The following is a 56,152-nucleotide window of genomic DNA, read 5'->3' as shown; positions in this document are numbered from 1 at the left end:
CGTCTTCGGCCCCGTCCCGGTCGGTGAGCTGGAGGTCAGCGCGGAGGTCATCCGCGACGGCAGGCGGGTGCAGTGCCTGGCCGCCACGGTCCGGGCGGATGGGCGCGAGTACGTCAGGGCCACGGCCTGGCGCATCCGCGAGAGCGAAAGTCCCGAGATCGCCACCTCGCCGCCGCCCGCCCCCGTCCCGGACGAGCCGGGCCCGCCGTCGTGGCTGTCGACCGGTTTCGGGTACGGCAGAGCCATGGACTGGCGTTTCGTCAAGGGCACCCCCATGGAGACCGGCCCCGCCACGGCGTGGATGCGCATGCGCGTCCCCCTGGTGGAGGACGAGCCCACGACCCCGCTCGAACGCCTCCTGGCCGTGGCGGACAGCGGCAACGGGATCAGCCACGCCCTGCCGTTCGAGACGCACATGTTCGTCAACCTGGATCTCACGGTCGCGCTGGTCCGCACGCCGGCCACCGAGTGGATCTGCATGGACGCCGAGACCGTCGTCGGCCCGTCCGGCCGCGGCCTCACGCGGTCGACCCTGTTCGACGAACTCGGCGAGGTCGGCGCGGCCACCCAGACGCTCTTCGTCGCGCCACGGTAGAAGATAGGGCCATGGTGATCGACCTCAACGCGGATCTCGGTGAGGGATTCGGCATCTGGCGGCTCGGCGACGACCTGGCGCTTCTCGACATCGTGACCAGCGCCAACGTGGCCTGCGGCTTTCACGCCGGCGACCCCGTGACCATCAGGCGTACCTGCGCCGCCGCCGTCGACCGGGGCGTGTCGATCGGCGCGCAGGTCTCCTATCGCGACCTGGCCCACTTCGGGCGCAGGGAGATGGAGGTCGAGCCGGAAGAACTGTGCGCCGAGGTGCTCTACCAGCTCGCCGCCGTCGACGGCATCGCCCGCGCGATGGGCGGCCGCGTCTCCTACGTCAAGCCCCACGGCGCCCTGTACAACCGCATCTGCCGCGACCCCGGCCAGGCCGCCGCGGTCGTCGACGCGGTGGCCGACTACGACCCCACGCTGCCGATCCTCACGCTGCCCGGCTCCGTCGTCCACGGCCTCGCCGCCGCCGAGGGCGTCCGCACGATCGCCGAGGCCTACGCCGACCGCGCCTACACGCCGGACGGCACGCTGGTCCCCCGGCGCGAGCCCGGCGCCGTGATCCACGACCCGGCAGCGGTCTCCGCGCGCGCCGTGCGCATGGCCGTCGACGAGAGCGTGCTGGCCGCCGACGGCACCCAGGTCGCGGTCAGCGCCCGCTCCATCTGCGTCCACGGCGACACCCCTGACGCGGTACGGCTCGCGCAGGCCGTACGCGATCGGCTGCTTGAGGCCGGCGTGGTCCTGCAGGCGTTCGCATGACCGCGGCGGCGCGGTGATCAGGGCGGCCGGTGAGCACGGGCTGCTCGTGGAGACCGGATCGCTGGAGGTGTCCCACCGGCTGGACGCGCTGCTGCGGGCCGAGCGGCCGGGCTCCGTGGTGGAGATCGTGCCGGGGCCGGAGACGGTGCTCGTCGTCGCGCCGGGCGCCGACCAGCTACGGCTGCGCGAACGGCTGGCGGACCTGGCACGAGTCGCGGCGGAACCGCCGTCGGGTGACCGGGCGGACGGGACCCCGGCCGTCGTGGTGCCGGTCGTCTACGACGGCGCCGACCTGGCCGACGTGGCCGCGGAGACCGGGCTGACACCGGGCGAGGTGGTGGCGCGGCACAGCGGGCGGGAACTGGTGGTGGGGTGGCTGGGGTTCGCGCCCGGGTTCGCCTATCTGACCGGGCTCGACGCGGTGCTCCACGTGTCCAGGCTGGCCACGCCCCGCACGTCGGTTCCGGTGGGCTCGGTGGCCATCGCCGGGCCTCATTCGGCGGTGTATCCGAGCGCCTCGCCCGGTGGGTGGCGGTTGCTGGGGCGTACCGATCTCCGGGTGTGGGACGTGCGGGCCGATCCGCCGTCACTGTTCCGGCCCGGCACGCGTGTGCGGTTCGAGCCCGCATGATCGAAGTGATCAAGCCCGGTCCTTACGCGACCGTCCAGGACCTCGGCCGCCCCGGCTACGCGCACCTGGGCGTGCCGCACTCGGGCGCCGCCGACGCCGCCGCGCTGCGACTGGCCAACCGGCTGGTGGGCAACCCGGAGGGGTTCGCAGGAATCGAACTGACGTTCGGAGGCGCGCGGCTGGCGTTCCCGGCGGGCGCGTGGATCTCCATAACCGGCGCCCCCTGCCCGGTGACGGCCGCACCGGCCGGTCCGGGGACGGGAGCGCCGGTTGGTGCGGGGATGGGAGCGCCGTTCTGGGTTCCGGCCGGGGGCGAGCTGCGTTTCGGGACGCCCGTGAGGGGCCTGCGCACCTACGTCGCCGTCCGGGGCGGGATCGCGGCCGAGCCGGTGCTCGGCAGCCGTTCCACCGACTCGCTGTCCGGCCTCGGGCCCGCTGTGCTCCGGGCCGGGACCGTCCTGCCCGTCGGCCCGGTGGACGGGCTGGCGGAGATCTCGGTCGACGTGGCCCCCCTGCGCGAGCCGGGGGCGGCCGTGCTGCGGGTGGTGCCGGGGCCGCGTGACGACTGGTTCGTGCCCGGGGCGCTGAAGGAGCTGTGCGGGAGGCCCTACCAGGTGAGCCAGGACAGCAACCGGGTCGGCGTACGGCTGAGCGGGCCCGTCCTGGAGCGTGCCCGGCAGGGCGAACTGCCCAGCGAGGGCATGGTGGCGGGGGCCGTCCAGGTGCCGCCGAGCGGGCAGCCGATCATCTTCCTGGCCGACCACCCGCCGACGGGCGGTTACCCGGTGATCGCCGTCCTGTCCGCCGCCGACCTCTCAACCGCCGCCCAGCTCCGCCCAGGCGCCACCACCCGCTTCACCCTCCGCAAAACCCCCACCTGACCTCGGGGACCGCGGCTCGGCCCGGTCGGGCCGATCCGGCCGGCCTTGCCAGGGCCGATCCGGCCGGTGGGGATCCTGGTCGCCGGTCGGCGTGGGCCGTGACGGCGGGGACCACGTCCGACGTGAGAAGCGACCCCCACGATCGGCGCCCGCCCACGGCGGCGGGTGGCGTGGGGGCGGCTTCGCCGTGACGGAAAGAGAGCCGTGACGGAAAGAGCCGTGTTGGAAAGAGCCGTGACGGAAGGAGCGGGAGCACAGCCGCCGCAGAACACCGCTAAAGGGAAACCGCGCCGCGAATGCAGGTGACGGAAGAGCCGCCGACCCAGATGACATCCGCGTCGGTGGAGATGTGGACGCGGCCGGCGCGGCCGAGGGCGGTGCCTTGGGAGGCCGTGTAAGGCGCGGTGGCGCGGCCCGTGCGCAGGAGCCAGCGGGCCAGTGACGCGTTCAGGCTGCCCGTGACCGGGTCCTCCGCCGTCGCGCCGTGCAGGGGGAAGAACGCGCGCACCTCGAACGCCTGCGGCGACCCCTCCGGGTACGGCCCCGCCACCCCGATGTCCAGGTCGACGACCCCGGGCCGCACCTCCAGCACGTCCTGGGCGCCGGCCAGCAGCACCGCCACCCACCCCGGCCCGTTGTCGGCCCACTGCGCGTCCACGATCGCGGTGCGGTCGATGCGCAGCGTGTCGGCCAGGCGTTCGATCAGTTCTTCCTCCACCGGCCCCTCGCGCAGCAGCGGCGGCGCGGCGAAGGCGAGCCCGCCGGCGGTGCGCCGCACGTCGACCAGGCCGGCGCCGCACTCCTGCACGATCGTGTTCCCGCCGGCCGGCTTGCCTCCGGCCTCCAGCCAGGCGTGGCAGGTGCCGAGGGTGGGGTGGCCGGCGAAGGGCAGTTCGGTGGTGGGGGTGAAGATCCGGACCCGGTAGTCGGCCTCGGGGGTGGTGGGCGGCAGGACGAACGTGGTCTCTGACAGGTTCGTCCAGTGGGCGAAGCGCCGCATGTCCTCGGTGCTCAGCCCGTCGCCGTCGAGGACCACCGCCAGCGGGTTGCCTCGGTAGGGGGTGTCGGTGAAAACGTCGACCTGCGCGAAGTCTCGGGTCATGGGTCCAGTGTCACAGCTCGGCGAGCAGTGCCCGCATCCCGGTCACCGCTTCTGCGAGCGGGCCGGCGGGGACGTCCTCGAACAGTTCCACCTTCATGTCCTTGGGCTCCCACACCCCGGCCACCCGGCCCTGGTGGACCACCACGGGCGAGATCCAGCCCGCCGCGCGGCTGACCTTGGGCTTCACCGCGGGCGGGACGAGCGCCGCCAGGTTCCGGGGTGCGGCGAGGATGTACTGGTCGAAGCCGGGCAGCAGGTGGACCTCTTCCGACGGCCGGGTGGCGGCCAGGTCGTCGAGGTGCTCGGTGAGGGCCTGGAGGGGCTCGCCGTCCACGTCCACCTCGGTCAGCTCGGGCGCCAGGTCGCGGAACCAGCCCTTCAGCACCGACTTCTTCGCGACGCCGCCGAACAGCCACCTGTCGAACGTCTCCGGCGAGGCCGGCCCGTGGGCGCCCAGGTAGTCGCGCAGGACGCGGACGCCGGCCTCCTCCTGGGGCGGCAGCTCGGCGGGCCAGGACGGCAGCCAGTCGCGCGGCGCGGTGAAGGTGACCTTGCCCTCGCGCGGCGGCCCGTAGCACAGCTCGCCCAGCCTGCTCAGGGGCTTCAGCAGTGCGCCCCATCCCGAGGTGAGCGCCTCGCGCAGGTGGGTGTCGCCGGTGCCGGCCACGACGGCGTCGACCAGTTCCTCGCGGGTCAGCGGGGTTTCGCCCAGCGCCTTCGGGACGGCCTCGACGATCGCCTCGATCTCGGCCGCGCTCACGCCGTGGCCGCGCTGCCACACGCCCTTCTCCCAGAACCGCAGCGTGGCCAGGGCGGCGCAGTAGTCGGGCAGCCGATCGCCCGGCACCAGGTGCAGGGTGCCGCGCATCACCCAGGTCTTGGCCAGCGTGCGCTCCTGCCACAGGGCCCGGTCGACGGCGCCGGGGCCGGGGCGCGCGCTGCGTAGCGCGACCGCCTGCTGGGCCGAGGAGGCCACCTGGGTCTGGATCCCGCACAGGCGCCTGGCTACCGCCACGGGGTCGGCGGCGCCGGGGCCGCTCACGTGCTGGCGCCGCAGCCGCCATGCCAGTACCTGCGACCAGGTCACCGCGATGTTCACGTGCCCCTTTCTACACCTGACCCGCATGAACGCTCATCTTGACTGAAAGTCGCGAGAAGTAGTCAAGGTGTCACAGTGCGGCTACTGTCCCGCCCCCGCGGGCCGCGGAGAACATGGCGTCCCTGGCCGCGACGGTGCGGCCGAAAGGAGAGCGACGTGAGCAGAGAACCGATCACCACGGAGACGCGGCGTGAGGTGGAGCGATTGCTGGATTTTTCCGCCCATGTCGGCGGTATCAGCGAGGAGGACGTCCTGGAGGTGCTGAGCGAACGCGGTATCACCACACTGCCGGAGTTCGTCGGCCACGCGCTCACCCAGCCTCCGCCCGCCCAGCCCAGCCGGGTCAGCGGCCTGAGCACGCTGCACGGGCCGGCGAGCGACCCGGCCATCGCGCACCGGCCGCCGCGGATGGCCCTGGTGGTGGACGGCGTGGCCTACGACCCGGCCGACATCACGCGCTTCAACGGCCAGCCGCTCACCTTCGCCCTCGACGACACCGGGCCTACCCTGCACGCCTTCACCGACGGCCGACATCTGCGCGCCGCCGCCTGGGCCGCCGCGCAAACGCGCCCGCGCGTCCAGGCTGCGGCCAGGGAGGTGCAGATGTTCGAGCACCACCACTACGGCGGCGACTGGTTCTGGCTGCAGGCCGGCTACTACTGGCCCAACCTCGCCATCAAGCGGCGCGGCGGCTGGCCCACCTCGCCGTCCTGGAACGACACGATCAGCTCCATGAGCACCAACGACTGCCACGTGGCCTACTACGACCACATCGATCTGGGCGGCGCCTCGCTGCACGTCCAGCCGTACCAGGAGATGCGGGAGCTCGACAGCCTCGGCTGGAACGACCGCATCTCCTCCGTCATCAACTACGGCTAGCCGTCACCTGGTGAAGCCGATGTCCTGGTAGCGCAGGTCGTAGAAGCCGCGGGCGCCCGCGTTGGCGAGGTTGGCCTTGGTCGCCACGTTCTGCGGGCGCTGGTACAGCGGCAGCACGTTGACCTCCTGCCAGATCAGCTTGTCGGCCTGGTTCGTCTCGGTCCGCGCCTGCGCGGGGTCGAGCGCGGACCCGGCCTTCTGCATGGCGGCGTCGATGGCCGCCGAGCCGGTCCTGCCGAAGTTGGCGTTCCAGGTCTTGCCGCCGTCGGGCGAGTTCACGTAGATGCCGTAGCTGCTCGACACGGGGTACGGCGTGCCGATGTAGGCGAACGGCGTGATGTCGAAGTTGCCGGGGATGACGTACTTGGTGAAGAAGTCGTCGCTCGGCACCGCCTTCAGCGTGAGCTTGACGCCGATCTGGGCGAGCATGTTCTGGGCCAACTCGCCCTCCGACTTGCTCAGCTGCACCCCGGTCGGCACGACGAACCGCAGGTCAAGCGGCTTGCCGTCCTTCTGCCTGACACCGCCGACGAGCTTCCACCCGGCGGCGTCCAGCATCTGCTTGGCCTTCTCCGGGTTGTAGACGCCGAGCTCGCCGGCGTTGTCCTGGTAGCCCTCCTGGGTGTTCATGAAGAAGTGGTTGTTCAGCAGCGTGATCGGCCAGTCCAGGCCCTGCAGGTCCGACTGGGCGATGGCCTGCCGGTTGATGCCGAGCTGGATCGCCCGGCGGACGTTGACGTCCTTGAGCAGTTCGCTGGAGCCGTTGAAGGTGAAGTGGCGGAAGTCGGGGCCGGCGGCCTGGCGTACCTCGGCGCCCGAGGTGGACCTGGCGCGGGCGTAGTCGGGGGCGGAGGGGCCGACGTCGGTGATGTCGAGCTCGCCGTTGCCGAACGCGCCGATCAGGGAGTCCTGCTCGGAGGCGCGGTAGATGATCTGGTCGAGCTTGGCCCGGTCCCCCCACCACGCGTCGTCGCGGACGATCGTGATCGTCTTGGCGGTCTGGTCGAAGGCCTTGAACGCGAACGGCCCCGCCGTCACCGGGATCTTGTTGAGCCAGCCGGTGTTGAAGGCATCGGGCGAGCCGTTGGCGGACTTCGGCAGCAGCGGCCCGAACAGCGACTGCCAGTCGGCGAAGGGCCGGGCGAACGTGACGACCACCTCGTAGTCGTCCTTGCCCTTCCTGACGCTCTCGATGTCCTGGTAGCCGGTCGGCGAGACGATCCGGAAGGCGGTGTCGCGGCCGTTGAGCGCCTTCCACTGGGCCGCGTAGTCCTCCCACGTGATCGGGTCGCCGGTGGACCACTTGGCCTTCGGGTTGAGCGTGTAGGTGACCACCTGCTTGGGATCGCTCTCGGTGATCTTCGCATCGACGAGGTAGTCGGGGTTGACGGCGATCTCGGCCTTCTCGTTCGAGCGGAAGGGCGACGGGAGCAGGGCGTTGCTGACCACGGAGGCCATGAGGAGGTTGCCGTCGACGTGGTTGCGGTTCCACTGCGAGGGGAACTCGTTGAGCCCCCAGCGCAGCGTGCCGCCGTCGCGGACCTGATCGCGCGGCTGAAGGTTGATGTCGAACGCCTTGATCGCGGCGCCGTCGCCGGACGGTCCGGCGCCGCTGCCGCCCGCCGATCCGCCGCTGCCGCCGCCACCGCAGCCCGCCAGAGCCAGCGAGCCGGTCAGCACGGCGGCGAGGGCGAGACGTGATGCCTTCATGGATGTGACTCCTCGTGGTTCTGTACGACTTCGAGCTTCTCGGCGTAGTGGCAGGCCACGCCGTGGTCGTGGGCCAGGGCGCGTACCTCGGGCTCGCTCTCCACGCACCGGGACCGCTCGTTCTCCGCGAGCGTCCTGAACTTGGGGCAGCGGGTACGGAAGCGGCACCCGGAGGGAGGGTCGGCGGGGCTGGGCAGGTCGCCGTCGAGCAGGATCCGGCGCCGGGTGCGCTCGCGCCGCGGGTCGGGCAGCGGGATCGCCGACAGCAGCGCCTGCGTGTAGGGGTGCATGGGCCCGTCGTAGACGGTGTCCACCTGGCCGATCTCGGCGATCCGGCCCAGGTACATGACCGCCACCCGGTCGGCGATGTAGCGCACGACGGCCAGGTCGTGCGCGACGAACAGGTAGGACAGGCCGAGCCTGGACTTCAGCGCGTCGAGTAGGTTGATCACGCCGGCCTGGATCGAGACGTCGAGCGCGGAGACCGGCTCGTCCAGGACGACCAGCCTGGGTTCGAGCGCCAGCGCGCGGGCGATGCCGATGCGCTGGCGCTGGCCGCCGGAGAAGTCCTGTGGGTAGCGGGCGGCGTGGGACTCGTCGAGGCCGACCAGCCGCAGCAGCTCGCGCACCCGCGAGCCGGTGTCGCCGCGCCGGTGGGTGCGCAGCGGCTCGGCCAGGATGTCGTGCACGGTCATCCTCGGGTCGAGCGAGGCCAGCGGGTCCTGGAAGACGACCTGCATGTCGCGCCTGATCGCCATCCGGTCGCCGGCGGCCATGCGCGCGGTGTCCCGGCCCAGGACGACGATCCGGCCGTCCTGCGGCTTGACCAGCTCCAGGATCTCCATCAGCGTCGTGGTCTTGCCGCAGCCGGACTCCCCCACCAGCCCGAGCGTCTCGCCCTGGCGGATGTCGAAGCTGATCCCGGCCACCGCGTGCACGGTGCCGACCCTGCGCTTGAACAACGAGCCCTTCATCAGCGGATACTGCTTGACCAGCCCGTCCACGTGCAGGACCACCTCCTGCGCGCCCCGCCCCCCGCGGGCGGTCGCCGCGGCCTGGGCCGCGTGCCGGCCCGGCGGCCTGACCCCGACGTCGGCCCAGCGGATGCAGGCCGCCTCGTGGCCGTGCCCGACCTGCAGCAGCGCCGGCTCGGCCACCAAGCACTCCTCGACCGCCATCGGGCAGCGCGGCTCGAACGGGCAGCCGGGCGGCAGCGCGGCGGGCGAGGGCGGCGCGCCTTCGATGGGAACCAGCGGCTGGCGCCCGCCCCGGTCGACGCGCGGGATCGAGCCGAGCAGCCCCACCGTGTACGGCATGCGCATCCGGTAGTAGATGTCGTCCACCGCCCCGACCTCGACCGGCCGCCCCGCGTACATCACCAGCACGCGGTCGGCGAACCCGGCCACCACCCCGAGGTCGTGGGTGATCATGACGATCGCGGCGCCGGTCTCCCGCTGGGCCGTCTTCAGCACCTCCAGCACCTGCGCCTGGATGGTGACGTCGAGCGCGGTGGTCGGCTCGTCGCAGATGATCACGCCGGGGTCGTTGGCGATCGCCATGGCGATGACCGCCCGCTGGCGCATGCCGCCGGAGAACTCGTGGGGAAAGCCCAGGGCCCGCTGCCCCGGGTTGGGGATGCCGACCAGGTCGAGCAGCTCCACGGCCCGGACCATGGCCTGTTCCTTGGTGACCTTCTGGTGGACGCGCACCGCCTCGGCGATCTGGTCGCCGACGCGGTAGACGGGGGTGAGGGCCGACAGCGGGTCCTGGAAGACCATGGAGATCGTCTTGCCGCGCAGGGCGGTCAGCCGCTTCTCCGGCGCGCCGATGAGCTCCTGGCCCGCGAGCCGGACCGAGCCGGTGACGGTGGCGCTCGGGGGCAGCAGTCCCATGACCGCGGCGGAGGTGACGGACTTGCCGGAGCCGGACTCGCCGACGATGCCGAGGACCTCGCCGGGCCGTACGGCATAGCTGACGCCGCGCACGGCGCGCACGTCGCCGAAGGTGACGTGCAGATCGCGCACCTCCAGCACCGGCTCCCCCGCGGTCATCGCCTCCCCTTCCGTGCGGCGGACGGGTCGAACGCGTCACGCAGCGCGTCGCCGATGAGGTTGACGGCCAGCACGGTGACCACCAGCAGCGCGGCCACGAACCAGAACGTCCACGGCGCGTAGACGGCGGTCTTGGCGCCGTCGGCGATGAGCGTGCCGAAGGAGACGTCGGGCGGCTGGATGCCGAAGCCGAAGTACGACAGCGAGGTCTCGGTGAGGATGGCGGCGCTGACGTTGAGCGTGGCGTCGACGATGAGCAGCGACGACAGGTTGGGGATCACGTGCCGGAAGATGATCGTCACGGGCGGGACGCCCATGAAGCGGGCGGCCTGGATGTACTCGCGGTGCTTCAGCGAGATCGTCATCCCCCTGACGATCTTCGAGGTGACCATCCAGAGGAACAGCGCCAGCATGACCACGAACAGCACCCACTGCCCGTCGCCGAACAGCGGCGACATGATCGCCAGGATGAGAAAGGCGGGCAGCACGAGCAGCAGCTCGGTGATCCAGCTCAGCGTGCGGTCGGTCCAGCCGGCGAAGTAGCCGGCGAAGGCGCCGACGGTCGCGGCCAGCGCCGTGGACAGCAGCGCCGCCAGCAGGCCCACGATCAGCGACTTCTGCATGCCGCGCAGCGTGACCGCGTAGACGTCGGCGCCGGTCTGGAGCGTTCCGAACCAGTGCCGCGCCGACGGCGGCTGCAGGAAGGCGGTGAAGTCCTTGTCGGTGTAGGTCCAGGGGCTGAACAGCGGCCCCACGAAGGCCAGCAGGAACATCACCGCCAGTACGGCGAAGCCGATCCGCCCCTGCGTCGAGCCGAAGAAGCGGCCGCTCACCATCCGCAGCCGCGAGGGCGCGCGCGGGGTCTGCCGGAGCTCTTCCGCGAGCTCCTCCTCCTGCAGGCTCATGCGGTTCTCACCCGCGGGTCGAGGGCGGCGTGGAGCACGTCGGCCGCGAGCGAGGCGGCCAGGACCGCGACGGCGGCGAGGAAGGCGATGGCGGCCACGGTGTTGACGTCGTTGGTGAAGATCGAGTTGATCAGCTGCTCGCCGAGCCCGTGCCAGCCGAAGATCTTCTCGGTGAACGTGGCCCCGGTCAGCAGCGTGCCGAAGGTGAAGGCGAAGTAGGTGACGACGGGGATCAGCGCGGTGCGCAGTGCGTGCCTGGTCAGCGCCTTGCGCCTGCTCAGCCCCTTGGCCACCGCGGTGCGGATGAAGTCGGCGCCGAGCACGTCGAGCATCATGTTGCGCTGGTAGCGGCTGAAGGTGGCGATCAGGCCGAGCGACAGCGAGACCGTCGGCAGGATGAGGTGCTGCAGCCGGTCGAGCACGCCGCCCCAGAACCCGGTGTCGAGGCCGTCGGAGTACTCGCCGCTGACCAGGAAGACCTTGGCGCCGAAGACGTTCTCGTTGAGCCAGGTGCCGACGAGGATGAGCATGGTGGCCAGCACGACCACGGGGATCGCGAGGACGAGGAACGACATCCCCGTCGAGAGCCGGTCGAACCATCCGTACTGCTTGACCGCCGCGTAGGCGCCCACCAGCACGCCGACCAGGCTGCCGCAGATCAGCCCGAGCAGGACCAGCCGGAAGGTGACGCCGGCCCGCCGGGCGAGGTCCTCGTTGACGGAGGTGCCGGTGACGGTCCTGCCGAAGTCGCCGTGGAGCACCCCGGCGGCCCAGGTCGCGTAGCGCTGGATGAGCGGCGTCTTGTCGTTGAGGTTGAGCGCGGTCAGCTGGGCGTCGACGACGGCGGGCGGCGGCTTGGGAGTGCGGTCGGCGTAGTTGGAACGCGGGTCGAGCGCGCCGGCCGCCAGCATGTACGCGAGGCTCGACGCCACCGCGACCAGCACCAGATAGTTGAGCAGCCTGCGAGCCAGGAACCCCGCCATCCACACCTCCCCTCCGTAGTCATAGTGCTACACCATGTAACGGAGAGGCCGCAGCCAAGTGTCAAAGAGGAGTTACGTTAGCGTCCGGATAGTTCGTCCACCGCTGCCCGGACATCCTCGCTGGTGATAGTGGTGAGTTCGGCGGAGCTGGCGTCGACGCCCAGCGCGGCCAGGCGCACGTCGCGCCGGAGCGCCGCCCGCTCGAACAGCGAGCGGGCGAAGCGGCCGTTGCCGAGACCGTCGATGAGCTTCTCCCCGCACACCCAGGCGAACACCTCGTCGAGGTCGCGCAGGGCCGCCTCGTCGAAGCGGTCGCCGGCCTTGTCGGCCAGCAGGGCGGCGATCTCCGACAGCTCGCCGGGGCTGTAGCTGGGGAAGGCCACGCGCTGGTTGAAGCGGCTGGCCAGGCCGGGGTTGGTGGCCAGGAAGGCGTCCATCTCGCGCTGGTAGCCGGCCAGCACGATGACGATCCGGTCGCGGTCGTCCTCGGCCCGCTTGAGCAGCGTCTGCACGGCCTCGTTGCCGAAGGCGTCGCCACCGGAGTAGCCGGGGTTGACCAGGCTGTAGGCCTCGTCGATGAACAGCACCCCGCCCAGCGCCCGGTCGACCAGCTCGTTGGTCTTGATCGCGGTCGCGCCGAGGTGCTGGCCGACCAGGTCGGCGCGGTGGGCTTCGACGACGTCGGGCCTGGCCAGCAGGCCGAGCGCGGCGAAGATGCGGCCGATGACGCGGGCCACGGTGGTCTTGCCGGTCCCGGGCGGGCCCGCGAAGACGAAGTGCCGGGTCTGCGGCGGCGTGGGCAGCCCGCGCTCCTGGCGCATCCTGGCCACCTGGAGCTGGGCGGCGATCGCGTGGACCTGGCGCTTGACCGGCTCCAGGCCGGCCATGCGGTCGAGGTCGCCGAGCGCCTCCTCCAGCGTGGGCGTGGCCTCGTAGCCGCGGAAGCGGGCGGTCAGCTCGTCGAAGGCCTTGGTGAGGTCGGCCGTGGTGGTGGTGACGAGGTCCTCGGTGGTGGGGGTGCCGCCGGCGCCGACCACGCGCACGTCGCGGGCCTGGGCGGCCGCCTCGACCAGGCTGCGCACGAAGCGCGCGTTGCCCAGCTCGTCGACCAGGCCGCGGCGCTGGACGTCCTCGAACAGGCCGAGCAGCGCGGCGGGCGCGCCCAGCCCCATGCGGTCGCCGCGGCGGCCCTGGAGCAGCTCGGTGATCTCGGCCAGCTCGGCCGGCGAGTAGCTGGGGAAGCGCACGCGGGTGGCGAAGCGGCTGGCCAGGCCCGGGTTGGAGGCCAGGAAGCCGGCCATCTCCTGCTCGTAGCCGGCCAGGATGATGATCAGCCGTTCCCGGTCGTCCTCGGCCCGCTTGAGCAGGGTCTGCACCGCCTCCGCGCCGAAGCGGTCGGGCTGGCCGTCGGAGGAGTTGATCAGGCTGTAGGCCTCGTCGATGAACAGCACCCCGCCCAGCGCCCGGTCGACCAGCTCGTTGGTCTTGATCGCGGTCGCGCCCAGGAACTCGCCGACCAGGTCGGCCCGCTGCGCCTCGACCACCTGCGGCGTCTCCAGCAGGCCGAACGCGTAGAAGATCTTGGCGAGGGTGCGGGCGACGCTGGTCTTGCCGGTGCCGGGCGGGCCGACGAAGACGAAGTGGCGGGTGGGCCGCTCGGCCGAGTAGCCCGCCTCGGCGCGCAGCCTGGAGGCCTCGATGGAGGCGGCGATCGAGCGGACCTGGTCCTTGACCGGCGACAGCCCGATCATGCTCTCCAGCTCGGCGAGCGCCTCCTCGACCGAGATCGGCTTCTGCGGGGCGCCGCGTTCCGGCTGCGCCTCCTGCCTGCCGTCGCGGCCCCGGACGCGCACCTGCTCCTCGGAGGTCAGCTGGGCCTTGGCCTGGCGGGCCGCGACGAAGCGGTAGAGCAGGACCGCGCCGGCGGCGCCGTAGGCCGCCCACAGGGCCACGCTCTCGGAGACCGGGGCGAGCGCGGCGGCCAGAGAACCGGCGGGCACGAGCGCCATGAGCGTGGTGAGCCACGGCGGCACCCAGCGAATGAGATGGGCGATGCCGACCACCGGCACCACCAGCACCATGAGGAGCATGGGCGCGGCCGAGCGAGGCTCGAACACCATCGTCGAGTAGACCGGCAGCAACGCCAGCCAGCCCACCGCCACCAGCGCGGTGGCGGCGGCGCGTGGGAAGCGCAACGTCAGAGCCGTGAACGCCAGCAGCGCCACCGTCACCAGGAAGGTCTGGAACAGATCCCAGCCCAGCGCCGCGGCGATGCCCACGGCGGCGACGAGCACGCCGATGTAGAGCACCCGGCGCACGGCCGGGGGAAGCTGGAAATACCGCAACCTCACCTGCTCGAACAGATCCCGTGCGGCGGCTCTGCCCGCCGGCCGGGTCCTGTCGGACTCCCGCATCACGCCTCCCCGGTCCGACCCCGGTTATACCGCACCGGACCGACGATTGGGCGCACCTGACACGCTAGGTGGCGGTGACGAATGCGGCGATGCACCGGCCCAGCTCCGCCCCCGCGTCCTCCTGGAGGAAGTGCCCGGCCCCGGCGATCACGGGATGCTCCAGCCCGGCGGCCAGGGCCATGGTCCTCTTCAGGATGGGCGCCATGCCGCCGGTGATGGGGTCGCCGTCGGAGAAGGCGACGAGGAACGGCAGGCCGAGCGTGGTGAGGATCTGCCAGGCAGCGCGGTTGGCGGGCGCGGCCGGATCTTCGGGCGTGTCGGGGACCAAGCCGGGCAGGGCACGCGGACCGGACTTGTGGTTCTCGTCGGGGAAGGGCGCGTCGTAGGCGTCGCGGACGGCCGGCGAAAGTTCGCTCGCGCACCCGGACTGGACGAATCTGGCGATGTCGAGCACGGGCGCGGTCGTGACGGCGTCCTTGAAACGGTGCCAGACCTCGGGCATGGGAATGTCACCGGTCGGCAAGCCCGTGTTGGCGGCGACGATCCTGGCGAAGCGCTCGGGATGCTCGGCGACGACGCGCAGCCCGATCAGCCCGCCCCAGTCCTGGCCGACCATGGTGATGCCGGTCAGGCCGAGCTCGTCCAGCAGGAGGCGGCGGGTCCACTCGACGTGGCGGGCGTAGGAGTGGTCGGCGGGGTCGGCCGGCTTGTCGGAGCGGCCGAAGCCGACCAGGTCGGCGGCGATGGCGCGCAGCCCGGCGGCGGCCAGTTCGCGCATGACGTGGCGGTAGAGGAAGGACCAGCTCGGCTCGCCGTGCAGCAGCACGACCGGTTCCGCGTCGGGCGGGCCCGCCTCGTACCAGGCCATGCGGATGCCGTCCACCTCGGCGTAGCGCGGTTCGCAGGGGAAGTCCGGCACGTTCGCGAAGCGCGCTTCGGGGGTGCGCAGCAGATCCATCTCCCGACGTTAGCGGCGCTGGTGGCGCCCGGGGAACTCCCCGACCAGAACGTGGCTCGGCGTCACCCGCAGCGCGTCGGAGCCGGCCAGGGCGATGCCGCGTACCTCCACCCAGAACCGGCGCTGCAGCGGGTCGGCGGCGAACACCGCCACCCTGGGGCAGTCCTCGACCGCGGTCCAGGCCTGCGGCTCGGCGATCAGGCGCAGTTCGCCGGCCCTGGTCACGGAGGCGACCGCGCCCACGACGCGGGGGCCGACCGGGCCGGTGTAGGAGAGCACCACGGATCTGGCATAGGCGAAGGCCTGCCGTACCTCGGGAGAAAGGGCCACCGACGGGGCGTCGCCGAGCAGCGGCTCGCACATGATCAGGGAGGCCCGCCACGGGCCCGGCGCGCCGCGCCACCAGGCGCGCGCGCCGCGCAGCGCGAAGAGCGCCAGGACCGCGCCGAGCGCGCCCAGGCCCGCCCACCATGCCCAGGCCAGCGCGAACACTCCCCCGGCCGCGCACGCCGGCGCCGCCACCACGACCAGCAGCGCCGCCGCGAGTAGCCACCGGTCCTCGCCGTGGCGGGCCTTGCGGTAGGCCTCCATCAGCGGGTACGGCACCGCCAGCGCCACCACCGCCGCCCGGGGCTCCAGCACGAGCGCCCCGAGGACCAGCGGCACCAGAACCGACCAGACCCGGCCGAGAACGATCCACAGCACGACCCCGGTGTTCCGCCGCCCCTCGCGCTCCCCGCGGGCCATCGCGAACTCCTCCAGCGCCCGCAGCGGCCGCCCCCGCCAGACGCCGCCGAGCCCGTGCAGGACGGCCAGGGCGGGCCAGCCGAGCACGAGGATGCCGGTCAGTCCCGCCCAGACCGGGTCGAGCGCGGAGGTGAACGCGGGCAGCACCAGCCAGGCGGCGAACGCGGCCACCGCCACCAGAGCCGACACCACCGACGTGCCCAGCCAGGGCGCGCGGCCGAACATGGCCGGCACGTGGGCCCACACGCCGATCCTGCGCGCCTGCCGCACCGTCAGCACGGCCACGGCCACCAGGACGGCGGCGCCGCCCAGCCGGGCCTGCGGCCCCAGGTCGAGGCTCAGGGCGGCGAAGGCGATGGCGAGCGTGGCCACGGCGAGGAGCAGGCGGGTCTGGCGCGACCACACTTCCAGGGCCCGCCGGGCGCGGCCGCTCTCGCGCGGGTCGAGCGGCCAGGCGGGGTCGTGGTGGGCGCGTGGGCTGTCCCAGCGCAGCCAGGCGAGGCCGAGGTTGACGCGGGTCTGCGGGTGGGCGATGTCACGCTCCAGAGCGGCGGCGTAGGCGGTCCTGGCCCGGCGGTGCTCGCCGCGGATCAGGGCCAGGTCGCCGAGCTGGAGGTGCGGGGTCAGTTCTTCGGGGGCGAAGGCGCGGGCCAGCTCCGCCTGGCGGACCGCCTGCTCCCAGCCGCCGGGGGCGCGGCGCTGGGCGGCGGACAGGCGCAGGCGGGCCGGCCAGGATCCGGGGGCCAGCCGTACGGCGTGCTCGGCGTGCGCGAGGGCCTCGGCGTCGCGGCCGAGCCGTTCCTCGGCGAGGCTGATCAGGCGGTGGGCCCATTCGGCGTCGGGGTCGAGTCCCGCGGCCTTCTGGGCGGCTTCGAGCGCGGACTCCGGGCGGCCGTCGCGCAGCCGGGCCGCGGACAGGGCGCACCATTCGCGCGGGGATCGATCAGGGTCGTCGCCCGTTTCGTCTTTCCCCACAGGGTCATGATCGGTGGGTTGGTAGAACTTTCATAGATCGGGACATATGGCTGTATCTCTCTAGAGAGGTGGGGGTGAGGTGTGGATCATCCGATACCGCTATGCCAAGTGCCGCACATCGCCTAAGCTGCCACGCATGCTTACGCGGGCCCGTTGCGACCGAGGCGGCCCGCAGGGGGTTCCATGACCGTCACCCAGGCCGCGCCCATCATGAAACGGGCCCAGCGGGTCGGAAACGACAACCGCTGGGCCGTGCTGGTGCTGCTGTGCCTGAGCCTGTTGCTGATCACCGTGGACGCCACGGTGCTCCACATCGCGGTGCCCGCGCTGACGGCCGCGCTGGAGCCCTCGGCCGTGCAGCTGCTGTGGATCATCGACGTCTACTCCCTCATCGTGGCCCCGCTGCTCATCCTGTTCGGCACGCTCGGCGACCGCTACGGACGCAAGCGGCTGGTGCTGACCGGGTTCGTGATCTTCGGCGTGGCCTCCGCGCTGGCCTCGGCCGCGACCACCCCCGCCATGCTCATCGCGGCCCGCGCGCTGCTCGGCGTCGGCGGGGCCATGATCATGCCGGCCACGCTCTCGATCATCCGCCAGGTCTTCACCGACCGGCGTGAGCGCGCCGTCGCGCTGGGCGTCTGGAGCGCGGTGGCCGCCGGAGGCGCCGCGGTCGGCCCGCTCGTCGGCGGCGTGCTGGTCGGCTGGTGGTGGGGCGCGGTCTTCCTGATCAACGTGCCCATCCTGCTCGTGCTGCTGCCCGCGGCGACCCGCCTGCTGCCGGAGTCGCGCGAGCGCGGCGGGCGCCGCTGGGACGCGCTCAGCGCCGCCCTGTCCGTGTTCGGCATCCTGGCGCTGGCCTTCGGGCTCAAGGAGGCGGGTTCGGGCGGCCTGATGCCGTTCGGCGCCGCCCTGCTGGTCTTCTCGGCGGGCGTGGCGCTGCTGGTGTGGTTCGTCAGGCGGCAGAGCAGGCTGGCCGCGCCGCTGCTCGACGTCGGGCTGTTTCGCCGCCGGGAGTTCACCACCGGGGTCGCCGGGGTGCTGCTCGGCGTCTTCGCCCTGGTCGGGCTCCAGCTGATGCTGGCCCAGTACCTGCAGCTCGTGCTCGGAGACAGTCCGCTGCAGGCCGCCGTGCGCATGCTGCCGCTGGTCGTCTCCGCGATCTCCGGCGGGCTGGCCGCCGCGCACATCCTGCCGAGGATCGGCATGCGGGCCACCATGAGCGGCGGCCTCGCGCTGGTGGCGCTCTCTCTGACGCCCACGCTGACCTGGGGCGTCGAGGGGCATCCCGTGATGCTCGCGCTCTGCTTCGTCGGCATCGGGTTCGGCGTGCAGGTGGCGCTGCTCGCGGCCTCCGACACGATCATGTCCGCCTGCCCCGAGTCGCGGGCGGGCGGGGCGGCGGCCATCGAGGAGACCGCCTACGAGCTCGGCGCGGGACTCGGCGTGGCCGTGCTGGGCACCGTCACCACCCTCGCCTACTCTCCCGCGTTGCCGGCCGTACCCGGTGTGCCGGAAGGCGGCATGGACCAGGCCAGGCAGTCGCTGGCGGGCGCGGCCCACGTCGCCGACCAGGTTGGCGGCGACGCCGGACGCGAGTTGCTCGGCGCCGCGCGCTGGGCCTTCGTCAACGCGCTGCACACGACGGTCGTGGTCAGCGTGGTCCTCCTCAGCCTGACCGCCCTCGCGGTGGCCACGCTGCTTCGCCGCGATTGAGGTGTGTGATGTCCCGTTCAGGGCAGGCATCTACCGTGAGACAGGCAATGCGAGATATAGCCGCTTTAGTGGCCCGCGTCGGCGTGGGCGGCCTCTTCTTCGCCAATGGCTGGAGCAAGCTGCAGGTCGGGCTGCTGGCCACGGGCGAGGCTTTCTCCAGGCAGGGCGCGCCCGCGCCCGGAGCCTGGGCCACCGTCACCATGCTCACCGAGCTCATCGGCGGCGCGCTGCTCATCGCCGGGCTGGCCGTGCCGGTCACCGGGCTGATCCTCTTCGTCGAGGCATTGGCCGTCTTCCTGATCGCGCCGCCGCTCAACCCCGTCACCACCAACGAGCTCATCGCCCTGGGCGCCGCCGCGATCCTGCTGGCCGTCGTGGGCGCCGGGCGCATCTCCGTGGACCACATGGTGGTCATCAGGCGCCGGGAGTCGGAGGCGGCCTCGGAGTTCGCCGCCGACAACGAGGCCGACCAGGTCATCGCCTCGTTGCGGGAGCCGTCCGCGCCGGAGCTCGCCGCCCCTGCCGAGAAGGAGCCGGCCGCGGAACCACCCGGCGCCTCCGAGGACACCGCACCGCATCCCCGTCCGCGCCGCCGTAACGGGGGCACGGACGAGCCGGCGCCCGGCGACACGCTCGTGGCCGGGCGCAAGAAGCCGCCCGCCGCGCGCGGGCGCAAGCCCCCGGAGGAGTGAGCGCTCAGGCGTCCGCGCGGGTCTTCACGGGCCCGTCCAGGGGTACGGCCGGGCGTCGCCCCAGCCGGATCGCCCCCTGGGTCAGCGCGATGGCCACCAGGATGACCACGGCGCCGACCGGCTGGTTCCAGGTCAGCGCCTCGCCCAGGATCACCACCCCGGACAGGGCCGCGACGACGGGCAGCAGATAGGTCACCGTCGAGGTGGTCGTCACGCCCGCCTGCCCCTGCACCCAGTACAAGAGCAGGTAGGCCACGCCGGTCCCGAGCCCGCCGAGCGCGAGCATGCTCCACCACACCCCGGCCGAGACCGTGGTGTCCACCAGCGGCACTCCGGCGACGAGGGTGATCACGCCGAGCTGCACGGCCCCGCTGAGCAGTTGGCCCGTGGCCAGCACCACGGGCGCCTCGGTACGCCGCCCGGTGATGAACCGGCCCATGTACGCGCCGCCGACGCCGTAGCAGAGCGCGGCGGCGAAGCAGGCGAGGCTGCCCCCGAGCTGCCCGCCGGCCATCGGCTGCCAGACGCCGAGCACCACCATGACCCCGGCGAACCCGAGCCCGAGTCCCGCCACCCGGCTCGCGGTCGGCTTCTCCGCCCGCAGCAGCAGCGTGAAGGCGAGCGTGCACAGGGGTGTGGTGGCGTTCCAGATGGCGGCCACGACGGAGGAGACGTACTGCTCGCCCCAGGCGAAAAGCGTGAACGGCAGCGTCGTCAGCACGACCGAGGCCACCTGGAAGTGCCCCCAGAGCCGCGGGTCGCGCGGCAGCGCCTTGCGGCTGATCGCCAGGGCGGCCAGCAGCGTGGCCGCGCCGATCACCATGCGGGTGAACGACACCTGCAGCGGGTGCATTTCGCCGACGGCGACTTTGATGAAGAAGAAGCTGTTGCCCCAGACGAGCGCCAGCACGAGGTAGGCGGGCAGCCAGCGCCGCATCGGTCCCTCCCGGTCTGATGGATCGGGCAGGAGCGTAGCGGGCTTTTCCTCGGGGTACGTAGGGATATCTCCCTATCTCAGAGCTCGAACTTCGCGACCCTTCTGAGCTTGTTGACCGCGTCGAGCGCGGCGACCTTGTACGACTCGGCCAGCGTCGGATAGTTGAAGACCGCGTCCACGAGGTAGTCGACGGTGCCGCCGCAGCCCATGACGGCCTGGCCGATGTGCAGCAGCTCGGTGGCGCCGGTGCCGAAGACGTGCACGCCCAGCAGGGACCGGTCCTCGGGCGAGATCAGGAGCTTGAGCATGCCGTAGGTGTCGCCGATGATCTGGCCTCTGGCCAGCTCCCGGTAGCGGGAGATGCCCACCTCGAACGGGACGTGGGAGCGGGTCAGCTCGTCCTCGGTCTGCCCGATGAAGCTCACCTCGGGGATCGTGTAGATCCCGATCGGCTGCTGCGACGACAGCCCGCGCAACGGCTCCCCGCACGCGTGGTGGGCGGCGATGCGGCCCTGCTCCATCGACGTGGCGGCCAGCGACGGGAAGCCGATCACGTCGCCGACGGCGTAGATGTGCGGTACGGCGGTGCGGTAGCAGGAGTCCACCGAGATGCGCCCGCGGTCGTCGGCCGCCAGCCCCGCGGCGTCCAGGCCCAGCTCGTCGGTCATGCCGTGGCGGCCGGCGGAGTACATGACGGTCTCGGCCGGGATCTTCTTGCCGCTCTCCAGCAGCGTGATCGCCCCGCGTGGCCGCTTCTCGACGGCGGCGACGGTCTCGCCGAAGCGGAAGGTGACGGCCAGGTCGCGCAGGTGGTACTTGAGCGCCTCGACGATCTCCAGGTCGCAGAAGTCCAGCATGCGCTCGCGCCGTTCGACCACGGTGACCTTGGTGCCGAGCGCGGCGAACATCGAGGCGTACTCGATGCCGATCACCCCGGCGCCCACCACGACCAGCGAGTCGGGGACGGCGGGCAGGTTCAGGATGCCGTCGGAGTCGATGATCGTCTCTTCGTCGAACTCCACGGACTCGGGGCGCGCGGGGCGGGTGCCCGTGGCGATGATGATCTTCGCGGCGCTGACCTTGACGTCACGCCCCTGCTCGTCGATGACGTCCACCGTGTAGGGGTCCACGAACCGCGCCGAGCCCGTCAGCACCGCGACGTGGTTGCGGGAGAGCTGGCTGCGGATCACGTCGACCTCGCGGCCGATCACGTGCTGGGTCCTGATGCCCAGGTCCGCGACCGTGACATCGTCCTTGACCCGGTAGGACTGGCCGTACATCTCGCGCTGGTTGAGCCCGGTGAGGTAGAGCACCGCCTCGCGCAGTGTCTTGGAGGGGATCGTGCCGGTGTTGATGCACACGCCGCCGATCATGTTGCGCCGCTCTACGACGGCGACCCGCTTCTCCAGCTTGGCGGCCGCGATGGCCGCCTTCTGCCCGCCAGGCCCGGAACCTATGACAAGCACGTCAAAGTCGGTCACACGACCCACAGTACGGTTCCCCTCCGCGCCGGTCACCAGCCCCCTGCCGGCCGTTTCCCGGCCCGCGCGGCGGCGCGGGCCGGGAAGCCGGCGGCGATCAGCTGTAGAAGGTGGTGGAGCTGTGGGTGACGGTGGTGCCGCGCTCGCCCCAGTAGGAGGTGATGTCCGCGCGGTAGCGGGTGTCCTCGTAGGCCGTGGCCAAGCTGCCGCAGGTGCTGCCCGGGTGACCGTAGAAGTTGTTGTTGTCGGTGATCGTCGGCGAGGGCCCGGGGCGGGAGAGCGGGACGAGCTTGACCTTCACCCAGCGGGCGCCCTCGGAGTTGAACGCCGCGACGCAGAGGCTGTCGGTGCCGTCGTTGTAGCTGACGGTGCCGTCGCCCACGTTCCTGGAGAAGGAGTTGGCCAGCGCGGGCTGGGCGAGAGCGAAGGTGGCCGCAGCAACGGTGACGCCCACCACGGCGGTCTTGAGGAGGTTCTTCATCATTGCCCTTCGATCGGGAGCGGTGAGGTTTCCACCGCCCTCGCAGCGATCTTGGCCAACGTCTCGTCCGTGACAACAGGTCCTAACGGGAGAATTCTCCAGTTAGTCATGCACTCGTAGACAGATATTCGTCCGGCACGTATCGATGATCAGAGGCACATCTTCCGGCAGAGGAGACGGCGACATGCTGAACGTGATCGGCGCGGGCTTCCCGCGCACGGGAACCTCTTCGATGAAGGCCGCACTGGAACGGCTGGGCTTCGGTCCCTGCTACCACATGTTCGAGATCCTCACCCACCCGGACCACGTGGACCGCTGGCTGCCCGCGGCCGAGGGGCGCGCGCTCGACTGGGACCACGTCCTCGCGGGCTACCGCTCGGCCATGGACTGGCCGGCCAGCCACTTCTGGCGGGAACAGGCCGAGGCCTACCCCGACGCCAAGGTCGTGCTGACCGTACGCGACCCGGCGCGCTGGCGCACCAGCATGCAGGCGCTGATCTCCAACGGCCCCAGGATGCTGGCCGCCACCGGCCTGCCGCCCGCCGCCGAGGAGGTCCTCGGCGGGATGCGCCGCCTGAACCCCGTGCTGGACATGATCGGGCGGGCCGCGTTCGGGCCGGAGTTCGCGATGGCCCACGACATGCCGCCGGTCGAGGTGGCCACGGAGTTCTTCGAGCTGCACACCGAGACCGTCAGGCGCACGATCGCGCCGGAGCGGCTGCTGGTCTTCGACGTGCGCGAGGGCTGGGAGCCGCTGTGCGCGTTCCTGGGGGCCGAGGTGCCGGACGAGCCGTTCCCGCATCTCAACGACGCCGACGCGATGCGGGCCATGCTGGCGCGGCTGACGACGGAGGGAGTGGTGAGCTCGCCGTTCACTGGCGGTTAACCCCCATCGGACTCGACGGTCCGCCCCCATGGCCTCTCACCTGGGCTTTCCCTAGCGTTGACGCATGATCACACTACGCGGGCTGACCAAGCGCTACGGCGCGCGCACCGCGGTCGACGACCTCACCCTGGAGGTACGGCCCGGCGCCGTGACCGGGTTCCTGGGCCCGAACGGCGCCGGGAAATCGACCACGATGCGCATGATCCTCGGACTCGACCGGCCGGACGCGGGCACGGCGCTCGTGGGCGGCCGGCCGTACCACAGGATCGAGAACCCGCTGCGGACGGTCGGCGCGCTCCTGGACGCGCGCGCGGTGCATCCGGGGCGCTCGGCGCGGGCGCATCTGCTGGCGCTGGCCCGCAGCAACGGCATCGGCCGGGCCCGGGTCGGCGAGGTGCTGGAGACCGTCGGGATGGACCGCGCGGCGGGGCGGCGCGCGGGCGCGCTGTCGCTGGGCATGAGCCAGCGCCTCGGGATCGCGGCCGCGCTGCTGGGCGACCCGGCGGTGCTGATGTTCGACGAGCCGGTCAACGGGCTCGACCCGGACGGCGTGCGCTGGATCAGGCGGCTGATGCGCGGCCTGGCCGACGAGGGCAGGACGGTCTTCGTCTCCAGCCATCTGATGAGCGAGATGCAGCTGACCGCCGACCACCTGGTGGTGATCGGGCGCGGGAAACTGATCGTGGACGCGCCGCTGAGCGAGGTGGTCGCGGCGGGCGCGGTGCGGATCCGCTCCCCGCACGCCGGAGATCTCGCGGTACGGCTGCGCGCCGCCGGCGTCGAGGTGTCCAGGACGGGCGAGAGCCAGCTCGTGGCCACCGGCGCGACGACCGAGCGGATCGGCGATCTGGCCCACGAGGCCGGCATCAGGCTGCACGAGCTGAGCGCTCAGGAGGCCTCGCTGGAGCAGGCCTTCCACGAACTGACCGCGGACAGCACCGAGTACGGGAGCCGGGTATGAGACGGGCGATCTCCGCCGAGTGGGTCAAGTTGTGGTCGGTCCGTTCGACCTGGTGGTGCCTGATGGGGGCGGCGGCGATGATGGTGCTGGCCTCGGTCACGGTGGCCGCGGCGCTGGGCTCGCACAACGGGCAGCCGCGCACGGAACGGCTGGCCGCCACGGAGCCGGTCGTGTCGGCGGCGATCTTCGCCCAGTTCGCGATGGTGGCGCTGGCGATGCTGGTGGTGACCTCGGAGTACTCCTCCGGCGGGATCAGGGTGGCGCTGCAGGCGACGCCGGTCAGGGGGCGGCTGCTGGCGGCGAAGGCGCTGGTGGTGGCGCCGGTGATGTTCGTCACCGGGGTGGTGAGCGGGGCCGTGGGGGCGGTGCTGACGTACGTCCTGCTGCGGATGGAGCCGTTCGGGGTGCCGGTCACGCTGGCGGCCGGTGAGACGGCGGGTGACCTGGTCAGGCTGGGGGCGTTCTGCGCGCTGGTGGGCGTGCTGACCGTCGGCGCCGGTGCGGCGCTGCGCAGCGCGGCGGGGACGCTGACCGTAGTGTTCCTGCTGATGATGGGGCTGCCGCTGCTGATCATGATGACCGGCGCGCCGGCGCTGATCGACGCCTCGATGCGGCTGCCGATGTTCGCGGGGCTGGCGTTCATGGAGAGCGTGGAGAACATGACGGGCGGGCCGATGCCGTACGCGCCGGGTGAAGGGCTGGCGTGGCTGCTGGTGTGGACGGCGGCGGCCCTGGCCGCCGGGTACGTCGTCCTCCGCCGGCGCGACGCCTAGACTGCGCTGCCGTGGCGGGAGTCATCGGGAAGAGGCTGGCCGGCGTGCTCGCCGGGCTGCTGTCCGGCCTGCTCGAACTCGCTCTGCTGGCCGTCGCCTGGCCCGCCCGGCGGCGGTGGGGCCCGGCGGTCATGCGGCTCGAACACCGCCGGCTGGCCTGGCTCGGCCTGGACAGCGCCCCGCGGTCGCCCTCCTACCCCTACCTCGCGCTGCGGTCGCTGCTCGGCGTCACCGGCGGATACGCGGTGTTCGCGCTGCTCTTCGTCGCCGGGCTGTTCCTGGCCGGCTCGGTGTGGTCGCTGATCACCGGCCGCTTCGACGTGGTCTCGCTGTCCTTCCCCGGCCTGCACCTGCAGACGCTGAGCTGGACGATCGGGCTGAGCGGCGGCCTGGTCGTGCTCGCGCTGGCCGCCGGCGCGGTGGAGCTGGTCGCGTGGGCGGAGCGGCGGCTGGCCGTACTCTTCCTCGGGCCCGGACCGGAGGAGTTGATGCGGCGGCGCATCGCCGAGCTCACCGACACCAGGCTCGGCATCGTGCGCGCCGTCGACGACGAGCGGCGCAGGATCGAGCGGGACCTGCACGACGGCGTGCAGCAGCACGGCGTGGCGCTGGCCATGCTGCTCGGCCGCGCCCGCCACAGCCCCGCCGCCGCGCCGGAACTCGTCGACCAGGCCTACGCCGAGTCGCGCAGGCTCCTCGACGAGCTGCGCAGCGTCGCCTGGCGCGTCTACCCCACCGCGCTCGACGAGCTCGGGCTGAGGGCCGCGCTCGACGGAGTCGCCGAGCGCGCGGGCGTCCCCGTCACCGTCCGGTACGGCCTGCGCGCCCGCCCCGTCTCCGAGGTGGAGACCGCCCTGTACTTCGTGGCCCGCGAAGCCATCACCAACGCCGTCAAGCACGCGCACGCCCGTGACATCCTGGTCGATCTGCGCGAGGAAGGTGAGGCGATGGTGGTGATGACGGTCTCCGACGACGGCGCGGGCGGCGCCGACCCGGCGGGCGGCGGTCTGTCCGGGCTGGCCAGGCGGGTGCGGGCGCTCGACGGCAGCTTCGAGGTGGTCAGCGGCTCCGACGGGACGACCGTGCGGGCGGTGCTGCCGTGCGGCTGATCCTGGCCGACGACGCGGTCCTGCTGCGCGAGGGACTGATCAGGCTGCTGGAGGACGCCGGACACGAGGTGGCGGCGGCGGTCGGCGACGCCGGGGCCCTGCTGGCGGCGGTCGAGGAGCATCGGCCGGAGGTGGCTGTGGTGGACGTGCGGATGCCGCCCACCCACACCGACGAGGGCCTGCGGGCGGCGCTGGAGATCCGTTCGCGCCGGCCCGAGGTCGGCGTGCTGGTCCTGTCGCAGTACGTGGAGAAGACCTACGCGGCCCGGCTGCTGTCCGGCACCGGCGTCGGCTACCTGCTGAAGGACCGGGTCTCGGAGGTCGGGGAGTTCCTGGACGCGCTGGAGCGGGTGCGGGCGGGCGGGACCGTCCTGGATCCCGAGGTGGTCAGGCAGTTGCTGGCCCGTACCTCCCACGCCGACCCGCTGGCCCGGCTGAGCGCGCGCGAGCGCCAGGTTCTGGAGCACCTGGCGCAGGGCCTGGCCAACACGGCGGTCGCCGAGCGGCTGCACGTCTCGCTCAGCACGGTGGAGAAGCACGTCAACGCGATCTTCGACAAGCTGGAGCTGCCGCAGCACGCCGACTACAACCGCCGCGTGCTGGCCATCCTGCGCTACCTGGACGACTAGAGCGCCTAGACGTAGGCGTCGGCGCGGTCGACGATGCCGGTGGCGCCTTCCTGGCGGGCGCAGTGGGCACAGCAGTACCAGGCGCGGTCCACCTGGACGCCGTGGCCGATCACCCGCGCGCCGCAGTGCTCGCAGATGGGCGCCATCGCCTGGATGGCGCACTGGAAGGAGTCGAACGTGTGCACCGCGCCCTGCGCGTGCACCTCGAAGCTCATGTCGTAGTCGTTGCCGCAGGTCTCGCAGGCAGCCATGGCCGTGCTCCTCTCGTTGATCGATGCGTGGCGGAAATACCCCCTTCTCCCCCGCCTTTTCCCCAACGGCGCCCCATATTCTTCACCGCCGGGCGGCGGCCACGAGCAGAGGAACGGCGAGCAGGGCCAGCGACGCCAGCGCCACCGGCAGGCCGGCCGCCGCGGACAGGGCGCCGACCAGGAGCGGGCTGGCCACGAAGCCCGCGTAGGAGATGGTGGAGATCGCGGCCACCAGCGAGCCGCCCGGGTCGTCGGCCGCCGCGCGGCTCAGCAGGGCGGGGACCGGCGGGCCGAGCGCCAGGCCGGTCAGCGCGAAGCCGGCCAGCGCCCAGGCGGGCGAGGTCGCGAGAGCGGCCAGGACGATGCCGGCGCCGCCGCCCAGACCGGCGACGGCCAGCAGCGCACGGGTGCCGAGCCTCGGCCAGGCCTGGGCCAGCAGGCGTCCCACGGTCAGGGCGGCCATGTAGACGGCGGGGGCGGAGCCGGACAGCAGGGCGGTGGCGCCCAGGTGGTCCTCCAGGAGCAGGGCGGACCACTGCTCGACCGCGTTCTCGATGATCAGCACGCAGGCGGCCAGGGCGCCCAGGAGTGCCGCCCGGCGCCATGGCGTGGTGGTGCGGCTCGCCGTACCGGCGGGCGGGCCCAGGGGAAGGGAGAGCGGCGCGAACGCCGCGCCGAGCGCCACCACCGCGACGGCGACCAGCGCGGGTCCCGGGCCGGCGCCGAGCTCCCTGGCCAGGCCGGTGGCGGGCGCGGCCACGATGACGGCCAGCGGGAAGGCGGCGTACACCGGCTGGAACAGCCTGCGCCCGCTCTGCCGCTCCGCCCGCCCGGTGGCGAGGTTCAGCGTGACGTCCAGCGCGCCGCTGGCCGCCCCGAGCAGCAGCAAAGCCCCCGCCAGCAGGTACGGCGAGCCGCCGGCCGCCCAGGCGACCACCAGGATGCTCAGGCCGAACAGTGCCGTGGCGGTGGTGAGCCCGGCGCGCTCCCTGCCCCTGGCCAGGCGTCCGGCCAGGGCCATCGCGGGGATCGCGCCCACCGGGACCCCGCTCAGCGCGAGCCCGAGATCGGCCGTGGAGATCGCGAGCTGTTCCTTGATCGCCGGAAGCAACGCCGCCCACGAGCCCCAGAACACCCCCCACACAGCGCAGACCAGGATGAGCGGCACGCCTACCGATGCTGCCACACCACGGCCCGGCCGCTTTCGCCCTCGCACGCGCGTTGCCACAGGACGGGCCAGCCTCCTCTTCCCAGCCAGGCGGCCGGGGCGAGCAGGCCGTGGGCGGCGATCCGGTCCCAGAAGGCGTCGAGGTCGGCGCCGAGTTCCAGGGCGCCGGAGCGGGCGCCGTGCCAGGGGCCGTCCTCGTCGGCCAGGCTGGAGGCGGGGTATCCGGGGATCTCCACGGCCGCCGGGCGCGCCACCGCCACCAGGCCGTCAGCGGGCCCCCAGCAGGTGACGGCGGTGGTCAGCGCGCACAGCACTCCGGTGCCGGGACGGCGGGCCATCGCGCGAGCCAGCCGCGTGTCACCGGCGCCGGCCAGTTCGCCCAGCGCCCGCCGCAGCCGGAGCGCCACCAGCTCGGCCGTCCTGGCCTGGGCGATCGCCGCGTGCCTGGCCAGCTTGCGCAGCGAACCCAGCACCGGCTCGTCCCTGGCCAGCGGCGCCACCCGGGCGGCCAGCGCGGGCTCCAGCCCGCCGATCGCCCTGCTCATCGGCCGGACGCCGGTCAGCGCCCAGAGCCCGGCTGCGCCGAACGTGTCCAGCGCGCCGCCGCACGCCCGTGCCATCTCCTCCCGGCCGGCCCGCCGCAGAGCCACCAGTCCGGCCTCGGTGCCCGCACCGAGCACGAAACCCTTGACGAGCGCGGACAACGCGGGCAGCGCATCGGCGAGAGCCCGCTCGGCCAGGGCCGTCAGGGGCTCCCCGGCCTCGCGGAACAACCGTCCAGGCCGCCGTCCGGGCCCTTTGACCGGCCGGGGCGCGCGCTGCGGCAGCCGTGCCGACGGCATCGGCAGCCGCCCCGCCCACGCCCGTACCCGGCGCTCCAGCTCCACCTCCGGGTCGGCGTTGAACCTGGCCCTGATCTCCCCCACGCGCCACCCGTGCCGTTCGGGCCTGATCTCCACGTTGGCCGTGATCTGTCCGTCGCTGTCGACGAGCGCGGCCAGCACGGCGCGTCCCGCCGACGCCTCCTCCAGGTAGTACGGCCCGGCGATGCAGTTGCCCATGTAGGCGGCCCACTCGGCCGTGGCCCGCGGGTCGCGCGCCCAGCGGACCGTGACCGTGGTGCCGGGCACCCGGGCGCCCTCCAGCCGGGCCAGTTCATCGGGCAGCGGGAAGACGCCGGTCAGGGCCTCGGCGACAGCCGTACCGGCGAGCAGGCCGTCGACCAGCTCCGCCCAGGTACGGCAGCGCGAGACCCGCCCGCCCAGCGACACGAGCCGCGCCGCGCCCGCCAGGGCGAGCGCGACGGACTCCACCCGGGGCACCAGCGGCGCGGGCTCGGCGGGCTCGGGGTCCCAGTCGGCATGAGGGACGATCGGCCCGTGCGCGATCGCGGCGGCGTCGTGGCCGTGCGCGGCGGCGAGGGCGTCGGCCAGGTCGGCCAGCCAGAGCAGGTCGCCCACCACCTCGGACCCGCCGTCCTGAGCGGACCGGGCGGAGAGCGGCTCGGCGCCGCCGCACAGGACCGGCTGGGCCCAGGTGCGGGGAGAGCGGGCCCCGCTCAAGGGCACCGCGGCGCGCCAGGCGCTCAGGTCGCGGCCGGTCCAGTGCCGCAGGTCCTGATGGACGTGCTCGGGGATGTCGATCAGCAGTCCCTCGGCCGCGTTCAGCACGACGACGCCGTAGTCGCGGGCCCTGGCCAGCCGCTGGTGGGCCAGGTCGGGGCGGTCCGGCCGGCCGGCCAGGTCGCGGACGTAGAAGCCGGGCCGCGGCGGCAGCCCCGCCTGCCCGGACAGGCGGCGCGAGCCCTGCACCGTTCCGGCGGCCGCGTTCAGCTGCGCGGTCATGCTCGCCAGGCCCGCCCGGGTCCCGAGGTCGGCCACGGCCACCGCGGTACGCAGCAGGACGGTCGCGGCCATCGCGTCCTCCAGGGCCGTCTGCAGCATGACCGCCCAGTCGGTGGGGCCCGGCGTCCAGCGTGCGGCGTCGGCCAGCGACGGCGTCCAGCCCATGGTCATCCCGAGGCGGCGCACGATCAGCTCGTCGGCGCCGCGCCGGTAGAGCTCGCGCAGCTCGTTCTCCCGGCCGATCTTCCCGTGCACCGCCAGCCTGGCCGCCCGCCGCGCGCCGGCCGCGTGGTGCGCGGCGACCCGCTCCCACAGGTCCATGAGCGGCGCCGTCCTGCGGGGCCGTGGCACGTCCGCGAAGATCTGTCCCAGATGTACGGCCAGCCGCGACGCCCGTCCCCGCCCGGCGATCCCGTCGGATCCGGAGCACGCGCCCAGAAGGGCTTCCAGTTGCTCCGGGCCCAGGATGTCGCTGGCCGCCGAGGCCAGGGTGAGCGCGTCCCAGCGGCCCTCGGCGACGGCCGCGGCGGCCGCGGCGCCGACCGGCTTGGTGGCGGCGGGACCGAACAGCGCCACCAGCACCCCCGCGCGCTCCCCGAGCAGGTGCGCCCGCTCGGGCCCGAGCGCACGCAGGGCGGCGAGGACGGCGTCCCGGCGGTCACCTGCGGCCCCGGCCAGCCGCGCGGAGCGGAACCCGTCGCCCAGGTCCACCCCTGCCCCGGCGGCGTCCTCGCCGCCGGCGGCCACGAGCCGCCGCAGTTCCGTCAGTGCGGGAGCCGGGTCTCGTCCCTCGGGCCCCACGACGACCGCCGCGCCCTGTCGTGGACGCGCGGGGTCGAGCACCCGGACCAGCAGGCCCGGGTGGGTCACCACGCCAAAGGCCAGCCGTGTCATGATCCTCCCTCCGCTTTCCACGGTAGGGATCACATGTCCGGAAAACACCTGCTTTTCGGCGCTACCCCGGCTCCCCGCCGCCGCCCCGCCGGCGCCGGACGGAGTGGGCACGGCGCGCGATGACGTCGTCGCGCCGGCCGGGTGAGCGCGGTGCCGGGGCGACCCGGCCCGCGCCGGCAGAGGAGATCCACCGGCGCGTGCCGGCGCCGGAGAAGGCGCTGCGCGTGATCAGCGGAAGCGGGCCTTCCCGCGCTTGTTCCAGCCACCGTTGACGTCGAGGTACTCCCTGGAGTGCCAGTTCTTGAACTGCTGGAGCGCGCGGGCCGCGCCGCCGGCGTAGTCGACCTTGTCGGGGTTCCAGAGGCCGAGCTTGTGGTAGCGGTAGAGCTGCGTGCCGGCCTGCTCCTCGGTCCTGGCCGGCGGGGTGGCGCCGGTCCTGAGGTCGTTCCAGGCGCGGCCCTTGGCGGTCAGGGCCCCGTCGCGGCCGATGAGGTCGTGCTTGCAGTAGGTACGGTGCTGCCGCTTGGCGACCTTGGAATTGTCGGAGTACTCGACCCGGTTCGGGTCGAAGGCGCACTTGTCCTTGGCGGCGGAAGCCGTACCGGGGAAGAGGGCGAGGGCGCCGAGCGCGCCGGCGGCGAGGGCGGCCGTGATGATCGTTCTGGTGTTCATGCAGATGAAGATGCCCGCCCAGTTCCAAGGCCGTTCCCCGGTCACCACCCGGTTGCGTAACGGAAGGTCCAGGAGAAATGCGTTGTGAGCGGCAGCAGGTGGCGGTTAGGTTGCAACTGCCTGCCAACCCGGCGGCAACCGGGCCGGGTGACCGTGGAAGCGAGAGGGGGCAGACCATGCGACGCGTCAGGAAGATCAAGCCATCGACCAAGAAACGCCCTGAGCTGGACCTGCGCACCCCGTCAGGGCGACGACTTCCTTACTGATTGTGGTCCTTACGACCAACTTACGGGTGGTTCTGTAGATAACATAGGTAACAGAAACATCACGCCGGGGGGCTTGAGGATGAAGAGGCTAATGGTGGTGCCGCCGCGTATCGCCAGGCACAAGGTCCGCGACATCCGTTCGGGCGGCCGCCGCGGGCCCGTGGTCGCCGACCCCAAGGTCGTCGACCTTCGTGCCTACAGCGGCCGTAATGTGATCCTTTTCCCCGGCGGGCCGACGCCCGCCGCGTGATCACACCTTGTAGAGCTTGTCGGCGTAGCCCTTGCTGTAGTACGCCTCCAGCTGCTCGACGCTCTCGGTCACCGTCTGGACGTCCTTGACGATCCGCGCGTGCGAGGGCAGCTCGTCGGGGCTCCACGACTCCGGCTTCCACAGGGACGAGCGCATGAACGCCTTGGCGCAGTGGTGGAAGATCTGCTCGATCTCGACCACGAGCGCCAGGTGGGGACGGTGGCCCTTGACGATCATCTCGTCGAAGAACGGCGCCTCGCGGATCAGGCGCGCCCTGCCGTTGATGCGCAGGGTCTCGTTTCTGCCGGGAATCATGTAGAGCAGCCCGACCTGCGGGTTGCGCAGAATGTTGAGGAAGCCGTCGGCGCGGCGGTTGCCGGGCCGGTCGGGAATGGCGATCGTGGAATCGTCGATCACATGGGTGAAGCCCGCCGGGTCCCCCTTCGGGGACACGTCGCAGGTGCCGTCGTCGCTCGAGGTCGCGATCAGGCAGAACGGCGAGGCCGCCAGCCATGCCCGGTCGAGCGCGTGCAGTCGGGGGCGGTCCTTGGTCGCCGCTCTCGGCATCACCTCGCCCAGCAGTTCACGGAGTTCTTCGGCTGATTCGATCTCCATCCAGGTCATTGGCCCATTCTTGACCATCCGCTCGCGAAGCGGGCAACGGGGTCTACCATCGGCGGGCCCGCGCCATCACGTCCAGGAGGGCGTCGCGCTCGGCGGCGAAGGAGTCCAGGTCCATGCGCTCGCGTTCGGCGCGCACGTGCAGCATGGTCAGTTCGGTGGCCGCTTGCTGGTAGTCGGACATCGCCCGGCCCAGCCCCGCCTTCTGCGCCCACGCCCGCGCGTGCTTGCGCGCCTTCAGCGTGGTCAGCATGCCGAGGTCCTGCGGGCTGAGCAGGCCGGTGCCCTGGTAGCGGGGCAGCACGTCACCCATCCTGGCCACCAGTGCCCGCCGCTCGCGTACCGTGACCAGGATCAGCATGACGAGCACCGCCATGATCACCAGATAGGCGAGGCCGAAGAAGGGCAGGGAGCCGGTGGTGGCGCTGCCGTTCCAGAGCATGTGCAGCGAGACCGCGCCCAGATACCCCAGCGGGATCGCCCAGTAGCGCCGCCGCACCGCCGCGTACGCCACCCCGATGCCGATCAGCGAGGTGTAGACCGGATGCCCCAGCGGTGAGATCACCCCGCGCAGCACGAACGTCGCCACGGCCCCGTCGACCCCGCCCTGCCCGAACGAGCCCAGGTAGTAGCCGACGTTCTCCACGGCGGCGAAACCGAGCCCGGCCATGCCCGCGTAGATGATGCCGTCGGTCAGCCCGTCGATCTCCCGCCGCCTGCGCAGCAGCGCCAGCAGCGCCGCGCCCTTCAGCGCCTCCTCGATCACCGGCGCGAGCACGACCGTTCCCACGTCGTCGGTGACGCCCGCGCTGTAGCCGAGCCCGGCGACGACCGCCTGGCCCGCCATCGTGAGCGCGATCCCGAGCACGATCGCCACCCCCGCGCCCCACGCGAAGGCGAAGCCCAGGTACAGCCGGGGTTCCGGCTCCAGCCGGTCCAGGCCGAGGACCGCCGACAGCAGGATCGGCAGCGGCGCCAGCGCGAGCAGCATCGACAGGCCCCACCCGACGGGGCCGCCGCTGAGCAGCAGGACGGTGAGCACGAGCGCGGCCAGCGCGCTGGACACCCCCAGACCGAGCAGCAGCCGCAGGCTCGGCCGCGGCGCCAGGGCGGGGGGACGGAGGTCGACAGCCATGCCTCACTGTGCCCCCGTCCTGTCAACGTCCGCTTGACAGCCGCTTGAATCTTTACTCGATCGCTTTGAGCACGGCGTCGGCGATGGAGCGCGGGTCCACGCCGAAATGCTCGCGCACCGCCTCGCGGGTGTCGGACAGGCCGAAGCCGTCGGTGCCCAGCGAGGTCCAGGGGCGCTCGATCCACGGCGCGATCTGGTCGGGCACCGCCCGCATCCAGTCGCTCACCGCGATCACCGGCCCGTCCGTCCCGGCGAGGGCCCGCTTCAGGTACGGCACGCCGTCCGTGGCCATCGCCTCCCTGCGCAGCTCACTCCAGGAGGTGACCGACCAGACGTCGGCGCCCACGCCGTACTCCTCGTCGAGCATCTTCTGCGCGGCCAGCGCCCAGTGCACGGCGGTGCCGCTGGCCAGGATGTGCGCCTGCCCGCCGCCGTCGGAGTACCGGTAGATGCCCTTGACGATGCCTTCCTCGACGCCCTCCGGCATGGCGGGCTGCGGCAGCGGCTCGTTGTAGACGGTGAGGTAGTAGAAGACGTTCTCGGGGGCGGGGCCGTACATGCGGCGCAGGCCGTCGCGCACGATCACGCCCACCTCGTAGGCGAAGGCCGGGTCGTAGGACAGCGCGGCCGGGTTGGCCGAGGCCAGCAGGTGCGAGTGCCCGTCGGCGTGCTGGAGTCCCTCCCCGGTCATGGTGGTACGGCCCGCCGTGGCCCCGACCAGGAAGCCACGGCCGAGCTGGTCGGCCAGCGCCCACATCTGGTCGCCGGTCCGCTGCCAGCCGAACATCGAGTAGAAGATGTAGAACGGGATCATCGGCTCGCCGTGGGTGGCGTAGCTGGTGGCGGCGGCGGTCAGGGAGGCCATCGAGCCGGCCTCGGTGATGCCCTCGATGAGGATCTGGCCCTGTTCCGACTCCTTGTAGGCCAGCAGGAGCTCCCGGTCGACGGAGTCGTAGCGCTGACCGAGCGGCGAGTAGATCTTCGCGGTGGGGAAGAGCGACTCCATGCCGAACGTCCTGGCCTCGTCGGGCACGATGGGCACCCAGCGGCGGCCGGTCTCCGGTTCCCTCATCAGGTCCTTGACGAGGCGGACGAAGGCCATCGTGGTGGCCACCGGCTGCGTGGACCCCTTGGCCAGGGACTGGAACGGCTTGTCGCCCGGCAGTTCCAGACTCTTCTGGACGTATGCGCGCTTGGGGATGGGGCCGCCGAGGGCCGCGCGGCGCTCCAGCGCGTACCTGACCTCGGGCGAGTCGGGGCCCGGGTGGAGGAACGGCGGGAACTCGCCCTCCAGCGGCGGGACCGGCAGGCCCAGCCGCTCGCCCATCTCCCGGAACTCCGGCAGGGTGAGCTTCTTCATCTGGTGGTTGGCGTTGCGGGCCTCGACCCCGGCGCCGAGCGTCCAGCCCTTGACCGTCTGCACCAGGACGACGGTCGGCGCGCCCTTGACGGACGTGGCCCGCCGGTAGGCGGCGTACACCTTGCGCGGCTCGTGCCCGGCCCGGGAACCGCCGACGACGCGCCGCAGTTCCTCGTCGCTCGCGCTCGTGCGCAGCCCGTGGAACAGGTGCTCGCGGATGTAGGCGCCGTCGGAGGCGGCGAACGTCTGGAACTGGCCGTCGGGGATCTCCCCCAGCCGGGCGACCAGCTCGTCGTCGTGGAGCAGGCCGTCCCACTCCTGGCCCCACAGCGCCTTGACCACGTGCCAGCCGGCGCCGCGGAAGACGCTCTCCAGCTCCTGGACGATGCGGGTGTTGCCGCGTACCGGGCCGTCGAGGCGCTGGAGGTTGCAGTTGATCACGAAGGTGAGGTTGTCGAGCCCTTCGCGGGCGGCCAGGGTGAGCGCCGCCGTGGACTCGGGCTCGTCCATCTCGCCGTCGCCGAGAAAGGCCCAGACGTGGCTGTTGCTCGTGTCCTTGATGCCGCGGTTGTGGAGATAGCGGTTGAACCTGGCCTGGTAGACCGCGTTGAGCGGGCCCAGGCCCATGGAGACGGTCGGGAACTGCCAGAAGTCCGGCAGGGCGCGCGGGTGCGGGTAGGAGGGCAGCCCGCCGCGGGTCTCGCGCCGGAAGGCGTCCAGCTGCTGCTCGCTCAGGCGGCCTTCGAGGAAGGCGCGGGCGTAGATGCCCGGGGAGGCGTGTCCCTGGAAGTACACCTGGTCGTCGGTGCCGTGGAAGAAATGGTTGAACCCGATCTCGTACAGCCAGGCCGCGGAGGCGTACGTGGCCATGTGCCCGCCCAGGCCCAGTTTGCTGCCCCTGCTGACCATGGCCGCGGCGTTCCAGCGGTCGTAGGCCGCGATGCGCTCCTCCAGCTCCAGGTCACCCGGGTAGGGCGGTTCCTCGGCCGTGGGCACGGTGTTCACGTATCGGGAGGACGTGGCCAGCCTCCGCAGCAGGTAGTCGGCCCGTTCGGGACCGGCCGCCCGCCTGACCGCGTCGAGCGACTCCAGCCACTCGGCGGTCTCCTGAGGATCCAGATCTTTCTCCATACCTACCATTAAACACCCAATGATCGATCATTGGGTGTTCGGGTGACTGGATTCGCGATTTAATCTTGTGTGTGAAACCCGTAGTGCGATCCCCGCTCCGCGACGACATCCGCCGGCAACTGCTGGACGGCCTGATCACCGGCCGCTGGGCCCCCGGCGAGCGCATCGTGGAGCGCCGCGTGGCCGCCGACCTGGGCGTCAGCCAGGCCCCGGTCCGCGAGGCGCTGCGCGAGCTGGAGTCGCTGCGCCTGATCGAGTCCTCGCCCAACAAAGGCGCGCGCGTACGCCCCGTCACCCGGGCCGACCTGCGCGAGGTCTACCAGGTGCGGGCCGGGCTCGAGGAGACCGCGGCCCGCCTGGGCGCCCCGGCGGTGGAGGCGCTGGAGGCCCACACGGCCCGGCTCGAAGCGGCCGCGGCGACCGGCTCGCTGTCCGGCCAGGTGTCGGCCGGGATCGCCTTCCACCGGGAGATCGTCGCCGCCTCGGGCAACGCGCTGCTGCTGTCGGTGTGGGACGGCCTGGGCCTGGAGGTGTGGACACACCTGTCGATCCGGGTGTTCCGCGCCGAACTCCACGAGAACGCCGCCGACCACCAACCGCTCGTGGACGCCTTCCGCGCGGGCGACCCCCGGGCCCCGGGCCTCCTGCGCGAGCACATCCTCAGCTACGCGCCGTGAGGAAGGCCGCGACGCGCGCCGGCCAGGTGCGGATGCCGGCCACGGTGTCCGAGACGTGCAGAGTGGCGGCCGGGAGCAGGCCGGCGAGCGCCTCGGCCGTGGACAAAGGATGGCCGTCGTCGGTGTCCCAGGCCAGAATCAGCGCCGGGTGCGTCAGCGCGGACAGCTCCGCCGGCGCGGGCAGGTCGGAGGCGGCCAGACCGCGCATGACCGAGGGCAGCAGATCCCAGGAGACGTCCGGCAGCGGGAACGCGGGCCCCTGCGCGAAGATCGCGGGCGGTTCCTCTCCGGCCATCAGGTCGGCGAAGCCCTTCGTTCCCCGGGTCTCCAGCGCCTCGGCCGCCTCCCGGTAGTGGGCGGCCACCGCCTTCCTGGTCTCCCACGCGGTCGGCGGGATGATCAGCACGAACCGTTCGAAGGCCTCCGGCCGCTTCAGCGCGGCGTGCAGCACGGTGGCCGTGCCCATGGAGGCGCCCATCCCGGTCACCGGCCCGGCGTCCACGCGGTCGATCACCGCGAGCAGGTCGTCGGCCAGGTTCGTGAAGACATAGTCCTCGGGTACGGCCCGGCCGCTCGACTCGCCGTGGCCGCGGACGTCATAGCGGACCAGCCTGGCCACCTCCTCCACCGGCTCCCACACGAACAGCCCGTGCCGCCGCTCAGCGGCCCTGCTGGACATGGCGCCGTGGACGTGGACCGCGAGCGGCCCGCCCTCCCTGCCGCTCACCGCGTAGGCCAGATCGGCTCCCTCTCGGGCGACGGTTGCCATCACTTCCTCCTCAGCATGGTGGGGATGCCCACGGCGGCGACCGTACAGATCACCGCGATCACCCACAACCGCCGGCGCGGCCCCCTCCCCCGCCACGACCCGGCTGCCCGGCGCGCCGTCACCCACCCCGGGCCCGACCATGCTCACGGCCGGTCCGTCACGCGATCCCGCCCACCAAACGGCAGACGCGCTAGGGTCGCCCCATGCCCCGCACGATCGCCACCACGACCCGCGTCGACCTGCCCGAGCTGCTGGAGTTTCTGCGCCCGCGCCACCACGGGCTGCTGTCCACGGCCCGCGCCTCCGGCCGCCCCCAGCTCTCGCCGGTCGCCTGCGGCGTGGACGAGTCCGGGCGGATCGTCGTGTCCACCTACCCGGACCGCGCCAAGGCGCACAACGCCCGGCGCGAGGAACAGGTGTCGATCTGCGTGCTGTCCGACGACTGGAACGGCCCGTACGTGCAGGTCGACGGCCGCGCCGAGGTGCTGGACATGCCGGACGCCGAGGACGCGCTGGTGGAGTACTTCCGGTGCATCGCCGGCGAGCACCCGGACTGGCGGGAGTACCGCGAGGCCATGCGCCACCAGGACAAGTCGCTGATCCGGATCACCATCGACTCCTGGGGCCCGATCGCCACCGGCGGGTTTCCCGCGCGACTGGCGGACTGACATCGGGGATGCTGGAGGGGTGGCGGAAGGCATCTTCATCCGGCTGCTCGGATCGGTGGGCGCGCGGGACGGCTCGCGCGCCGTCGAGCTCGGGGCGCCGCGCAGGCAGGCCGTGCTGGCGATGCTGGCCGCGCGGGCGGGCGCGCCGGTCACGGTGGAGGCGCTGGTCGACGGGGTGTGGGGCGAGAGCGCCCCGCGCAGTGCCGTACAGAACGTCCACACCTACATCGCCGGGCTGCGGCGGGCGCTGGAGCCAGGGCGGTCCCCGCGCGCCCCGGCCGGACTGCTGAGAGGCGTGCGCGGCGGCTACCTGCTGGCTCTGGCCCCCTCGTGCGTCGACTCCCTGGTCTTCGCCGACCGCGTCGAGCGGGCCCGCGCCTTACCGGCTGACCGGGCGCTGGCCCATCTGGACGAGGCGCTCGGGCTGTGGCGGGGTCCTGCGCTGTTCGGCCTGCCGGGCCCGTTCGCGGAGATCGAGGGGCAGCGGCTGGAGGAGCTCCGGCTGACCGTCGTCGAGGAAAGGGCCGCGCTGCTGCTCGACGCGGGCCGCGACGCCGACGCGCTGGACGGCCTGGAGCAGGTGGCGCACGCCCATCCGCTGCGCGAGCGGCTGTGGGAGCTGCTGATCCGCGCCCAGGCCGGCAGCGGCCGCCGGGCGGAGGCGGCCAGATCGTTCGAGCGGGCGCGCCACAACCTGGCCGAGGAGCTGGGCGTGCGTCCCGGGCAGGGGTTGCGCGCGGCCCTGGAGGGGCTGGGGCAGGTCCGTGACCGCCGCGCGCCGCAGCAACTGCCACGCGACCTGCGTGGCTTCGTGGGCCGCGAGGCCGAGACGGCGGCGCTGTGCTCGCTGCTGGCGCCGCCCGCCGGCACGGCGCAGGCGTCCGTGGTGGCCGTCACCGGCGTGGCGGGGGCGGGCAAGTCCGCGTTGGCCGTCCACGTGGCCCACCTGCTGCACGCCCGGTTCCCCGACGGCCGGCTGTTCACGAACCTGCGCGGCGCCACGCCCGGGGTTCAGGCGGTGAGCCCGCTGGAGGCGCTGGGCCGGTTCTTACGGGCGCTGGGCGTGGCGGCCGAGGACGTACCGGTCGATCTGGACGAGGCCATCGCCCTGTGGCACAGCCGCCTGGACGGCCGGCGCGTGCTCGTCGTGCTCGACGACGCCAAGGACCCGGCCCAGGTACGGCCGCTGCTGTCGGTGCCGGCGGGCAACGCCGTACTCCTGACCAGCAGAGAGTCCTTCTCCTGCGTCGACGACTGCGCGCAGGTCGGCCTGGCGACGCTGCCGGAGCCGGAGGGCGCGGCCATGCTGGCCGAGCTGGTGGGCGGCGAGCGGGTGCGGGCCGAGCCGCTGGCGGGCCGGCGGCTGGTCGAGCTGTGCGGCGGCCTGCCGCTGGCGATCAGGGTCGCGGCGGCGCGGCTGCTGGACGACCCGCACGCGGGCCTGGCCCGGCACGTGGCCCTGCTGGAGGACGAGCACTCCCGGCTGGAGGAGCTGCAGGCGGGCGACATCGCGGTGCGCTCCAGCCTGATGGGCAGCTGGAGCGCGCTGGCCGGCAGCGAGCACGAGCGCGACCGGCAGGCCGCCGAGGCCCTCGCCGCCCTGGGACTGCTCGACGTGGCCGAGTTGTCGCCGCAGGTGGTGGCGGCGCTCATGGGAACGGGCGTCGCGGTCGCCGAGCGGGCGCTGAACCGGCTGGCCGCGGCGCATCTGATCGACCGCGTGCGGTCCGGCCGCTACCACCTGCACGACCTCGTACGGCTGTTCGCCCGCGAGATCGCCCCGCGACGGCGCCGCGAACCGCTGCTCAGAGCCCTGGGCTTCTACGCCGCCACGGCCCGCGCGGCCACCATCCTGCGCGACCCGCACCGGGTGCAGCCCGCCGGCCCGCCGGTCACCGCCGAACCCCAGCCCTTCGCCGACCGGGACGAGGCGTGCGCGTGGCTCGTCGCCGAGGATCCCAACCTGGTCGCGGCGGCGTGGCAGGCGATGGGCGAGCCCGACGACGAGATCGCCGCGCTGGGCGTCGCCGTGACGTTCGCGCTCCTGTGGCACCAGATCGACGCGTGCGCCATGGCCGACATGCGGCGGCTCAACGAACGGGCCCTGGTCGTGTCCCGGCGGCTGGGCCAGGACCGGCTGATCCTGGAGTGCCACAACCACCTGGGCCACACGGCCAACTGCTACCACCGCACTCCCGAGGCCATCTGGCACTACGAGCAACAGCTCGACCTGGCCCGGCGGCTGGCGGACCCGTTCTGCGAGCAGCGGGCCCTGGGCAACATGGCCTCGACCCAGCACACCGGCGGCCTGTTCGCGCAGGCACTCGACTCGGCCCTGGCCCAGCTGGCCCTCGCCCGCAGGGAGGGGTTCGCCGTCGGGGAGCGCTTCGCGCTGTTCATCGCCGGCTCCGCCTACCGCGGCCTGGGCCGATCGGCCGAGGCGCGGGACCTGCTGACGCGGGCGTTCGACCTGGCCGTCGAGGCGGGCGACGACTTCCAGGTCCTGTCCACGGGCCGCGAGCTGGCCGAGCTCTACCTGGACCTGTACGACTTCGAGGAGGCGCTGGAACGGCTGACGCGCACCCACGCGCTGGCCGTGGCGCTCAACAGCAAGAAGTGCACGATCGCCTGCCTGATGGCCCTGGCCACGGCCTACCGGCGGCTCGGCGACCCGTCCAGGGCCCACGCCCACCTGACCGAGGCCGCCGCCCTCATCGAGGAGACCGGCGACGCCTACCACCTCGAACGCCTCCACCAGGAGGAACGGGCGGTCCGCCTTGATCTCAGCTGAGGTTGAGGTTCTAGCGTGGGGGCGTGAGACGTGGACGGATGCTCGCCGTGCTGCTCGTGGCCTGGTTCATGGCGCAGTTCGACTTCTTCGTGGTCAACGTGGCCGCGCCGGCCTTCGAGCGGGAACTGGGCGCGAGCCAGGCGCAGCTTGAGCTGATCGTGGGCGGCTACGCGTTCACGTTCGCCGCCGGGATGATCACCGGCGGGCGGCTGGGCGACCGCTACGGCTACCGCGGGATGTTCGTCGCCGGGATGACCGCGTTCACCCTCGCCTCGGTCCTGTGCGGGCTGGCACTCGACCCGGCCCAGCTCATCGCCGCCCGGCTCCTGCAAGGGCTGGCCGGCGCGATCATGGTGCCGCAGGTGCTGGCGATGATCCCGGTGATCTTCGAGCCGCGCGAGCGCCCCATGGCCGTCGGCTGGTACGGCGTCGCGGGCGGCGTCGGCGCGATCGCCGGGCAGGTGCTCGGCGGGCTGCTGCTCACCGTCGACGTCCTGGGCCTGGGATGGCGGATCGTCTTCCTGCTCAACCTGCCGATCGGCGTGGTCACGATCGTCCTGGCGGCCCGCCTGCTGCCGAAGGCCGGCCCGGGGACGTACGCGCGGCTGGACCTGCGTGGCGCCGCCGGGCTGGCGCTCGGGCTGGCGTTGCTGCTGGTGCCGCTCGGGCTCGGGCACAGCCTGGGCTGGCCGGTGTGGGCGTTGGTGTGCATGGCTTCCGCCGTACCGGTGCTGGCGCTGACCGGGTGGTGGCAGCGGGTGCTGGCCGCGCGCGGCGGTCAGCCCGTGCTGGACCTGGCGTTGCTGAAGGTGCGCTCCTACGTCGCCGGGGTCGGCGCGGTCACCGCTTTCACCGCCTATTTCGTGTCGTTCATGTTCACGCTGACGCTGCTGCTGCAGGGCGGGTTCGGGCTGGACGCGTTCCAGGCGGGGCTGGCGTTCGCGCCGATGGGGCTGATGTTCTCGATCACCTCGCTGCTCGGCAGCCGCCTGGTCCGCCGGTACGGCCCGCGGGTCGTCATGATCGGCGGCTGTGTCACCGCGGCCGGGCTGACCGGGATGCTCTTCGTGGAAGGGGTGCCGTGGACCATCGCGGCGCTCATGGTGGTCGGCACCGGCAACGGGCTGGTGCTGCCGCAGCTGATCGGCACCGCGCTGGTCGAGGTGGAGCCGGGGCAGGCGGGCATCGCCTCGGGCTTCCTGACGACGGCCCAGCAGTTCGCCGGGTCCGGCGGGGTCGCGGTGATCGGGGCGGTGTTCTTCGCGGCGGCCGCGGGACCGGGCGGCTACGCCGCGGGCATGCGCTGGTCGGCCGCGATCGATCTCGCGCTGATCCTGGTCGTGGTCGCCGTGGTGGCCTGCAACGGCCGCCGGGCGCTCACCCGAGCTGAGCTTCCAGTCCCTTCACGTCGGACATGACCCAGTACTCGGCGAAGCGGCCGCCTTCGGCCCGCAGGATGTCGTGGCCGCTGAAGGCGATCGGCCTGCCCTGATGGTCGCCGCTGAACGTCCAGCGGGCGGCCACGAGGTCGCCGGTGACGATCGGGCCCACGTCGAGCGTGACCTTCACGCCGGTGAAGGGTTCGTGGCCCTGCTTCAGCACCTCGATCAGCTCGTCGGGGCCCCGTACGTCCATGCCGGGCCAGTGGCCGGTGAAGTCGTCGGTGACGAGTTCCCGGGCGAGTGCGAAGTCGCCGTTCCACATCTCCAGGAGCCAGCGTTCGTACAGGTTGATGACCATATCCAGCGACGTACCCACTAGGTTGCCCTTCATGAACGTTGCGATTACCGGGGGTTATGTCGTGCCCGTGACGGGCGCGCCCGTCGAGAACGGCACCATTCTCATCCAGGACGGGAAGATCACCGCCGTCGGCGCGGACGTGAGCGTGCCCGACGGCGTCGAGATCGTGGACGCGGGCGGCGCCTGGGTGCTGCCCGGCTTCGTCGAGGCTCACGGGCACATGGGCGTCCACGAGGAGGCCGACGGCTGGGCCGGCCAGGACACCAACGAGATGACCGACCCGAACGGCGCCCGCCTGCGCGCGCTCGACGCGATCAACCCGGCCGACCTCGGCTTCGGCGACGCGCTGTCCGGCGGCGTCACCACCGCGGTGATCAAGCCGGGCTCCGCCAACCCCATCGGCGGGCAGACCGTGGCGCTCAAGTGCTGGGGCAGGAGCGTGGAGGAGATGCTCCTGCGCGAGCCGGTAAGCGTGAAGAGCGCGCTCGGCGAGAACCCCAAGCGGGTGTACGGCGACCAGAAGAAGCTGCCCTCGACCCGCCAGGGCGTGGCCGCGGTGATCCGCGACGCGTTCATGAAGGCCCAGGACTACCGGGCCAAGCGGGCGGCGGCGGCCGACGAGGGCAAGCCGTTCGACCGGGACGGCACGATGGAGGTGCTGGTCAGGGTGCTGGACGGGGAGCTGCCCTGGTGCCAGCACACCCACCGCGCCGACGACATCGCCACCGCGCTGCGCCTGGCCGACGAATTCGGCTACCGGGTGATCGTCAACCACGCCACGGAGGGGCATCTGCTGGCCGACGTGCTCGCCGAGCGGCGGATTCCGGTGATCATCGGGCCGCTGTTCACCAGCCGGACGAAGGTGGAGCTGCGCCAGCGGTCGTTGCGCAACCCCGGCATTCTGGCCAGGGCGGGCGTCGAGCTGGCCATCACGACCGACCATCCGGTGGTGCCGATCCACTTCCTGGTGCACCAGGCGACGCTGGCCGTGAAGGAGGGGCTCGACCGGGAGACGGCTCTGCGATCCATCACGGTGAACCCGGCCAAGATCATGGGGCTGGACGACCGGGTCGGGGCGCTGGCGCCGGGGCTCGACGGCGACGTGGTGATCTGGTCGGGGGATCCGCTGGACGTCATGAGCAGGGCGCTGAGGGTCTTCGTGTCCGGGCGTGAGGTGTACACGTTCTCCGATGAGCTGGGCGAGGGTGTGGTGGCCGACCCCTACTACCGCGAGTCCTGATTTTTCACGCCTTAACGCGCCGCGTCCCGTTTGGGGGCGCGGCGCGTTGGTTTGCGGCATGCCGTACAGTGAAAAAATCTAACACTCGTTCAATTTGTTTGCGGAGGCTTCTCCCATGGCCAACCCCTATGCGGCGTTGTTCAGGACGCCAGGCGCCGTGGCCTTCTCCCTCGCCGGATTCGTGGGGCGCATGCCCATCTCGATGACCGGGATCGGAGTGCTGACGATGTTGTCCCAGATGCGGGGCGGCTACGCGCTCGCCGGAGCCGTGGCCGCGACCTTCACGCTGTCCACCGCCCTCGCGGGTCCGCAGGTGTCGCGGCTGGTGGACCGGCTGGGGCAGGGGCGGGTGCTGCTGCCCGCCGCCGGGCTCAGCGTCGCCGGGCTCGCCGCCCTCCTGCTGTGCGCCCGCTCCGGCGCGCCCGCCTGGACGTTGTTCGTCTTCGCCGCGCTGGCCGGGACGCTGCCCAACCTGGCCGCGATGGTCCGCGCCCGCTGGACCCACGCGCACCGCGACTCCCCCCATCTGCACGCGGCCTTCTCGCTGGAGTCGGTGGTGGACGAGCTGACCTTCGTCATCGGTCCTGCGCTGTCGGTGGCACTGTCCACGGCGTGGTTCCCCGAGGCGGGCCCGCTGGTGGCCGGGGTGCTGCTGGTGGCCGGGGTCGTGCTGCTGGTGCCGCAGCGGCGCACCGAGCCGCCCGTTCAGAGGTACGACGCCGCCGCCGGCCCGAGCCGCTCGGCCGTCCGGATCCCGGCGGTGCGGCTGCTGGCGCTGCTCCTGGCGGCGGGCGGCGTGATCGCGGGCACGGTCGACGTGGTCAGCGTGGCCTTCGCCGCCCAGGCGGGCGCACCGGCGAGCGCCGGGTTCGTCCTGGCCGCCTACGCGGGCGGGTCGGCGCTGTCCGGGCTGGTGTTCGGGGCGCTGCGGCTCGCGGTGCCGCTGCCCCGGCTGCTGCTCGTCAGCGTGACCGGGACCGCGCTGACCACGGTGCCGCTGCTGTTCGCGGGCGGCGTGGCGGCGCTGGCCGCGGCGGTGTTCGCCGCCGGGCTGTTCTTCGCCCCTACGATGATCGTGGTGATGAGGCTCGTGGAGCGCGCGGTTCCCGCCTCGTCGCTCACCGAGGGGATGACCTGGGCGATCACCGGGCTGAGCGCGGGCATCGCGCTGGGCGCGGCGTTCGCGGGCGCGCTGGTCGACCGCTACGGCCCGACGAGCGGGTTCGGCGTCGCCGTCGCGGCGGGAGCGGTCGCGCTGACGCTGGCCGTCCGGGCCGCCCGCGCCCCGGCAGGAAAGGAGGCGAAAGGTGAACGAGCCGCTCACTGACGGGCGCCGCATCAAGGGCGAGCAACGCAAGCGGGAACTGATCGAGGCGACGATCCGGGTGGTCGCCCGCGACGGCGTGGCCGGTGTCAGCCACCGCACCGTCGCCAAGGAGGCCGGCCAGCCCGCCACCGCCGCCGCCTACTACTTCAAGGCCATCGACGACCTGCTCACCGCCGCGCTGACCTCCTGCATGGACGAGGACGCCGAGCGCATGCGCCGCCTGGCCGACATGGACGACCCCGAGGAGGGCCTGCGGGCCCTGGCGGCGCTGATGTGCCGGGTCGTGGCCGCCCCCGCCCACCTGCTCGCCGAGTACGAGCTCTACCTCCTGGCCGCCCGCCGACCCGAGCTGCGCGAGCCCACCCGGCGCTGGCTGGCCGCCGTCGAGCGCTTCGGCCGCCGCCACACCGACGATCCGGTACGGCTGCGCGTCCTCGCCGGCACGATCGACGGCGTGCTGATGCAGGCGCTGCTCACCGACACGCCGCCCGGCAGGGAGGACTGGGAGGACATCCTGCGGGCCGTGCTGCTCACACCCGGTCCAGAAACCGGGCGATGAGCGGGGCGATCTCCGCCAGGTCCTCCTCCAGCGCGAAGTGGCCGGTGTCGAAGACGTGGAGCTCGGCGCCGGGCAGATCGCGCAGGTAGGCGCGGGCGCCGGGCTCGGGGAAGAACGGGTCGTTGCGGCCCCACACGATCAGGGCGGGCGGGGTGTGCTCGCGCAGCCATGCCTGCCACCTGTCGTACTGCTCGACGTTGGAGCGGTAGTCGAAGGCCAGCGCGACCTGGGCCTCCTTGCGGCCGGGCAGGTCCAGGAAGTGCTGGTCGAGCGTCCAGCCGTCGGGCGAGAGGCGCTCGGGGTGACGGGTGCCCGACTCGTACTGGCCGCGGGTGCCGGACAGGGTGAGCAGGCCGCGGATCGTCTCCTCCGCGCCGGGCGTCTCCGGCCGCAGGGCGACGAAGTCGCGAGCTCCGGCCGACAGGCCCTCCTCATAGGCGTTGCCGTTCTGGATCACGAGACCGGCGATCCACTCGGGGTGCCGCAGCGCGAGACGGAAGCCGATCGGGGCGCCGAAGTCGAAGACGTACATGGTGAAGCGGGTGAGGCCGAGTTCGCGCACGAACCCCTCGGTGATGTCGGCGAGCCGGTCGAAGGAGTAGGTGAAGTCCTCGGGCGCCTGGGTGTGGCCGAAACCCGGATAGTCGGGGGCGATCAGCCGGTATCGGTCGCCGAGTTCGGCGATCAGCTGCCGGAACTGGTGCGAGCCGGACGGGAAGCCGTGCAGCAGCAGGAGCACAGGAGCGTCGGGCGTGGCGGGGACGGACTCGCGGTAGAAGACGCGCACGCCTTCGACGTCGGCATACATGCTGAACTAATGCCTTTCGTTAGTGAAGATGCATTAGTTGTAGCGTGTCGCGACCTAATGCGTCAACCCAGGGATATAGAATTAGTGACATGACGGATCCGCTCACCGGCGAACATCTGGCCCTCGACCTCGTCAACACCAGACCGAGCGTCGGTGACCTCCTCGCCACCCCCGCCGACCTGCGCCATTGGCTGGTCCTCCAGCGGGGCAGGCTGCGGGACGAACCGGTCGCCGAGCGCGACGTCGCCCAGGTACGCGAGCTGCGCGAACTGGTGGCCGTCGCCGTCTCGCACCTGCGCACCGGCACCGCCCCGCCCGAGGAGGTCCTGCGCGCCCTCACGCAGGCGCAGCGGATGGCGCCCGCCTACCGCGAGCTCTCCTGGCGCGACGGGGCCGTCGCCGCGCTCCCCCGGCGCTCCGGCACGCCCGGCGAACGCCTGGTGGCCCAGCTCGCCGAAGCCGCCGCCGACCTGCTCGCCGGCCCGGACGCCGGCCGTATCCGGCAGTGCGAGGGACATGACTGCGTGATGTTGTTCGTCCCCGCGCACCCGCGCCGCCGCTGGTGCTCGACCGCCCGCTGCGGCAACCGCGCCCGCGTGGCCCGCCACTACCAGCGCCACAAGCCCGCTTGAACTCTTCCGGATCCTCGAACCATTGATCAGATCCGGGCGTCAAACGAGATCACAAGCATCTGGAGTGGTTCATGTGATGATCTGGCCGAGCCCCGCCGCCGTGGGTGTGTCTCCGGCATGGTGAGCCGCAAGCGCGCCGCACGCTCCCCGCAGCACATCGACGTGAGTCGTCTTCCCGAGGACATCGTGGCGCTCCTCGACGACCTCCCGCCCGGCGAGAACCTGGTCGTCACGCGCGACGGCGCGCCGATCGCGACGATCGCCGGCACCGTCGACGTGGTCGAGGGCGCCGTCGTCGAGCGCGGCGCGCCCGACGAGGTCACCGAGCAGGCGCCGGTGGACTACGACGGCGTGACCGTCGTGGCCACCGCGATGGAGCTGTCGACCGCGGCCCGGGTGGCGCTGTCCACCCAGCTCGGCGCGGACTACGTCGTCCTCGACATGAAAGCGGCGCCCTTGACGGCCGACGTGCTTCTCGTGCCGCCGGGCAGCCCGCAGCTGATCGGGGCGCTGCGGGGAATGTTCACGAAGGCGCGCATCATCGTCACCGAGATCGAGGACGACGAGCTCGGCGTCCAGTACCACGGTCCGGTCCGGCGGCTGCTCGACGCCGGGGCCGAAGCGTATCTGCCTCCGGCGAACCTCCCGCGCCTGGCCATGCAGCTCGACTACACGCTCAACCACGGGCGCGAGCTCTCCGGCGGGACAGCCGCGCAGCCGCAGATCGCCCCGGCGGCGGACTGAAATCAGCACCATTCGAAGACGCCGGACGCCCGGCCCCCGTGCGGGGCCGGGCGTCCGGTCGGGTCGCCGTCAGCTGCAGCCGCTGGTCGAGCCGCAGCCCTCGCAGACGTAGCAGCTGCCCGCGGGGCGCATCTTGGTGCCGCACGTCATGCAGAGCGGCGCGTCCGCCGTGAAACGCTGGTGGCTCTCCAGCGTCAGCTCACGGCCCGGCGCGGGCTCGGCCGCCGGCTCCGGCTTGGCGGCCTCTATCGGCGCGGACTGGGCCAGGATCTCCCGGTCCACAGACTCGTGCAGCGGCGCCGGGTCCTCACCACGCTGCTGCGCGGCCCGCTCGGCGGCAGAGAAGATGCCCAGGGCGGCCCGCTCGTCGTACGGCAGGTGGTCCAGGGCCAGGCGGCGGAAGATGTAGTCCATCACCGACGTGGCCATCCGGATGTCCGGGTCGTCCGTCATTCCGGCGGGCTCGAAACGCATGTTGACGAACTTGCTCATGTACGTCTCGAGCGGCACGCCGTACTGCAGCCCGATCGAGATCGCCACGGAGAAGGCGTCCATGACGCCCGCCAGCGTCGAGCCCTGCTTGGACATCTTGAGGAAGACCTCGCCCAGACCGTCGTCCGGGTAGGACGAGGCGGTCATGTAGCCCTTGGCGCCGCCGACCGTGAAGCGGGTCGTCGTGCTGGGGCGCTGGTTGGGCATGCGGCGGCGGGTCGGCCGGTTGACCTCGATGACCTTGACCTCGGGCTCGCCGGCGGCGGCCTCGGTGGTCTTGGCCTCCTCCTTCTTGCCCCCGACCGACAGCGGCTGGCCGACCTTGCAGTTGTCGCGGTAGACGGCCAGCGCCTTCAGGCCGAGCTTCCAGCCCTCCAGGTAGACCTGCTCGATGTCGTCGATCGTGGCCGACTCGGGCAGGTTGACCGTCTTGGAGATGGCGCCCGACAGGAACGGCTGCGTGGCGGCCATCATCCGCACGTGGCCCATCGGCGCGATCGCGCGCTCACCCATCGCGCAGTCGAACACCTCGTAGTGCTCCTGCTTGAGGCCGGGCGCGTCGACGACGTGGCCGTGCTCGGCGATGTACTCGACGATCGCCTCGATCTGCTCCTGCTGGTAGCGCAGCTGCTTGAGCGCGCGCGGGATCGTCTGGTTGACGATCTGCATCGAGCCGCCGCCGACGAGCTTCTTGAACTTGACCAGCGCCAGGTCCGGCTCGATCCCGGTGGTGTCGCAGTCCATCATCAGGCCGATGGTGCCGGTCGGGGCCAGCAGCGACGCCTGGGCGTTGCGGTAGCCGTTCTTCTCGCCGAGCTTGAGGCACTCCGACCACTGCTTGGACGCCTCAGTGTGGATCTTGGAGTCCATGATGCCGACCGTGCGCAGGTTGTCGTTGGCGGCGGCGTGCTTGCGCATGACGCGCTTGTGCGGCTCGGCGTTGCGGGCATAGCCCTCGTACGCGCCGACGGCCGCGGCCAGCTCCGCGCTGCGGCGGTAGGAGACACCGGTCATCAGGCTCGTGATGGTGCCGGCCACCGCGCGGCCGCCGTCGGAGTCGTAGGCGTGGCCGGTGGCCATGAGCAGAGCGCCCAGGTTGGCGTAGCCGATGCCGAGCTGGCGGTAGGCGCGGGTGGTCTCGCCGATCTTCTCCGTCGGGAAGTCCGCGAAGGTGATCGAGACGTCCATCGCGGTGATGATCAGCTCGGTGAGCTTCACGAAGTTCGCGATGTCGAAGGAGTTGTCGTCCTTCAGGAACTTCAGCAGGTTGATGCTGGCCAGGTTGCAGGAGGAGTTGTCCAGGTGGACGTACTCACTGCACGGGTTGGACGCGGTGATGCGGCCGGTCTCCGGGCTGGTGTGCCAGTCGTTGATCGTGCCGTCGTACTGGATGCCCGGGTCGGCGCACTCCCACGCGGCCTTGGCCATCTTGCGGAACAGGCCCTGGGCGTCGACCTCCTCGATGACCTCGCCGGTCAGGCGGGCGCGCAGGCCGAACTTCTCGCCCTTCTCCACCGCGTGCATGAACTCGTCGGAGACGCGCACGGAGTTGTTGGCGTTCTGGTACTGCACGGACACGATGTCCTTGCCGCCCAGGTCCATGTCGTAACCGGCGTCGCGCAGGGCGCGGATCTTGTCCTCTTCGCGGGCCTTGGTGTCGATGAACTCCTCGATGTCGGGGTGGTCGACGTCGAGCACGACCATCTTGGCCGCGCGCCGCGTGGCACCGCCCGACTTGATGGTCCCGGCCGAGGCGTCGGCGCCGCGCATGAAGCTGACAGGGCCGCTGGCCGTACCGCCGCTGGAGAGAAGTTCCTTGGAGGAGCGGATGCGGGACAGGTTGATGCCAGAGCCGGAGCCGCCCTTGAAGATCACGCCCTCTTCCTTGTACCACTCCAGGATCGACTCCATCTGGTCGTCCACGGCAAGGATGAAACACGCGCTGACCTGCTGCGGGGACTGCGTGCCCACGTTGAACCAGACCGGCGAGTTGAAGGCGAAGACCTGGTGCGAGAGCGCGTACTTGAGCTCGTGATCGAAGATCTCGGCGTCCTCGTCCGTGGCGAAGTAGCCGTGCTCGACCGCGGTCTTGGTGTACATGCCGACCACGCGGTCGACCAGCTGCTTCAGGCTCCACTCACGCTGCGGGGTGCCCACGGCGCCCCGGAAGTACTTGGTGGTCACGATGTTGGCCGCGTTGACCGACCAGAACTCGGGGAACTCGACACCCCGCTGCTCAAAATTGACCGACCCGTCGCGCCAGTTGGTCATGACGACGTCACGGCGCTCCCAGGTGATCTCGTCGTAGGGATGCACGCCCGGCTTGGTGAAGATCCGCTTCATCCTCAGACCCTTGCGGGGCTTCTTGCCCCCGCGCGCCACTGAACCGCTTGCCGTCTCCGTCATGACTCCCCCTTCAGGCCCTTGACGGCCGAGCTCGTCGTGCCGGTGCGGCTCGACTCCCTCTCCGTCTTCAACTGTTCGATCTCGGCCTCGAAGTCCGCCAGGCTCTCGAAACCGCGATATACCGATGCGAACCGCAGGTACGCCACCTCGTCCAGCTCCCGCAGCGGGCCCAGGATCGCCAGCCCCACCTCGTTGGAGGGGATTTCCGCCGCGCCCCTGGCCCGGATGACCTCCTCGACCCTCTGCCCCAGCTGAGCCAGGGAGTCCTCGGTCACCGGCCTGCCCTGACAGGCCCGCCGTACGCCCGCGACGACCTTGTCCCGTGAGAAGGGCTCGGTCACCCCGCTACGCTTGCTCACCATCAGCAGGACCGTCTCCTGGGTGGTGAACCTGCGCCCGCACTCCGGACACGTCCGGCGTCGCCTGATGGCCGCGCCGTCGTCCGTGGAGCGGCTGTCGATGACCCTCGTGTCGGGGTGGCGGCAGAACGGACAGTGCACGCTGCTTCGCCTCCTCGAACGGCCGCGTAAAGCGGTTGTCCCCGTACGCTCGCGCACACCCCACGGCGAGCCATGGAGCGGTCACGGAAACACAAGTTGTGGTGAACTACATCGGTGTAACTACTAGATGTTGTGGTCCTAAGTTAGAAGCGCGCGACCATGAACGCAAGTTGGCGCGGCCCTTCCCACCGAAGTCGCTGATCAGCGGGGTGATGGGCGCTTCGGCCGGGCGTGTCGGCGTCAACAAGCTGGGCGAGGCAGGTGTTCCCGGACCTGTTTCCGCAGGTCGGTGGGGTGTTGGCGGGCTCGCCCGCTTGGGCCTTGATGATCTTGCTTGGAGTGCGGGAAGCCCCTGTGCGCCGGGGTTACGGAGGTTTCCGAGGCCGGTGTGAGAGGTGGTGCACCGGTGCGTCCGTGAGGCTGATGCTCTCCGCCGGGTGCGCGCGCAAAACGCGCGCCCGTTGCCGGGCGCGCGCTCCTGCCTTCAGGTTGTACGGCGATGCGTCCTCAGCGGCCCGAGGGGATGTACAGGCGGGCGCCGGGACGGATCAGGGAGCTCTTCAGCCCGTTCAGCCGCATGATGTCCCGGGCCACGGCGTCGGCGTCGCCCTCGGGGGAGACGGTTCCCGCGATGGTCCACAAGGTGTCGCCGTCCTCGACCACGACCCACGGCAGGCCCGCGGTGCCGGGCAGCGCCTGGCCCGCCGAGGCGAGGCTCACCGCCCGGGTGCCCAGCCACAGGCCGGCCAGGGCGAGCGCGGCCACGACCACCACCAGGGCCGCCCTGCCGCGCCGCGTCAGCCGTACGGGAGGCTTGGGCCGATTGACCCGCACCTCACCCCCGCGCGACCCACCCCCACGCCCGGTCCCATCACCACTGCCACGACCACGCGCGGCACCCCCGCGTCCGGCGACCCCGCTTTCGGCACCACCACGTCCTTTGGGTCTGCCTTTGCGCGGGATCGGCTGGGTGTCGTGCGTTCGGGTGTCCCCGGGAGCCCCCGTGGCCCCGGCGACCCTGTTCCGCGCACGCTCCTGGCGGCCTCGCGACCGCCCGCCGTTCCTCGAACCGCCCCGGGCACGCTCCTGGCGACGGCGCGGCCGTTCACCCGAACTCCCGCGACCGTCCGCAGACCCGTCACCCGGCACAGACGGGCCACGCGGCACAGACCCCTCGGACCGCGTGCGCCCGTCACCCCGCGCAGGGCTGTCACCCCGCGCAGGGCTGTCACCCCGCGCAGGGCTCTCAAGTCGCGGGCCGGGGTCCGTGCCTGTGGGCTCCGTGCGTGGCGGTGGGACCAGCCAGAGGGTCGGGCCGCCCGGACGGCCGCGGCGCACGCGGACGGGACGCGAGCCCTGCCCGGCCGTGCGCGCCGCGGGGTCCCCCGGGCCGCCGTTGTTCGAACGCCCGGCGCCCCGGTTGTTCGAACGGTGGCGCTCGGCGCTCTCTGCTGCGCGCCGGGCGTCGGCCAGGACGATGTCGGCGATCAGCGTGAGCCCCTGGACGTCGTCGCTGGTCGATGATGTGGTTGTGGTCGCTCGCACGATTGGCCTCCCGCCCCTGTGGCCTTAGCAAAAGGCCCAATAAAGATCGGCAAATCGAACACGGTGTCGATCGAACTCCCGTACGATGTTGTACACCACGCTGGCGACATTTTCGAGGAAGACTCGAACAATTGTTTGAGGATGATCTTCGACGGCGATATCGTCGCTGTGTGCGACATGAAGACCACAGACCGGCAGGCGCGCCGAAGAGGCCGCCCACCGGGCGAGGAGGAGAGCATGAGCGAGCGGGATGACGCAAACGGGGTCAGCGACCTCGCGGTGCGCCGGCGTGACTCCCTGGGCCTGACCCCACGGCAGCGCAAGATCCTCGAGGTGATCCGCGATTCCGTCCAGCAGCGCGGCTATCCCCCGTCCATGCGGGAGATCGGCGAGGCCGTCCAGCTGACGAGCACGTCCAGCGTGTCGCACCAGCTGACGGCCTTGCAGCGCAAGGGCTACCTGCGCCGCGACCCCCACCGTCCGCGCGCGCTGGAGGTCCGCCTGCCCGGCGAGCCGGTCCTGTGGGTCGATCCCGACGCCAACGACGACGAGCCCGCGGTGAGCCGCCCGACCGCGGCGTACGTCCCGCTGGTCGGCCGCATCGCCGCCGGTGGCCCGATCCTGGCCGAGGAGAGCGTCGAAGACGTCTTCGCCCTCCCCAAGCAGCTCGTCGGCGAGGGCACGCTCTTCCTCCTCCAGGTATCCGGTGACTCGATGATCGAGGCCGCGATCGCCGACGGCGACTGGGTCGTGGTCCGCCAGCAGCCGGTGGCGGAGAGCGGAGACATCGTGGCCGCCATGATCGACGGCGAGGCCACGGTGAAGACCTTCAAGCGCAAGGACGGCCACGTCTGGCTGGTCCCCCACAACTCCAACTACGACCCCATCCCGGGCGACGAGGCCAGCGTCCTGGGCAAGGTGGTAGCCGTCCTCCGCCGCCTCTGACCCACAGGGCCCGGCACCACGCCGGGCCCTCCCCATCCCCCCTCCCCATCCCCCCTCCCCATCCCCCCTTCCCCTCCCGGCCCTCCCTCCGCTGTTCCCTCTCGCGGCTCCCGTCTCCCCTCGCGGCTCCCCGTCCCCCCTCCTGGTTCCGGCTCCCCTTGACGCGTGCGGCTCCTCCTTGACGCGCGCCGATACCGCTGAAGTGAGGGCTCCTCCTGAGGGCACGCGCCGCCCTGCCGTTTGGGGGCCATGGTGGTCTGCGCCGCATAAGTGCTCTCTGGCCTGCGGCTTCCGCGGGTCGCGCCGGGTAGGCAGTGGGGTTCAGGTGAGCATGCGGTCGTCTGCGCCGGACACGTAGCGCCACCTGCCCGGAGGCTTCCGTGGCTGCGCCCAGTGGTGGGTGCGGTGCGTGGGTCGCGCCGGGGCACCTGCGCCGGGTAGGTGCGGTGGGTACCGGGTCGGGTGGGTGCGGTCATGCCGAGTAGGTGCGGTGGATGCCGGGTCGGGTGGGTGCGGTGGGTGCCGGGTCAGGTGGTGCGGTCGTGCCGGGTCGAGTCAGGGTCAGGTCGGGGTCAGGGGCGGGTAGGGAGGCGGGCGGGTTTTGGCTCTGTCGGGAAATGTCGGGAAAAATACAATGCTCGGGTGAAACGTGATGGGTTGAAGTGGAGCAAGGTCGCGCCGGGTGTGATTCCGGCCTGGGTGGCGGACATGGATCTGCCCACCGCTCCGGCCGTCGTCGAGGCGCTCAAGGCTCGGGCGGAGGGTGATCTCGGCTATCCGACCTGGCTGGACAACCACCAGGCCGGTCCCATGTCCGAGGCGTTCGCCGAGCGCATGGCCGCCAAGTTCGGGTGGGCTCCCGACATCGGTCACTGCCGCACCTACAGCGACCTCAACCAGGCCCTCCAGGTGTTCCTGCAGGCCTGGACGCGCCCCGGGGACGGGGTGGCGGTTCATACACCTACCTACCACCCGTTCCTGGGCACACTTTCCGGAATGGACCGTCCGATGCGCCCGATCCAGCTCGAACCCGACGGCGAGTCGTGGCGGTTCGAGGTGCCGGATCTGCGCGGATGCCGGGTGCTGCTGCTGGTCAACCCGCACAACCCCACCGGACGTGTCTTCACCCGCGCCGAGCTGGAACTCCTGGCCGAGCACGCGGTCCGCCACGACCTGCTGGTGATCTCCGACGAGATCCACGCCGACCTCGTGTACGCCCCCCACCGGCACATCCCGTTCGCCACCATCCTCCCGGAACGCACCGTCACCCTGACCTCGGCCACCAAGGCGTTCAACCTGGGCGGTATCCGCTGCTCGATCGCCCACGTCGGCGCGCCCGAGGTCCGCAAGGCTCTCGAGGAGCAGCCTCCCTTCGTGTACGGCTCCGCCCACCTGTTCGGCGTCGAGGCCACGGTGGCGGCCTGGCGGCACGGCGACACGTGGCTGGCGGACACGCTCGCCCTCCTGGACCGCAACCGGCACACCCTCGCCGCCCGCCTCCCGGGCACGGTGAGCTACCGGGTACCGGAGGCCACGTACCTGGCCTGGCTGGACGTCGGCCGTCCGGGCGTGGCCGACGTCCTGGAGCGCGAGGCCAAGGTGCTGCTGAACGACGGAGCCGCCTTCGGCCCCGGTGGTGACGACTACGTGCGGCTCAACTTCGCCACCACCGAGGACACCGTGGCCCAGATCCTGGACCGCATCGTGCCAGTCCTGGCCTGAGATGCCGGTTCTCGCGTGAGATGCGGCTCCTAGCCTGAAAGCCGCTCCTAGAGGAGGAGAAGCTGAGGAAAGGTCAGGCGAGGGGCGGCAGGTCGGGCGGCGTCGCCGGAGGGTGTTCCTCCAGCGCGGCCAAGGCCAGCTCCACCGCCTTCTCCAGCTGCGGGTCCCGCCCCGCCACCCGGTCCTGCGGCGTCATGACCACCTCGATGTCCGGGTCGACGCCGTAGTTCTCGACCCCCCAGCCGTGTCCCCCCTCCAGCCAGAACGAGTACCGGGGCTGGGTGACCACGGTGCCGTCGACCAGCGAGTACCGGGAGTCGATCCCGATGACGCCGCCCCACGTCCGCGTCCCGACCAGCGGGCCGATGCCGCGGATCTTGATGCCGGCGCTGACGATGTCGCCGTCGGAGCCGGCGAACTCGTCGGTGACGGCGACGATCGGGCCGCGGGGGGAGTCCTCGGGGTAGCGGCGGGGTTCGTAGCCGCGGGCGCGCGCCCAGCCGGACACCCGCCGGGACAGCTTCTCCAGCACCAGCTCGGAGGTGTGCCCGCCGCCGTTCTCCCGCACGTCCACGACGAGGCCGTCGTGGTCCATCTCGGTACGCAGGTCGCGGTGGAACTGCGCCCACCCGGCGG

50 protein-coding genes (2 of these 50 running past the window's edge) are annotated in these 56,152 nt (G+C 72.1%); 24 read left to right on the top strand and 26 right to left on the bottom strand.

The window, feature by feature from the left end; all coding sequences use genetic code 11:
- The 4 genes in view from ACIBI5_RS01215 to ACIBI5_RS01200 are tightly spaced (at most 13 nt apart) and all read left to right on the top strand, a layout consistent with a single transcriptional unit that may run on beyond the window.
- A protein-coding gene (locus ACIBI5_RS01215; protein ID WP_397241938.1) for a thioesterase family protein crosses the window boundary here: on the top strand, positions 1-595 show its 3' portion. Its footprint begins 164 nt before the window's first position; 595 of the gene's 759 nt are visible here — the last part of the coding sequence; its start codon lies beyond the left edge, outside the window; its stop codon occupies positions 593-595.
- A gap of 11 nt (positions 596-606) precedes the next feature.
- A complete protein-coding gene (locus tag ACIBI5_RS01210) occupies positions 607-1,362 on the top strand; it encodes a LamB/YcsF family protein (protein ID WP_397241936.1) in 756 nt (251 codons plus the stop codon).
- A 13-nt stretch (positions 1,363-1,375) separates the two neighbouring features.
- Positions 1,376-1,993: an allophanate hydrolase subunit 1 gene (locus ACIBI5_RS01205; RefSeq protein ID WP_397241934.1), complete on the top strand. Its 618-nt coding sequence runs from the start codon at positions 1,376-1,378 to the stop codon at positions 1,991-1,993.
- On the top strand, positions 1,990-2,874 hold the full coding sequence (locus ACIBI5_RS01200) for a biotin-dependent carboxyltransferase family protein (RefSeq protein ID WP_397241932.1): 885 nt from the start codon (positions 1,990-1,992) through the stop codon (positions 2,872-2,874). The genes ACIBI5_RS01205 and ACIBI5_RS01200 overlap by 4 nt, the downstream gene beginning before the upstream one ends.
- Positions 2,875-3,148: 274 nt before the next feature.
- Here ACIBI5_RS01200 and ACIBI5_RS01195 read toward each other — a convergent pair whose 3' ends face one another.
- Together ACIBI5_RS01195 and ACIBI5_RS01190 are read right to left on the bottom strand one after the other, a co-directional pair.
- Positions 3,149-3,976, bottom strand: a complete 828-nt coding sequence (locus tag ACIBI5_RS01195) for a PhzF family phenazine biosynthesis protein (RefSeq protein ID WP_397241930.1) — start codon at positions 3,974-3,976, stop codon at positions 3,149-3,151.
- Between the two features lie 10 nt (positions 3,977-3,986).
- Positions 3,987-5,075, bottom strand: a complete 1,089-nt coding sequence (locus tag ACIBI5_RS01190; RefSeq protein WP_397241928.1) for a winged helix DNA-binding domain-containing protein — start codon at positions 5,073-5,075, stop codon at positions 3,987-3,989.
- A gap of 156 nt (positions 5,076-5,231) precedes the next feature.
- On the opposite strand from ACIBI5_RS01190, the gene ACIBI5_RS01185 reads away from it, so the two are divergent.
- The gene (locus tag ACIBI5_RS01185; RefSeq protein ID WP_397241926.1) at positions 5,232-5,954 is read left to right on the top strand and encodes a hypothetical protein; all 723 of its coding nucleotides are present in this window, start codon (positions 5,232-5,234) and stop codon (positions 5,952-5,954) included.
- A 3-nt stretch (positions 5,955-5,957) separates the two neighbouring features.
- On the opposite strand, the gene ACIBI5_RS01180 is transcribed toward ACIBI5_RS01185, so the two are convergent.
- From ACIBI5_RS01180 to ACIBI5_RS01150, 7 genes are all read right to left on the bottom strand, one after another.
- Positions 5,958-7,664: an ABC transporter family substrate-binding protein gene (locus tag ACIBI5_RS01180; RefSeq protein WP_397241924.1), complete on the bottom strand. Its 1,707-nt coding sequence runs from the start codon at positions 7,662-7,664 to the stop codon at positions 5,958-5,960.
- Entirely contained in the window at positions 7,661-9,715 is a 2,055-nt protein-coding gene (locus ACIBI5_RS01175; protein WP_397241922.1) for a dipeptide ABC transporter ATP-binding protein, read from the bottom strand. The genes ACIBI5_RS01180 and ACIBI5_RS01175 overlap by 4 nt, the downstream gene beginning before the upstream one ends.
- A complete protein-coding gene (locus tag ACIBI5_RS01170) occupies positions 9,712-10,620 on the bottom strand; it encodes an ABC transporter permease (RefSeq protein ID WP_397241920.1) in 909 nt (302 codons plus the stop codon). Before ACIBI5_RS01170 ends, ACIBI5_RS01175 begins: the two co-directional genes overlap by 4 nt.
- Positions 10,617-11,603, bottom strand: a complete 987-nt coding sequence (locus ACIBI5_RS01165) for an ABC transporter permease (RefSeq protein WP_397241918.1) — start codon at positions 11,601-11,603, stop codon at positions 10,617-10,619. Before ACIBI5_RS01165 ends, ACIBI5_RS01170 begins: the two co-directional genes overlap by 4 nt.
- A 77-nt stretch (positions 11,604-11,680) precedes the next feature.
- Positions 11,681-14,017, bottom strand: a complete 2,337-nt coding sequence (locus ACIBI5_RS01160; protein WP_397241916.1) for an AAA family ATPase — start codon at positions 14,015-14,017, stop codon at positions 11,681-11,683.
- Between the two features lie 64 nt (positions 14,018-14,081).
- On the bottom strand, positions 14,082-14,975 hold the full coding sequence (locus ACIBI5_RS01155) for a haloalkane dehalogenase (protein WP_397241914.1): 894 nt from the start codon (positions 14,973-14,975) through the stop codon (positions 14,082-14,084).
- Between the two features lie 9 nt (positions 14,976-14,984).
- Positions 14,985-16,697: a tetratricopeptide repeat protein gene (locus ACIBI5_RS01150; protein WP_397241912.1), complete on the bottom strand. Its 1,713-nt coding sequence runs from the start codon at positions 16,695-16,697 to the stop codon at positions 14,985-14,987.
- A 183-nt stretch (positions 16,698-16,880) separates the two neighbouring features.
- On the opposite strand from ACIBI5_RS01150, the gene ACIBI5_RS01145 reads away from it, so the two are divergent.
- Positions 16,881-18,410: an MFS transporter gene (locus tag ACIBI5_RS01145; protein WP_397241910.1), complete on the top strand. Its 1,530-nt coding sequence runs from the start codon at positions 16,881-16,883 to the stop codon at positions 18,408-18,410.
- A gap of 47 nt (positions 18,411-18,457) precedes the next feature.
- On the top strand, positions 18,458-19,102 hold the full coding sequence (locus tag ACIBI5_RS01140; RefSeq protein ID WP_397241908.1) for a DoxX family protein: 645 nt from the start codon (positions 18,458-18,460) through the stop codon (positions 19,100-19,102).
- A 4-nt stretch (positions 19,103-19,106) separates the two neighbouring features.
- Here ACIBI5_RS01140 and ACIBI5_RS01135 read toward each other — a convergent pair whose 3' ends face one another.
- The 3 genes from ACIBI5_RS01135 to ACIBI5_RS01125 form a co-directional block, all read right to left on the bottom strand.
- Positions 19,107-20,039, bottom strand: coding sequence for a DMT family transporter (locus tag ACIBI5_RS01135; protein WP_397241906.1), 933 nt, complete (start codon positions 20,037-20,039; stop codon positions 19,107-19,109).
- A 77-nt stretch (positions 20,040-20,116) separates the two neighbouring features.
- On the bottom strand, positions 20,117-21,520 hold the full coding sequence (sthA, locus tag ACIBI5_RS01130) for a Si-specific NAD(P)(+) transhydrogenase (RefSeq protein ID WP_397241904.1): 1,404 nt from the start codon (positions 21,518-21,520) through the stop codon (positions 20,117-20,119).
- 97 nt (positions 21,521-21,617) lie between these two features.
- Positions 21,618-22,004 (bottom strand): hypothetical protein, encoded by a 387-nt coding sequence (locus ACIBI5_RS01125; RefSeq protein ID WP_397241903.1) that lies wholly within the window; start codon positions 22,002-22,004, stop codon positions 21,618-21,620.
- A 181-nt stretch (positions 22,005-22,185) separates the two neighbouring features.
- Here ACIBI5_RS01125 and ACIBI5_RS01120 point away from each other — a divergent pair, with 181 nt between their 5' ends.
- The 5 genes from ACIBI5_RS01120 (at position 22,186) to ACIBI5_RS01100 (ending at position 26,359) form a co-directional block, all read left to right on the top strand.
- Positions 22,186-22,887 (top strand): sulfotransferase family protein, encoded by a 702-nt coding sequence (locus ACIBI5_RS01120; protein WP_397241902.1) that lies wholly within the window; start codon positions 22,186-22,188, stop codon positions 22,885-22,887.
- Positions 22,888-22,951: 64 nt separating this feature from the next.
- A complete protein-coding gene (locus tag ACIBI5_RS01115) occupies positions 22,952-23,848 on the top strand; it encodes an ATP-binding cassette domain-containing protein (RefSeq protein ID WP_397241901.1) in 897 nt (298 codons plus the stop codon).
- Positions 23,845-24,621 carry an ABC transporter permease gene (locus ACIBI5_RS01110; protein WP_397241900.1) on the top strand — a complete coding sequence of 259 codons (777 nt, stop codon included), beginning with the start codon at positions 23,845-23,847 and terminating at the stop codon, positions 24,619-24,621. Before ACIBI5_RS01115 ends, ACIBI5_RS01110 begins: the two co-directional genes overlap by 4 nt.
- An 11-nt stretch (positions 24,622-24,632) precedes the next feature.
- Positions 24,633-25,730, top strand: a complete 1,098-nt coding sequence (locus tag ACIBI5_RS01105; RefSeq protein WP_397241899.1) for a sensor histidine kinase — start codon at positions 24,633-24,635, stop codon at positions 25,728-25,730.
- Positions 25,721-26,359 carry a response regulator gene (locus ACIBI5_RS01100; RefSeq protein ID WP_379609464.1) on the top strand — a complete coding sequence of 213 codons (639 nt, stop codon included), beginning with the start codon at positions 25,721-25,723 and terminating at the stop codon, positions 26,357-26,359. The genes ACIBI5_RS01105 and ACIBI5_RS01100 overlap by 10 nt, the downstream gene beginning before the upstream one ends.
- 5 nt (positions 26,360-26,364) lie before the next feature.
- On the opposite strand, the gene ACIBI5_RS01095 is transcribed toward ACIBI5_RS01100, so the two are convergent.
- The 4 genes from ACIBI5_RS01095 to ACIBI5_RS01080 all read right to left on the bottom strand — a co-directional run bounded on the left by ACIBI5_RS01095 (position 26,365) and on the right by ACIBI5_RS01080 (position 31,188).
- Entirely contained in the window at positions 26,365-26,610 is a 246-nt protein-coding gene (locus ACIBI5_RS01095) for a hypothetical protein (RefSeq protein ID WP_184974494.1), read from the bottom strand.
- Between the two features lie 82 nt (positions 26,611-26,692).
- Positions 26,693-27,778 (bottom strand): MFS transporter, encoded by a 1,086-nt coding sequence (locus tag ACIBI5_RS01090; protein ID WP_397241898.1) that lies wholly within the window; start codon positions 27,776-27,778, stop codon positions 26,693-26,695.
- Positions 27,779-27,780: 2 nt separating this feature from the next.
- On the bottom strand, positions 27,781-30,516 hold the full coding sequence (locus tag ACIBI5_RS01085) for a hypothetical protein (RefSeq protein ID WP_397241897.1): 2,736 nt from the start codon (positions 30,514-30,516) through the stop codon (positions 27,781-27,783).
- Between the two features lie 228 nt (positions 30,517-30,744).
- Complete coding sequence (locus ACIBI5_RS01080; RefSeq protein WP_397241896.1) at positions 30,745-31,188, bottom strand: hypothetical protein; 444 nt, start codon at positions 31,186-31,188, stop codon at positions 30,745-30,747.
- Between the two features lie 345 nt (positions 31,189-31,533).
- Here ACIBI5_RS01080 and ACIBI5_RS01075 point away from each other — a divergent pair, with 345 nt between their 5' ends.
- Entirely contained in the window at positions 31,534-31,704 is a 171-nt protein-coding gene (locus ACIBI5_RS01075; protein WP_184974622.1) for a hypothetical protein, read from the top strand.
- On the opposite strand, the gene ACIBI5_RS01070 is transcribed toward ACIBI5_RS01075, so the two are convergent.
- The 3 genes from ACIBI5_RS01070 to aceE are packed head-to-tail and all read right to left on the bottom strand — an operon-like array spanning position 31,705 to position 35,951.
- On the bottom strand, positions 31,705-32,328 hold the full coding sequence (locus ACIBI5_RS01070; protein WP_397241895.1) for a pyridoxamine 5'-phosphate oxidase family protein: 624 nt from the start codon (positions 32,326-32,328) through the stop codon (positions 31,705-31,707). It lies immediately after the preceding gene.
- A 43-nt stretch (positions 32,329-32,371) separates the two neighbouring features.
- Positions 32,372-33,460 carry a PrsW family intramembrane metalloprotease gene (locus tag ACIBI5_RS01065; protein WP_397241894.1) on the bottom strand — a complete coding sequence of 363 codons (1,089 nt, stop codon included), beginning with the start codon at positions 33,458-33,460 and terminating at the stop codon, positions 32,372-32,374.
- 52 nt (positions 33,461-33,512) lie between these two features.
- Positions 33,513-35,951, bottom strand: coding sequence for a pyruvate dehydrogenase (acetyl-transferring), homodimeric type (aceE, locus tag ACIBI5_RS01060; RefSeq protein ID WP_397241893.1), 2,439 nt, complete (start codon positions 35,949-35,951; stop codon positions 33,513-33,515).
- A 71-nt stretch (positions 35,952-36,022) separates the two neighbouring features.
- Between aceE and ACIBI5_RS01055 the strand changes: the two genes are divergently transcribed.
- Positions 36,023-36,628, top strand: a complete 606-nt coding sequence (locus tag ACIBI5_RS01055; protein WP_397241892.1) for a GntR family transcriptional regulator — start codon at positions 36,023-36,025, stop codon at positions 36,626-36,628.
- Here the strand turns inward: ACIBI5_RS01055 and ACIBI5_RS01050 are convergent.
- A complete protein-coding gene (locus ACIBI5_RS01050; RefSeq protein ID WP_397241891.1) occupies positions 36,612-37,397 on the bottom strand; it encodes an alpha/beta fold hydrolase in 786 nt (261 codons plus the stop codon). The genes ACIBI5_RS01055 and ACIBI5_RS01050 overlap by 17 nt on opposite strands.
- A gap of 203 nt (positions 37,398-37,600) precedes the next feature.
- Between ACIBI5_RS01050 and ACIBI5_RS01045 the strand changes: the two genes are divergently transcribed.
- The 3 genes from ACIBI5_RS01045 to ACIBI5_RS01035 are packed head-to-tail and all read left to right on the top strand — an operon-like array spanning position 37,601 to position 42,274.
- The gene (locus ACIBI5_RS01045; protein WP_397241890.1) at positions 37,601-38,065 is read left to right on the top strand and encodes a PPOX class F420-dependent oxidoreductase; all 465 of its coding nucleotides are present in this window, start codon (positions 37,601-37,603) and stop codon (positions 38,063-38,065) included.
- Between the two features lie 19 nt (positions 38,066-38,084).
- Positions 38,085-40,856, top strand: a complete 2,772-nt coding sequence (locus tag ACIBI5_RS01040; RefSeq protein ID WP_397241889.1) for a BTAD domain-containing putative transcriptional regulator — start codon at positions 38,085-38,087, stop codon at positions 40,854-40,856.
- Between the two features lie 23 nt (positions 40,857-40,879).
- Positions 40,880-42,274, top strand: a complete 1,395-nt coding sequence (locus ACIBI5_RS01035; RefSeq protein ID WP_397241887.1) for an MFS transporter — start codon at positions 40,880-40,882, stop codon at positions 42,272-42,274.
- Here the strand turns inward: ACIBI5_RS01035 and ACIBI5_RS01030 are convergent.
- On the bottom strand, positions 42,234-42,629 hold the full coding sequence (locus tag ACIBI5_RS01030) for an ester cyclase (RefSeq protein WP_397241885.1): 396 nt from the start codon (positions 42,627-42,629) through the stop codon (positions 42,234-42,236). The genes ACIBI5_RS01035 and ACIBI5_RS01030 overlap by 41 nt on opposite strands.
- Here ACIBI5_RS01030 and ACIBI5_RS01025 point away from each other — a divergent pair.
- From ACIBI5_RS01025 to ACIBI5_RS01015, 3 genes are all read left to right on the top strand, one after another.
- A complete protein-coding gene (locus ACIBI5_RS01025; protein WP_397241883.1) occupies positions 42,628-43,836 on the top strand; it encodes an amidohydrolase in 1,209 nt (402 codons plus the stop codon). The two genes, ACIBI5_RS01030 and ACIBI5_RS01025, sit on opposite strands and share 2 nt — an antisense overlap.
- Positions 43,837-43,951: 115 nt before the next feature.
- Entirely contained in the window at positions 43,952-45,163 is a 1,212-nt protein-coding gene (locus ACIBI5_RS01020) for an MFS transporter (protein WP_397241881.1), read from the top strand.
- Positions 45,144-45,722: a TetR/AcrR family transcriptional regulator gene (locus tag ACIBI5_RS01015; RefSeq protein ID WP_397241879.1), complete on the top strand. Its 579-nt coding sequence runs from the start codon at positions 45,144-45,146 to the stop codon at positions 45,720-45,722. The genes ACIBI5_RS01020 and ACIBI5_RS01015 overlap by 20 nt, the downstream gene beginning before the upstream one ends.
- On the opposite strand, the gene ACIBI5_RS01010 is transcribed toward ACIBI5_RS01015, so the two are convergent.
- The gene (locus ACIBI5_RS01010; protein ID WP_397241877.1) at positions 45,694-46,530 is read right to left on the bottom strand and encodes an alpha/beta fold hydrolase; all 837 of its coding nucleotides are present in this window, start codon (positions 46,528-46,530) and stop codon (positions 45,694-45,696) included. The genes ACIBI5_RS01015 and ACIBI5_RS01010 overlap by 29 nt on opposite strands.
- Before the next feature lie 89 nt (positions 46,531-46,619).
- Here ACIBI5_RS01010 and ACIBI5_RS01005 point away from each other — a divergent pair, with 89 nt between their 5' ends.
- Together ACIBI5_RS01005 and ACIBI5_RS01000 are read left to right on the top strand one after the other, a co-directional pair.
- On the top strand, positions 46,620-47,162 hold the full coding sequence (locus ACIBI5_RS01005) for a CGNR zinc finger domain-containing protein (RefSeq protein ID WP_397241875.1): 543 nt from the start codon (positions 46,620-46,622) through the stop codon (positions 47,160-47,162).
- A gap of 117 nt (positions 47,163-47,279) precedes the next feature.
- The gene (locus ACIBI5_RS01000; RefSeq protein WP_397241873.1) at positions 47,280-47,906 is read left to right on the top strand and encodes a hypothetical protein; all 627 of its coding nucleotides are present in this window, start codon (positions 47,280-47,282) and stop codon (positions 47,904-47,906) included.
- 69 nt (positions 47,907-47,975) lie between these two features.
- On the opposite strand, the gene ACIBI5_RS00995 is transcribed toward ACIBI5_RS01000, so the two are convergent.
- The 3 genes from ACIBI5_RS00995 to ACIBI5_RS00985 all read right to left on the bottom strand — a co-directional run bounded on the left by ACIBI5_RS00995 (position 47,976) and on the right by ACIBI5_RS00985 (position 52,138).
- Positions 47,976-50,804 carry a vitamin B12-dependent ribonucleotide reductase gene (locus tag ACIBI5_RS00995; protein ID WP_397241871.1) on the bottom strand — a complete coding sequence of 943 codons (2,829 nt, stop codon included), beginning with the start codon at positions 50,802-50,804 and terminating at the stop codon, positions 47,976-47,978.
- Positions 50,801-51,304, bottom strand: coding sequence for a transcriptional regulator NrdR (nrdR, locus tag ACIBI5_RS00990; RefSeq protein ID WP_397241869.1), 504 nt, complete (start codon positions 51,302-51,304; stop codon positions 50,801-50,803). Before nrdR ends, ACIBI5_RS00995 begins: the two co-directional genes overlap by 4 nt.
- Positions 51,305-51,811: 507 nt before the next feature.
- Entirely contained in the window at positions 51,812-52,138 is a 327-nt protein-coding gene (locus tag ACIBI5_RS00985) for a LysM peptidoglycan-binding domain-containing protein (RefSeq protein ID WP_397241867.1), read from the bottom strand.
- Positions 52,139-53,086: 948 nt separating this feature from the next.
- Between ACIBI5_RS00985 and lexA the strand changes: the two genes are divergently transcribed.
- Entirely contained in the window at positions 53,087-53,794 is a 708-nt protein-coding gene (lexA, locus tag ACIBI5_RS00980; protein ID WP_397241865.1) for a transcriptional repressor LexA, read from the top strand.
- Positions 53,795-54,436: 642 nt separating this feature from the next.
- Positions 54,437-55,516, top strand: coding sequence for a MalY/PatB family protein (locus ACIBI5_RS00975; RefSeq protein WP_397241863.1), 1,080 nt, complete (start codon positions 54,437-54,439; stop codon positions 55,514-55,516).
- A 73-nt stretch (positions 55,517-55,589) separates the two neighbouring features.
- On the opposite strand, the gene ACIBI5_RS00970 is transcribed toward ACIBI5_RS00975, so the two are convergent.
- Positions 55,590-56,152 carry the end of a PDZ domain-containing protein gene (locus ACIBI5_RS00970; RefSeq protein ID WP_397241861.1) on the bottom strand. It continues 2,599 nt past the right edge of the window, so the window shows 563 of its 3,162 coding nt (coding positions 2,600-3,162); its start codon lies off the right edge, out of view — the gene reads right to left on this strand; it ends in the stop codon at positions 55,590-55,592.

The sequence above is a fragment of the Nonomuraea sp. NPDC050540 genome (genome assembly GCF_044457485.1).
Lineage (GTDB): Bacteria > Actinomycetota > Actinomycetes > Streptosporangiales > Streptosporangiaceae > Nonomuraea.
Note: the sequence above shows the minus strand (reverse complement) of the source record. Positions and strands in the feature narration are given on the sequence as shown.

Excerpts from the sequence above, each read along its gene's own strand:
- ACIBI5_RS01200 (WP_397241932.1), top strand. The coding sequence starts at position 1,990 with ATGATCGAAGTGATCAAGCCCGGTCCTTACGCGACCGTCCAGGACCTC.
- ACIBI5_RS01165 (WP_397241918.1), bottom strand. The coding sequence starts at position 11,603 with ATGGCGGGGTTCCTGGCTCGCAGGCTGCTCAACTATCTGGTGCTGGTC.
- ACIBI5_RS01210 (WP_397241936.1), top strand. The coding sequence starts at position 607 with ATGGTGATCGACCTCAACGCGGATCTCGGTGAGGGATTCGGCATCTGG.
- ACIBI5_RS01065 (WP_397241894.1), bottom strand. The coding sequence starts at position 33,460 with ATGGCTGTCGACCTCCGTCCCCCCGCCCTGGCGCCGCGGCCGAGCCTG.
- ACIBI5_RS01160 (WP_397241916.1), bottom strand. The coding sequence starts at position 14,017 with ATGCGGGAGTCCGACAGGACCCGGCCGGCGGGCAGAGCCGCCGCACGG.
- ACIBI5_RS01000 (WP_397241873.1), top strand. The coding sequence starts at position 47,280 with ATGGTGAGCCGCAAGCGCGCCGCACGCTCCCCGCAGCACATCGACGTG.
- ACIBI5_RS01080 (WP_397241896.1), bottom strand. The coding sequence starts at position 31,188 with ATGAACACCAGAACGATCATCACGGCCGCCCTCGCCGCCGGCGCGCTC.
- ACIBI5_RS01155 (WP_397241914.1), bottom strand. The coding sequence starts at position 14,975 with ATGGATCTGCTGCGCACCCCCGAAGCGCGCTTCGCGAACGTGCCGGAC.
- lexA (WP_397241865.1), top strand. The coding sequence starts at position 53,087 with ATGAGCGAGCGGGATGACGCAAACGGGGTCAGCGACCTCGCGGTGCGC.
- ACIBI5_RS01085 (WP_397241897.1), bottom strand. The coding sequence starts at position 30,516 with ATGACACGGCTGGCCTTTGGCGTGGTGACCCACCCGGGCCTGCTGGTC.
- ACIBI5_RS01025 (WP_397241883.1), top strand. The coding sequence starts at position 42,628 with ATGAACGTTGCGATTACCGGGGGTTATGTCGTGCCCGTGACGGGCGCG.
- ACIBI5_RS01070 (WP_397241895.1), bottom strand. The coding sequence starts at position 32,328 with ATGACCTGGATGGAGATCGAATCAGCCGAAGAACTCCGTGAACTGCTG.
- ACIBI5_RS01075 (WP_184974622.1), top strand. The coding sequence starts at position 31,534 with ATGAAGAGGCTAATGGTGGTGCCGCCGCGTATCGCCAGGCACAAGGTC.
- ACIBI5_RS01050 (WP_397241891.1), bottom strand. The coding sequence starts at position 37,397 with ATGGCAACCGTCGCCCGAGAGGGAGCCGATCTGGCCTACGCGGTGAGC.
- ACIBI5_RS01135 (WP_397241906.1), bottom strand. The coding sequence starts at position 20,039 with ATGCGGCGCTGGCTGCCCGCCTACCTCGTGCTGGCGCTCGTCTGGGGC.
- ACIBI5_RS01125 (WP_397241903.1), bottom strand. The coding sequence starts at position 22,004 with ATGATGAAGAACCTCCTCAAGACCGCCGTGGTGGGCGTCACCGTTGCT.
- ACIBI5_RS01180 (WP_397241924.1), bottom strand. The coding sequence starts at position 7,664 with ATGAAGGCATCACGTCTCGCCCTCGCCGCCGTGCTGACCGGCTCGCTG.
- ACIBI5_RS01145 (WP_397241910.1), top strand. The coding sequence starts at position 16,881 with ATGACCGTCACCCAGGCCGCGCCCATCATGAAACGGGCCCAGCGGGTC.
- ACIBI5_RS01170 (WP_397241920.1), bottom strand. The coding sequence starts at position 10,620 with ATGAGCCTGCAGGAGGAGGAGCTCGCGGAAGAGCTCCGGCAGACCCCG.
- ACIBI5_RS01095 (WP_184974494.1), bottom strand. The coding sequence starts at position 26,610 with ATGGCTGCCTGCGAGACCTGCGGCAACGACTACGACATGAGCTTCGAG.
- ACIBI5_RS01005 (WP_397241875.1), top strand. The coding sequence starts at position 46,620 with ATGACGGATCCGCTCACCGGCGAACATCTGGCCCTCGACCTCGTCAAC.
- ACIBI5_RS01195 (WP_397241930.1), bottom strand. The coding sequence starts at position 3,976 with ATGACCCGAGACTTCGCGCAGGTCGACGTTTTCACCGACACCCCCTAC.
- aceE (WP_397241893.1), bottom strand. The coding sequence starts at position 35,951 with ATGGAGAAAGATCTGGATCCTCAGGAGACCGCCGAGTGGCTGGAGTCG.
- ACIBI5_RS01120 (WP_397241902.1), top strand. The coding sequence starts at position 22,186 with ATGCTGAACGTGATCGGCGCGGGCTTCCCGCGCACGGGAACCTCTTCG.
- ACIBI5_RS01030 (WP_397241885.1), bottom strand. The coding sequence starts at position 42,629 with ATGAAGGGCAACCTAGTGGGTACGTCGCTGGATATGGTCATCAACCTG.
- ACIBI5_RS01175 (WP_397241922.1), bottom strand. The coding sequence starts at position 9,715 with ATGACCGCGGGGGAGCCGGTGCTGGAGGTGCGCGATCTGCACGTCACC.
- ACIBI5_RS00995 (WP_397241871.1), bottom strand. The coding sequence starts at position 50,804 with ATGACGGAGACGGCAAGCGGTTCAGTGGCGCGCGGGGGCAAGAAGCCC.
- ACIBI5_RS01115 (WP_397241901.1), top strand. The coding sequence starts at position 22,952 with ATGATCACACTACGCGGGCTGACCAAGCGCTACGGCGCGCGCACCGCG.
- ACIBI5_RS01020 (WP_397241881.1), top strand. The coding sequence starts at position 43,952 with ATGGCCAACCCCTATGCGGCGTTGTTCAGGACGCCAGGCGCCGTGGCC.
- ACIBI5_RS01045 (WP_397241890.1), top strand. The coding sequence starts at position 37,601 with ATGCCCCGCACGATCGCCACCACGACCCGCGTCGACCTGCCCGAGCTG.
- ACIBI5_RS01140 (WP_397241908.1), top strand. The coding sequence starts at position 18,458 with ATGCGAGATATAGCCGCTTTAGTGGCCCGCGTCGGCGTGGGCGGCCTC.
- ACIBI5_RS01010 (WP_397241877.1), bottom strand. The coding sequence starts at position 46,530 with ATGTATGCCGACGTCGAAGGCGTGCGCGTCTTCTACCGCGAGTCCGTC.
- ACIBI5_RS01110 (WP_397241900.1), top strand. The coding sequence starts at position 23,845 with ATGAGACGGGCGATCTCCGCCGAGTGGGTCAAGTTGTGGTCGGTCCGT.